Source organism: Pseudomonas psychrophila (assembly GCF_001043005.1).
Classification (GTDB): domain Bacteria; phylum Pseudomonadota; class Gammaproteobacteria; order Pseudomonadales; family Pseudomonadaceae; genus Aquipseudomonas; species Aquipseudomonas psychrophila.
The window spans coordinates 57,672-115,342 of record NZ_JYKZ01000001.1 but is presented as its reverse complement, the minus strand read 5'-3'; the positions used below and the strand labels follow the sequence as shown (position 1 = coordinate 115,342).

Annotated in this window: 51 protein-coding genes (1 of these 51 only partly in view); 26 read left to right on the top strand and 25 right to left on the bottom strand. The window is 56.8% G+C overall.

Annotated elements, in window-relative coordinates:
• The first annotated feature begins 32 nt into the window (after positions 1 to 32).
• On the top strand, positions 33 to 1,007 hold the full coding sequence (gene cysB / locus TU76_RS00495) for an HTH-type transcriptional regulator CysB (protein WP_046809565.1): 975 nt from the start codon (positions 33 to 35) through the stop codon (positions 1,005 to 1,007).
• 63 nt (positions 1,008 to 1,070) lie between these two features.
• Here the strand turns inward: cysB and TU76_RS00490 are convergent, their stop codons facing one another.
• Together TU76_RS00490 and TU76_RS00485 are read right to left on the bottom strand one after the other, a co-directional pair.
• Positions 1,071 to 2,207: a catalase family protein gene (locus tag TU76_RS00490; protein WP_046809566.1), complete on the bottom strand. Its 1,137-nt coding sequence runs from the start codon at positions 2,205 to 2,207 to the stop codon at positions 1,071 to 1,073.
• Positions 2,208 to 2,250: 43 nt separating this feature from the next.
• Positions 2,251 to 4,071: a di-heme-cytochrome C peroxidase gene (locus TU76_RS00485; RefSeq protein ID WP_048350844.1), complete on the bottom strand. Its 1,821-nt coding sequence runs from the start codon at positions 4,069 to 4,071 to the stop codon at positions 2,251 to 2,253.
• Positions 4,072 to 4,315: 244 nt separating this feature from the next.
• On the opposite strand from TU76_RS00485, the gene TU76_RS00480 reads away from it, so the two are divergent.
• The 4 genes from TU76_RS00480 to TU76_RS00465 all read left to right on the top strand — a co-directional run bounded on the left by TU76_RS00480 (position 4,316) and on the right by TU76_RS00465 (position 6,600).
• Entirely contained in the window at positions 4,316 to 5,035 is a 720-nt protein-coding gene (locus TU76_RS00480) for a BamJ family beta-barrel-assembly machinery protein (RefSeq protein WP_019827626.1), read from the top strand.
• 414 nt (positions 5,036 to 5,449) lie between these two features.
• A complete protein-coding gene (locus TU76_RS00475; RefSeq protein WP_019827627.1) occupies positions 5,450 to 5,791 on the top strand; it encodes a helix-turn-helix domain-containing protein in 342 nt (113 codons plus the stop codon).
• On the top strand, positions 5,788 to 6,156 hold the full coding sequence (locus TU76_RS00470; RefSeq protein WP_019827628.1) for a hypothetical protein: 369 nt from the start codon (positions 5,788 to 5,790) through the stop codon (positions 6,154 to 6,156). The genes TU76_RS00475 and TU76_RS00470 overlap by 4 nt, the downstream gene beginning before the upstream one ends.
• A complete protein-coding gene (locus TU76_RS00465; RefSeq protein ID WP_019827629.1) occupies positions 6,157 to 6,600 on the top strand; it encodes a tetratricopeptide repeat protein in 444 nt (147 codons plus the stop codon). It begins immediately after the preceding gene.
• Between the two features lie 58 nt (positions 6,601 to 6,658).
• On the opposite strand, the gene TU76_RS00460 is transcribed toward TU76_RS00465, so the two are convergent.
• The gene (locus TU76_RS00460; protein ID WP_173667391.1) at positions 6,659 to 8,740 is read right to left on the bottom strand and encodes a carboxy terminal-processing peptidase; all 2,082 of its coding nucleotides are present in this window, start codon (positions 8,738 to 8,740) and stop codon (positions 6,659 to 6,661) included.
• A 139-nt stretch (positions 8,741 to 8,879) separates the two neighbouring features.
• Here TU76_RS00460 and TU76_RS00455 point away from each other — a divergent pair, with 139 nt between their 5' ends.
• Entirely contained in the window at positions 8,880 to 9,842 is a 963-nt protein-coding gene (locus TU76_RS00455) for an NAD(P)H-quinone oxidoreductase (RefSeq protein ID WP_019827631.1), read from the top strand.
• Positions 9,843 to 9,976: 134 nt separating this feature from the next.
• Here TU76_RS00455 and TU76_RS00450 read toward each other — a convergent pair whose 3' ends face one another.
• The 6 genes from TU76_RS00450 to TU76_RS00425 all read right to left on the bottom strand — a co-directional run bounded on the left by TU76_RS00450 (position 9,977) and on the right by TU76_RS00425 (position 15,290).
• Entirely contained in the window at positions 9,977 to 10,630 is a 654-nt protein-coding gene (locus TU76_RS00450) for an HAD family hydrolase (RefSeq protein ID WP_019827632.1), read from the bottom strand.
• Positions 10,631 to 10,664: 34 nt separating this feature from the next.
• A complete protein-coding gene (locus tag TU76_RS00445; RefSeq protein WP_046809569.1) occupies positions 10,665 to 11,654 on the bottom strand; it encodes an ABC transporter ATP-binding protein in 990 nt (329 codons plus the stop codon).
• Positions 11,651 to 12,451: an ABC transporter permease gene (locus TU76_RS00440; RefSeq protein WP_048350843.1), complete on the bottom strand. Its 801-nt coding sequence runs from the start codon at positions 12,449 to 12,451 to the stop codon at positions 11,651 to 11,653. The genes TU76_RS00445 and TU76_RS00440 overlap by 4 nt, the downstream gene beginning before the upstream one ends.
• Entirely contained in the window at positions 12,438 to 13,274 is an 837-nt protein-coding gene (locus tag TU76_RS00435) for an ABC transporter permease (protein ID WP_019827637.1), read from the bottom strand. The genes TU76_RS00440 and TU76_RS00435 overlap by 14 nt, the downstream gene beginning before the upstream one ends.
• Entirely contained in the window at positions 13,271 to 14,086 is an 816-nt protein-coding gene (locus TU76_RS00430; RefSeq protein WP_019827638.1) for an alkaline phosphatase family protein, read from the bottom strand. The genes TU76_RS00435 and TU76_RS00430 overlap by 4 nt, the downstream gene beginning before the upstream one ends.
• A gap of 136 nt (positions 14,087 to 14,222) precedes the next feature.
• Entirely contained in the window at positions 14,223 to 15,290 is a 1,068-nt protein-coding gene (locus TU76_RS00425; protein ID WP_019828582.1) for an ABC transporter substrate-binding protein, read from the bottom strand.
• A 346-nt stretch (positions 15,291 to 15,636) separates the two neighbouring features.
• On the opposite strand from TU76_RS00425, the gene TU76_RS00420 reads away from it, so the two are divergent.
• Positions 15,637 to 16,356 carry a UTRA domain-containing protein gene (locus tag TU76_RS00420; RefSeq protein WP_048350842.1) on the top strand — a complete coding sequence of 240 codons (720 nt, stop codon included), beginning with the start codon at positions 15,637 to 15,639 and terminating at the stop codon, positions 16,354 to 16,356.
• Positions 16,357 to 16,496: 140 nt separating this feature from the next.
• Here TU76_RS00420 and TU76_RS00415 read toward each other — a convergent pair whose 3' ends face one another.
• From TU76_RS00415 to minC, 7 genes are all read right to left on the bottom strand, one after another.
• Positions 16,497 to 18,656, bottom strand: a complete 2,160-nt coding sequence (locus TU76_RS00415) for a mechanosensitive ion channel family protein (RefSeq protein ID WP_019828580.1) — start codon at positions 18,654 to 18,656, stop codon at positions 16,497 to 16,499.
• Positions 18,657 to 18,774: 118 nt separating this feature from the next.
• A complete protein-coding gene (locus TU76_RS00410; protein ID WP_019828579.1) occupies positions 18,775 to 18,957 on the bottom strand; it encodes a hypothetical protein in 183 nt (60 codons plus the stop codon).
• A 210-nt stretch (positions 18,958 to 19,167) separates the two neighbouring features.
• Complete coding sequence (locus TU76_RS00405) at positions 19,168 to 20,457, bottom strand: M18 family aminopeptidase (protein WP_019828578.1); 1,290 nt, start codon at positions 20,455 to 20,457, stop codon at positions 19,168 to 19,170.
• Positions 20,458 to 20,687: 230 nt separating this feature from the next.
• Positions 20,688 to 21,323 carry an RluA family pseudouridine synthase gene (locus TU76_RS00400; RefSeq protein ID WP_048350841.1) on the bottom strand — a complete coding sequence of 212 codons (636 nt, stop codon included), beginning with the start codon at positions 21,321 to 21,323 and terminating at the stop codon, positions 20,688 to 20,690.
• A 90-nt stretch (positions 21,324 to 21,413) separates the two neighbouring features.
• Positions 21,414 to 21,668, bottom strand: coding sequence for a cell division topological specificity factor MinE (gene minE / locus TU76_RS00395; protein WP_019828577.1), 255 nt, complete (start codon positions 21,666 to 21,668; stop codon positions 21,414 to 21,416).
• A 3-nt stretch (positions 21,669 to 21,671) separates the two neighbouring features.
• Complete coding sequence (gene minD / locus TU76_RS00390) at positions 21,672 to 22,484, bottom strand: septum site-determining protein MinD (RefSeq protein WP_019828576.1); 813 nt, start codon at positions 22,482 to 22,484, stop codon at positions 21,672 to 21,674.
• Positions 22,485 to 22,672: 188 nt separating this feature from the next.
• A complete protein-coding gene (gene minC / locus TU76_RS00385) occupies positions 22,673 to 23,410 on the bottom strand; it encodes a septum site-determining protein MinC (protein WP_019828575.1) in 738 nt (245 codons plus the stop codon).
• 119 nt (positions 23,411 to 23,529) lie between these two features.
• Here minC and TU76_RS00380 point away from each other — a divergent pair, with 119 nt between their 5' ends.
• Together TU76_RS00380 and TU76_RS00375 are read left to right on the top strand one after the other, a co-directional pair.
• A complete protein-coding gene (locus TU76_RS00380) occupies positions 23,530 to 24,462 on the top strand; it encodes a lipid A biosynthesis lauroyl acyltransferase (RefSeq protein WP_019828574.1) in 933 nt (310 codons plus the stop codon).
• A gap of 27 nt (positions 24,463 to 24,489) precedes the next feature.
• Positions 24,490 to 25,635 carry a patatin-like phospholipase family protein gene (locus TU76_RS00375; protein WP_048350840.1) on the top strand — a complete coding sequence of 382 codons (1,146 nt, stop codon included), beginning with the start codon at positions 24,490 to 24,492 and terminating at the stop codon, positions 25,633 to 25,635.
• A gap of 133 nt (positions 25,636 to 25,768) precedes the next feature.
• Here TU76_RS00375 and TU76_RS00370 read toward each other — a convergent pair whose 3' ends face one another.
• Together TU76_RS00370 and TU76_RS00365 are read right to left on the bottom strand one after the other, a co-directional pair.
• Complete coding sequence (locus TU76_RS00370; RefSeq protein WP_019828572.1) at positions 25,769 to 26,557, bottom strand: MlaA family lipoprotein; 789 nt, start codon at positions 26,555 to 26,557, stop codon at positions 25,769 to 25,771.
• A complete protein-coding gene (locus tag TU76_RS00365) occupies positions 26,550 to 27,848 on the bottom strand; it encodes a lipoprotein (RefSeq protein WP_019828571.1) in 1,299 nt (432 codons plus the stop codon). The genes TU76_RS00370 and TU76_RS00365 overlap by 8 nt, the downstream gene beginning before the upstream one ends.
• Positions 27,849 to 28,075: 227 nt before the next feature.
• Between TU76_RS00365 and TU76_RS00360 the strand changes: the two genes are divergently transcribed.
• Positions 28,076 to 28,438, top strand: a complete 363-nt coding sequence (locus tag TU76_RS00360) for a hypothetical protein (protein ID WP_046809573.1) — start codon at positions 28,076 to 28,078, stop codon at positions 28,436 to 28,438.
• 108 nt (positions 28,439 to 28,546) lie between these two features.
• Here the strand turns inward: TU76_RS00360 and TU76_RS00355 are convergent, their stop codons facing one another.
• Positions 28,547 to 30,097, bottom strand: a complete 1,551-nt coding sequence (locus TU76_RS00355) for a glycoside hydrolase family 17 protein (RefSeq protein ID WP_048350839.1) — start codon at positions 30,095 to 30,097, stop codon at positions 28,547 to 28,549.
• A 290-nt stretch (positions 30,098 to 30,387) separates the two neighbouring features.
• On the opposite strand from TU76_RS00355, the gene TU76_RS00350 reads away from it, so the two are divergent.
• From TU76_RS00350 to TU76_RS00340, 3 genes are all read left to right on the top strand, one after another.
• Positions 30,388 to 31,245 carry a glycine betaine ABC transporter substrate-binding protein gene (locus TU76_RS00350; RefSeq protein WP_048350838.1) on the top strand — a complete coding sequence of 286 codons (858 nt, stop codon included), beginning with the start codon at positions 30,388 to 30,390 and terminating at the stop codon, positions 31,243 to 31,245.
• 223 nt (positions 31,246 to 31,468) lie between these two features.
• Positions 31,469 to 31,780: a DUF485 domain-containing protein gene (locus TU76_RS00345; RefSeq protein ID WP_019828567.1), complete on the top strand. Its 312-nt coding sequence runs from the start codon at positions 31,469 to 31,471 to the stop codon at positions 31,778 to 31,780.
• The gene (locus tag TU76_RS00340) at positions 31,777 to 33,435 is read left to right on the top strand and encodes a cation acetate symporter (RefSeq protein WP_019828566.1); all 1,659 of its coding nucleotides are present in this window, start codon (positions 31,777 to 31,779) and stop codon (positions 33,433 to 33,435) included. The genes TU76_RS00345 and TU76_RS00340 overlap by 4 nt, the downstream gene beginning before the upstream one ends.
• A gap of 316 nt (positions 33,436 to 33,751) precedes the next feature.
• On the opposite strand, the gene gltA is transcribed toward TU76_RS00340, so the two are convergent.
• On the bottom strand, positions 33,752 to 35,041 hold the full coding sequence (gene gltA, locus TU76_RS00335) for a citrate synthase (RefSeq protein ID WP_019828565.1): 1,290 nt from the start codon (positions 35,039 to 35,041) through the stop codon (positions 33,752 to 33,754).
• 350 nt (positions 35,042 to 35,391) lie between these two features.
• Between gltA and sdhC the strand changes: the two genes are divergently transcribed.
• From sdhC to brnQ, 11 genes are all read left to right on the top strand, one after another.
• The gene (gene sdhC, locus TU76_RS00330) at positions 35,392 to 35,778 is read left to right on the top strand and encodes a succinate dehydrogenase, cytochrome b556 subunit (protein WP_019828563.1); all 387 of its coding nucleotides are present in this window, start codon (positions 35,392 to 35,394) and stop codon (positions 35,776 to 35,778) included.
• Positions 35,772 to 36,140: a succinate dehydrogenase, hydrophobic membrane anchor protein gene (gene sdhD / locus TU76_RS00325; protein WP_003446906.1), complete on the top strand. Its 369-nt coding sequence runs from the start codon at positions 35,772 to 35,774 to the stop codon at positions 36,138 to 36,140. The genes sdhC and sdhD overlap by 7 nt, the downstream gene beginning before the upstream one ends.
• A 3-nt stretch (positions 36,141 to 36,143) precedes the next feature.
• The gene (gene sdhA / locus TU76_RS00320; RefSeq protein ID WP_019828561.1) at positions 36,144 to 37,919 is read left to right on the top strand and encodes a succinate dehydrogenase flavoprotein subunit; all 1,776 of its coding nucleotides are present in this window, start codon (positions 36,144 to 36,146) and stop codon (positions 37,917 to 37,919) included.
• Between the two features lie 11 nt (positions 37,920 to 37,930).
• Complete coding sequence (locus tag TU76_RS00315; protein ID WP_019828559.1) at positions 37,931 to 38,635, top strand: succinate dehydrogenase iron-sulfur subunit; 705 nt, start codon at positions 37,931 to 37,933, stop codon at positions 38,633 to 38,635.
• Positions 38,636 to 38,894: 259 nt separating this feature from the next.
• Positions 38,895 to 41,726 carry a 2-oxoglutarate dehydrogenase E1 component gene (locus TU76_RS00310; RefSeq protein ID WP_019828558.1) on the top strand — a complete coding sequence of 944 codons (2,832 nt, stop codon included), beginning with the start codon at positions 38,895 to 38,897 and terminating at the stop codon, positions 41,724 to 41,726.
• Positions 41,727 to 41,767: 41 nt separating this feature from the next.
• Positions 41,768 to 42,988, top strand: coding sequence for a 2-oxoglutarate dehydrogenase complex dihydrolipoyllysine-residue succinyltransferase (gene odhB / locus TU76_RS00305; protein ID WP_048350837.1), 1,221 nt, complete (start codon positions 41,768 to 41,770; stop codon positions 42,986 to 42,988).
• Positions 42,989 to 43,147: 159 nt separating this feature from the next.
• The gene (gene lpdA / locus TU76_RS00300) at positions 43,148 to 44,584 is read left to right on the top strand and encodes a dihydrolipoyl dehydrogenase (protein WP_019828556.1); all 1,437 of its coding nucleotides are present in this window, start codon (positions 43,148 to 43,150) and stop codon (positions 44,582 to 44,584) included.
• Between the two features lie 226 nt (positions 44,585 to 44,810).
• Positions 44,811 to 45,977 (top strand): ADP-forming succinate--CoA ligase subunit beta, encoded by a 1,167-nt coding sequence (gene sucC / locus TU76_RS00295; protein ID WP_019828555.1) that lies wholly within the window; start codon positions 44,811 to 44,813, stop codon positions 45,975 to 45,977.
• On the top strand, positions 45,977 to 46,858 hold the full coding sequence (gene sucD, locus TU76_RS00290) for a succinate--CoA ligase subunit alpha (protein ID WP_019408932.1): 882 nt from the start codon (positions 45,977 to 45,979) through the stop codon (positions 46,856 to 46,858). Before sucC ends, sucD begins: the two co-directional genes overlap by 1 nt.
• 274 nt (positions 46,859 to 47,132) lie before the next feature.
• Positions 47,133 to 48,032: a zeta toxin family protein gene (locus TU76_RS00285; protein ID WP_048654656.1), complete on the top strand. Its 900-nt coding sequence runs from the start codon at positions 47,133 to 47,135 to the stop codon at positions 48,030 to 48,032.
• Between the two features lie 488 nt (positions 48,033 to 48,520).
• A complete protein-coding gene (gene brnQ / locus TU76_RS00280; RefSeq protein ID WP_019828551.1) occupies positions 48,521 to 49,834 on the top strand; it encodes a branched-chain amino acid transport system II carrier protein in 1,314 nt (437 codons plus the stop codon).
• Positions 49,835 to 50,003: 169 nt separating this feature from the next.
• Here the strand turns inward: brnQ and TU76_RS00275 are convergent, their stop codons facing one another.
• The gene (locus tag TU76_RS00275) at positions 50,004 to 50,273 is read right to left on the bottom strand and encodes a lipoprotein (protein WP_019828549.1); all 270 of its coding nucleotides are present in this window, start codon (positions 50,271 to 50,273) and stop codon (positions 50,004 to 50,006) included.
• A 233-nt stretch (positions 50,274 to 50,506) separates the two neighbouring features.
• Between TU76_RS00275 and htpG the strand changes: the two genes are divergently transcribed.
• On the top strand, positions 50,507 to 52,411 hold the full coding sequence (htpG, locus tag TU76_RS00270) for a molecular chaperone HtpG (protein ID WP_046808666.1): 1,905 nt from the start codon (positions 50,507 to 50,509) through the stop codon (positions 52,409 to 52,411).
• A gap of 58 nt (positions 52,412 to 52,469) precedes the next feature.
• On the top strand, positions 52,470 to 53,198 hold the full coding sequence (locus tag TU76_RS00265) for a dienelactone hydrolase family protein (protein ID WP_019828547.1): 729 nt from the start codon (positions 52,470 to 52,472) through the stop codon (positions 53,196 to 53,198).
• 106 nt (positions 53,199 to 53,304) lie between these two features.
• On the opposite strand, the gene trhP is transcribed toward TU76_RS00265, so the two are convergent.
• From trhP to TU76_RS00245, 4 genes are all read right to left on the bottom strand, one after another.
• The gene (gene trhP, locus TU76_RS00260; RefSeq protein WP_046808667.1) at positions 53,305 to 54,645 is read right to left on the bottom strand and encodes a prephenate-dependent tRNA uridine(34) hydroxylase TrhP; all 1,341 of its coding nucleotides are present in this window, start codon (positions 54,643 to 54,645) and stop codon (positions 53,305 to 53,307) included.
• Between the two features lie 65 nt (positions 54,646 to 54,710).
• Positions 54,711 to 55,577: an aldose 1-epimerase gene (locus TU76_RS00255; RefSeq protein ID WP_019828545.1), complete on the bottom strand. Its 867-nt coding sequence runs from the start codon at positions 55,575 to 55,577 to the stop codon at positions 54,711 to 54,713.
• Between the two features lie 26 nt (positions 55,578 to 55,603).
• Positions 55,604 to 56,518, bottom strand: a complete 915-nt coding sequence (locus tag TU76_RS00250) for an EamA family transporter (RefSeq protein WP_048350836.1) — start codon at positions 56,516 to 56,518, stop codon at positions 55,604 to 55,606.
• Between the two features lie 147 nt (positions 56,519 to 56,665).
• Positions 56,666 to 57,671, bottom strand: the 3' portion of a protein-coding gene (locus TU76_RS00245) for a TRAP transporter large permease (RefSeq protein ID WP_019828543.1). The gene runs 275 nt beyond the window's last position; 1,006 of the gene's 1,281 nt are visible here — the last part of the coding sequence; the start codon falls outside the window, past its right edge; it ends in the stop codon at positions 56,666 to 56,668.

Genomic DNA, 57,671 nt, shown 5'->3' with positions numbered 1-57,671 from the left:
CCCTTGGCGTCTATCAGCTTTGAGGGATGCATATGAAGCTTCAACAATTGCGCTACATCTGGGAAGTGGCGCACCACGACCTCAACGTTTCGGCTACCGCACAGAGCCTTTACACCTCACAGCCGGGTATCAGCAAACAGATCCGCCTGCTTGAAGACGAGCTGGGGGTCGAAGTCTTTGCCCGCAGTGGTAAACACCTGACCCGAGTGACGCCGGCAGGCGAGCGCATCATCACGACAGCTGGCGAGATCCTGCGCAAGGTCGAAAGCATCAAGCAGATCGCTCAAGAATTCTCCAACGAGAAGAAAGGCACGCTGTCGATTGCCACCACCCATACCCAGGCGCGTTATGCCTTGCCGCCGGTGATCAGCAACTTCATCAAGCAGTACCCGGACGTCGCGCTGCATATGCATCAGGGCTCTCCTATGCAAATTGCCGAGATGGCCGCTGATGGCACTGTCGACTTCGCCATTGCCACTGAGGCCCTGGAGCTGTTTGGCGATCTGGTCATGATGCCGTGCTACCGCTGGAATCGCTGCGTGGTCGTGCCACAAGGTCACCCGCTGACCAAGCTGCCCAAGTTGACCCTCGAAGCCCTGGCTGAATACCCGATCGTGACCTACGTGTTCGGCTTTACTGGCCGTTCCAAACTTGACGAAGCCTTCAGCCATCGCGGCCTGACCCCAAAGGTGGTGTTCACTGCGGCTGATGCTGACGTGATCAAGACCTATGTGCGTTTGGGCCTGGGTGTTGGCATCGTGGCCAAAATGGCCGTCGACACCAAACTCGACAACGACCTGGTGGTACTGGATGCCAGTGAGCTGTTCGAGTCCAGCATCACCAAGATCGGTTTCCGTCGTGGCACCTTCCTGCGCGGGTTCATGTGCGACTTCATCGAGAAATTTGCCCCGCACCTCACCCGTGAAGTGATGGCAAAGGCTATTGCCTGCCACAACAAGCAAGAGCTAGAAGACCTGTTTGCAGGCGTCGAACTGCCGGTGCATTGATCACGGGCAGCGCACAAATCCTGTGGGAGCGGGCTTGCCCGTTCCCACATTTATTTGGGCGTTTTACTGCTGCGAATTACGCGTATGCCGGTAATCGCTCACTGCGTCATACACCGCCCTGCGCAGGCGGTTGATCCCGCCAATCGGCCGATGCTCTTCGATGCCATGCCACGGACTGAACGACAGGTTGTCACACGCCAGATTCTGGCTTGGGGTGTCGAAGTCCTGAGGGGCAATTTTGACCCGCGCCACGGTCTCGAAGGGGGCGTCAGACTCTTTCCATTCAATGCTGGTGTCTTCGATCGGCATGAAGCGATTGGCGTTCTGGCGTTGAATCTGCAACACAAAACAGGCGGCAACCCGGTCTGTGGAGAGTTGCTGGTTCAAGGCATTGCGCAAGAAGTTGGGCAGCGCCTCATTTTGTTTCGGTAACGTGTAAGCCGGGCAGCTGTCAGGGTCCGGCGCTACACGGTATTTGGCATTGGCGGTGCCAAACTTGTAAGGCGATACCGAAAAATACGTGGTTTGCGTTGGGCTCGTCGGGGCGGGCGCCAGTGTGGCCAGGGCAATAAACAAATGGCGGATCTGCCAGCTGCGTGGATCCCATGACGGGAAGAAGGCCAGGGCCTTTTTGCCATCTGCCTGCGCACCGATGTTCTGGCGGTATTCGGCCACATCGCTGACGAAGAAGTTGGGGTGGTTGAACATCACAAAATCCTGTTCGCCACGGCCCTGCTGACTGGGTAGCAACTGAGTCCCCGGTACGTCCAGCAACTTGATCGCCATGCCCCGCGCATCACGGATGCTGTCGAATTGCGGGTAAGCGTTGCCATTGGACAGACGCATCACTGCTTGCCAGTGTTTCCCCGGTGTTGCGAATACCCCTTCACGTAATGCCGGATCGAGGTCGTCGAGCACCTGGACCTGCGCTTTGACGCAACCGTGAGCCTTGGCGTGTGCATCGCGCAGATAACGAGTGTTCTCGCGGTGCTGGTCAACGATCCTGATCGCTGTCTGAAGAGTGTCCTGGGTCATGGCGGCTTCACCCGCCGGGATTTGCTCCTGGGCCGAGACGGGGCCGCGATGCTGCCAGGCGTACCAGCCCGTGGCCAATCCCCAACCGAGCAACCCCAAGGCGATCAGCGCCAGTAGTAACCTGCCCAGCCATTTGCCGAGTCCAAGCCAGAAAGCGGTCAGCATGCAAACATCCTTTTAGCGAAATCTTCAGTGTATGAAGGGCCCATCATTGGTTGGGCAACTGTTGTTCCAGGGGGCCGCCAAGCACCTTCAAGTACTCCAGCAACGCCCAGCGTTCTTCGGGTTGCAGCAAGCGCCCGATTACGCCGTTACCGCCAAGGCCGGCGCGGAATTCGTGCCCGCTGTTGTGGTTGCCGCTGATACGCGTATCGAGCACAAACCCGCCGTCAAAAGCGTGTGTGCGGTAGCCCAAATGCCGCGGGTCGTACTCGAAGCTGCCGCGATAGAAAGTCTGGTCGCGCTCGGCCTGTGGCGATAGCAACTGGTACAGCGTAGGCACTGAACCGTTGTGCAGGAAGGGCGCCGTGGCCCAGATCCCGTCGAGGGGTCGCGCCTTATAGGCACGTACTTCCAGGACCCCGATCGGCAAGCCAAAACCGTTGAGGCGCGCCTGCTCTTGCGGGCCAATGTTGGCGTCATGGTAGGCGCGCTTTTCAACAAACGCAGTAACGTAGGCCAGGCCCTTGGCGACGGACAGTTGACTCATGTCCAGAGGTGTTTCGGTTTTGGGGTACAAGTCCACGTTCATACTGGCCAATTCAACCGGGTCCCATTGCAACGCCCTGAGATCGTATCGATTGTCGGCAATGTTGTTAGCGGTATTGGGATCGGTACCGATCACCTCGACCGGCACTATTTTCAGTTGCTTGACCAGGCGCCCGTTTTCTTCGACCACAGGCGGCACGTGACAGCCAGCGCAGTTTTCGTTGAAGAGTGCACGGCCTTTGGTTGCCAGAGGGCGATCAATCTTGCCGAACAACTCTTCGGGCCAGACCGGGGGCTTGAGTTTTTGCAGGGTTTCTTCGATCAGGTGCAAATCGTTTACCCGCACGCTGGACGGGTAGCGTGCATCGCCTTGCAGTGGTTGGCCGTGGGCATCGAAAAAGTTCAGGGTGGCGCCAACGCCAACGCCAAGGGCTTCGCCAATATTGCGCGCCATCGGCTGCTTGGCTGATCCGTTCCACTGTACCCAGTCGAACGTCCACATGTCCCACAGGTGCGGATAGTCCACCGGGGCGTTGGCTACGCGGTAGTTGGCCGGGGAAATGGCATCACCGAAGCTTGCGTTGGCGATTCGCCCGAAAGCATCGGTACGGCCCGGCCCTTCAAGTGTGGGATAGAGGCCGCGATGGGTGTCATTCCAGGCCACCGCCAAAAACGTATCCAGGGAGGCCTTGAAATCCTTGCGCAACTGTTTGTGCTGCGCTGCGTATTGGTCGCCCAGGACCGTGCGTGCGAAACGCTCGAATTTCCAGGGGTTGTAGTAGGTCGCAGCGAGGCTGGCGACCAATGCTTGACCAAAACTGCCGCCGCGCAAGGTCGGTACGCTGGATGGCAGCACGTGTTGTGCCGGGGCGCCATCAATGCGCAGTGCCTGGCCTTTGAAGCGCAGTTCGCCGGTGTGGCAGGCAGCGCAGGTGATGTCCAGGTACTCAACCTTGCTGCCCGGGTTCTGGTGGCGCGTAAAGCCTACGGGCAGGTTACCCGGGTTGGCGGGGCTGGCGTGTTGCTGGGGATCGACTAAAAAACCGAAGCGCGCCAAATACTCGGGCGCTGCGAAAGGCTGTTTTGAAAAGGGCAGTTCGAGGGCGCTGAACCAGTCGTAATGCAAACCTTTAACTTGTGTGCCCTGGGGCGTGTAGTAATAGGTTTGGCGCTCGGCAGGGCTCCACTGATCCAGGTAATGCAGTTGCTGCGGGGGCTGGTAAACAGGCAGTTTCGGGTTGGCAATATAGTAGATCACCAGCCCAAGCAAGAGGATCAAAGCCAGCAGCAATCCCAGCAGAACACGGTAAAACAGACGCACAGTAACGCTCCTTGTAAAAATAATTACAGCCTTATGCCTCAGGGAGGGGCAGGCATCAAGTGACCTGTAGGCTTTGGAGGGTTTAGATAGGTGTTAATAAAAGTTGCTGTAATAGTGAATTGTTATTAATGCATGAACTTATCGGCATTTCGTCCCTCTTATGCCGGTAGCCATTGGTCGCGGCCGCCTGATAAGCTCGCGGCTTTACTCGATTGCCCATTTGGCGCATGAACAAGGAAATAGCATGAAACAGCATCGGTTGGCGGCAGCTGTGGCCCTGGTAAGCCTGGTACTGGCGGGTTGTGATTCGCAGACCAGCGTAGAGCTGAAAACCCCGGCGCAAAAAGCCTCGTACGGCATTGGCCTGAACATGGGCAAAAGCCTGGCTCAAGAAGGCATGGATGATCTGGATTCCAAGGCCGTAGCTCAAGGCATCGAAGATGCCGTCGGCAAGAAAGAGCAAAAGCTCAAGGACGACGAACTGATCGAAGCGTTTGCAGCACTGCAGAAACGTGCTGAAGAACGTCTGACCAAAATGAGCGAAGAAGCCTCTGCTACTGGCAAAAAATTCCTCGAAGAAAATGGCAAGAAAGCGGGTGTTGTCACCACCGCGTCTGGCCTGCAGTACGAAGTCATCAAAAAAGCCGATGGCCCTCAGCCTAAAGCTACCGACGTGGTGACTGTTCACTACGAAGGCAAACTGATTGATGGCAAGGTGTTCGACAGCTCGGTTGAGCGTGGCAGCCCGATCGACCTGCCGGTTAGCGGCGTGATCCCGGGTTGGGTTGAAGGTCTGCAACTGATGCATGTTGGCGAGAAGTACAAGCTGTACATCCCTAGCGAACTGGCTTACGGCGCACAAAGCCCAAGCCCGTCGATCCCGGCCAACTCGGTGCTGGTATTCGACCTGGAACTGCTGGGCATCAAAGATCCTGCCAAAGCAGAGCAAGACGCGGCCAAATAAGTAGCATTTTGTACGCGTAGCGCCCCGTCCCGACGGGGCGTTGTTGTATGTGCAGTCAGGGTTTTGTTTGCCCGGGTTGTGTCCTGCAAGGTTTCAAATCGCCCATAAGTTCCCTTGGCTAGTAGTTGCTGACTGCCAAGTCAATGAATTTATGGGTTTTTTTATGTGTGTAAAAAACGCCCGATCTGACTCCAGCCCTTATGGGGCGGGCCTTTCAGCGTTAAAAAACAGCTCTGTTCACAAGGTTATCCACAATTTGTGTGGATAACATTTTCGCCCAGCGGATCAATAAGGTCTGTTTTCACAAAAATTTCACCTCAGAGTGAAAAGCCGGGAGACCTTGGTGGCTGATAGGATTAAGCTTCAAGGGAAAGTTCTGACTCGATTTATTTAAAAGTCTGACGGGGTTTAGTAATGGATCTTCAAATCATCAAGCGTAATGGTGAGCCTGAATACGCCGTTCTTTCATGGGAAAGTTACCAGGCGCTGCTCAAGGCTGCAGGCCTCAAGGAGCGAACTGCAACGCCTGACCCTGTATTGCCGACACCCGCACCCGAGCAGGTGCACCCCGGACTCGATCAACTGCGCAGCCTGCGCGAGAACAAGGGCCTGGCCCTTGAAGTGCTGGCGCGCACAGTCGGTATCAGTCCGTCGTATCTGGGCATGATAGAAACCGGTGAGCGTCTCCCCGACCTCGCCATTCGTCGCAGCTTGGCCTGGGAGCTAGGTATCCCGGGCTGGAGGGAAGCATCATGAGCGTTCGCATCAGTCGTCAACACTGGGATGAGTTGTTGGCTGAGCTCGATCAGGCGCGTCGACAGCGCCACTTGCTGACGTACCGTGCGCTACTGGAACGGTTGCAATTACCGAGCCCTGCAATGTTGACCCTTACCGCAGCACTTGAGCACCTGGCGGCCATGGATGCCAGGGCCGAGCAGCCCTTGCGCAGTTCGCTGGTGATCAGTCAGGGCGCAAGTCGCCTGCCACGTACCGGATTTTTTGAATGCGTTGAGCGACTTGGACGCTTCCCCGGCCCGCCGGATGGCATTGCGGCCGCATCATGGCATGCCTCAGAGGTGGTGCGCGTGTTTGAGCATGCTTATGAGCACGAGGAGGCTTGAGTGCTCTGGCGGTTTAAGGCGCGCCTGAGCTACTGGCTGGCGCGCAAGTTGTTTCGCTGGTCCTGGTGCGTCCGCCAGCCGCGTATCTGGCGCTGGATGGAGGGGCAGTTTGCTCGGATGGCCAACCTTGGCGATACCCGTGCCCAAAGCTTCTATGGGCACATTCTGGCCTTTCGCGGCCAAGGCCTTGGAGCGAAGGAGGAGGGCGTACGCCTGTTGCGTCTGGCGGCATTGAGCGGCGACGCGAAGGCAGCTTATCAAGTGGGTGTTTTCAGCCTGGCGGGTTCGCTCGGCAAGACCCCGGATGCTGCAGAAGCGGCGCGCTGGTGGACGATGGCGGTAAAGGCGGGACATCCACTGGCCGCGCACAAGCTGGCGATGTTGTATCAGGAAGGTGGTCCGGGATTGCTGGCTGATCCGCAATTGGCCCGGCTTTACCAATAGCCAAGAAATAAAAAGGGCGGGACGCATAATGCGGCCCGCCCTTTTTATTCGACTTGAATTACTTCTTTGCCACTTGTGAGCTGAGCTTGAGGTAGTCCAGCAGAATCCGCCCGGTTTCACTCAGGTAGGCGTCATCTTCCGGTTTGGTCTTTTCAGGCTCTACCGGCAACGCATCTTCGTCTTCTTTCTTCATTTCCTTGAGCGGTGCTTCGCCTTTGGCCTGACGGCGAGCGTTCTCCATCACCAATTGCTTGGCATCGATATCGGCGTGCTGTGCACGGCGCTCGGCCTCGTTCAGGCTGACGGTCTTCTCGGCCATCAGTTTTTCGGCCAGAGCCAGTTTGTCGCGGATAAAGATGAACTCCGCATCTTTTGCCGCGCGCGTGTCGTGGTTGGCTTTTAGCCGGTCGATGTAAGGCTTGAATGGATCCGACGCGGGCTTGATTGCTGGGCGGATCGTGTCCCAGGGCATGGCTTCAGGCAGTGCGCTTTCGCCGATTTCCTTGGTGTCGATAATCGACGGGAAAGCGACGTCAGGCAGTACACCCTGATGCTGGGTGCTCTGTCCGGAAACCCGGTAGAACTTGGCCAGAGTCAGTTTAAGCTCGCCGTGGTTCAGTGGCTGGATGGTTTGCACCGTCCCTTTGCCGAACGTCTGGCCGCCGATAATCAGCGCACGATGGTAGTCCTGCATGGCGCCGGCAAAAATCTCCGAGGCCGAAGCCGACAGGCGGTTGACCAGCAACGCCATCGGGCCCTTGTAGAACGCGCCCGGGTTTTCGTCTTCAAGTACGTCGACCTTACCGTCGGCGTTACGCACCAGAACCGTTGGACCCTTGTCGATAAACAGACTGGTCAGCTCGGTCGCTTCCTGCAACGAGCCGCCGCCGTTGTTGCGCAGGTCGATAATCACGCCATCGACTTTTTCTTTCTGCAACTCGGTCAGCAGTTTTTTGACGTCGCGGGTGGTGCTCTTGTAGTTCGGGTCGCCTGCACGGAACGCTTTGAAGTCCAGGTAGAAGGCCGGGATTTCAATCACGCCGAGCTTGTAGTCTTTGCCATCCTGTTTCAGGTTGAGGATCGACTTTTTGGCAGCCTGTTCTTCAAGCTTCACCGCTTCACGGGTGATGGACACAACCTTGCTGGTCTGGTCGTTCGGTGCGTTGCTGGCTGGAATCACTTCCAGGCGCACCACGGAGCCTTTAGGGCCTCGAATCAGTTTGACCACTTCGTCCAGTCGCCAGCCGATCACGTCGACCATCTCTTTGTCGCCCTGGGCAACGCCGATGATCTTGTCAGCCGGTGCGACTTGCTTGGTCTTGTCGGCCGGGCCTGCTGGCACCAGTCGAACAATTTTTACCTGGTCGTTATCGCTCTGCAACACGGCGCCGATGCCTTCCAGCGACAGGCTCATGTTGATGTCGAAATTCTCCGCGTTATCTGGCGACAGATAATTGGTGTGCGGATCGTAAGACATGGCGAAGGTGTTGATGTAGGCCTGGAAGATGTCTTCGCTGCGGGTCTGGTCCAGGCGTGACAGCTGATTCTTGTAGCGCTTGGTCAGCAGTTCCTGGATTTTCGCAGGCTCTTTACCGGCGATCTTCAAACGCAGGACTTCGTCCTTGATGCGTTTGCGCCACAGGTCATTGAGCTCGGCTTCGGTCTTGAGCCACGGAGCGTCCTTGCGGTCGATCTGCAAGGTTTCGCGTGCCGAGAAGTCCAGCGAGTCAGGGCCTTTTTTCAGCTCTGCAAGGGCGAAGTCCAGGCGCGATTTGACCCGGTCCAGGTAGCGCTTGTAGATGATGAATCCGGGATTGAGATCGCCGCTCTTCAGGAAGTCGTCAAACTGGTACTTCCATTTGTCGAATTCGGCAATATCGCTGGCCAGGAAATAGCTGCGAGAAGGGTCGAGCAACTTCAGATAGCTGTCATAGATGATCGCGGAACGCGCGTCATTTAATGGCGGCTTGCTGTAATGATGGCGCTTGAGCAGCTCAACAACGTTAAGACTGGCAATTACCTCATCACGATCGGGCTGAAGGTTATCCCAACTGTTAGCGGCGAACGTATTGGCCGAAAACGGCAAAACGCCTAGGCCAATGAATAGGGCAAGTGCGGTGCTAGGGAATAAATGCTTCATGCTGATTCGACGCGGGGGCAATTGATAACGCATATTAGGCCGTCTTTGAAGTCGCCGGTTCCATCAAGGACCGGTCGCATAATGCAAAAAGCCCGGTGCAACAGCTCCGGGCTCAGTCCAGACTTACTATGGAGGCACTGTGAAAGCATTGCAAGGCGTTGAAGGTCAAGTGACATGGGTTGAAGAGCCAAGCCCTGCATGTGATGTGGGACAAATTCGAATTCGCGTGGCGGCTGCCGGGCTCAATCGGGCCGATCTTTTGCAGAGCGCCGGGTTGTATCCGCCGCCGCCGGGCGCCAGTCAGGTGTTGGGCCTGGAGTGCTCCGGGGTGGTCAGTGAGGTTGGGCCCGGTTCGTCCTGGCAGGTGGGCGACAGGGTCTGCGCGCTCTTGGCGGGCGGGGGCATGGCGCAAGAGGTGGTGGTCGATGCCCGTCACGCCCTGCCGGTGCCTGAAGGTCTTTCGCTGATTGAAGCGGCTGCTTTGCCAGAGGTGTACAGCACTGCGTGGCTGAACCTGTTCCAGCTGGCCGCCTTGAAGCCGGGGGAAAAAGTGCTGTTGCACGCCGGCGCAAGTGGTGTCGGTTCAGCGGCCATTCAGCTGTGCAAGGCCTTCGGAAGCCCGTGCTGGGTGACCGTTGGCTCGGATGAACGTTTGGCTTATTGCCAGGCGTTGGGCGCACAGGGCGGTGTGGTGCGTACCGAGGGGCTGGACAGCCTCAAGGCCATGGGGCCTTTTGATGTGGTGCTGGACCCTGTGGGCGCCAACTACGCCGAATCCAACCTCAAGTTGCTGGCGCTGGACGGGCGTTGGGTGTTGATCGGTTTGATGGGCGGTCGCAAGGCCGAGCTGGATCTGGCGCAGGTATTGGGCAAGCGTATCCAGCTGTTGGGTTCGACCCTGCGCAGCCGCAGCGATCAGTTCAAGGCGGACCTGCTCAGTGATCTGGGGCAACAGGTATGGCCATTGTTCACTGAGGGCCGCTTGAGCCCGCAACTGGCAAAAACCTTCCCGATTGAAGAGGCTCAGGCCGCGTTTGCCGAACTGGCCAGCAATCAGGTGTCAGGCAAGTTGGTGCTGGTGATAGACAGCAGCCTGAGCTGATCCTTTAAGAGGGAGGCAGACTGTGTAGCCGCAGCCTGCGGCAGCGGCTACAGGAAAACGGCAACTGTGGGAGCGAGCCTGCTCGCTCCCACATAGGGCTTGACCTACAACAGAGTCTCTACAGGTGTGAGGTGTTACTTCCAGTGATGGATCGGCCATCCGGCCTTTTCAGCCTGTTCGCGCAATACAGGGTCCGGATTGACAACATGGGGATGGTCAACCTTGAGCAATAACGGCAAATCGTTACGCGAGTCGGAGTAAAAGCTCGCGCCTTCGAGATTTTCTTCCTGTTCATCCAGCCACTCCAGCAAGCGCGTGATCTTGCCCTCGCGGTAAGTCAGCGTTCCCACGGTGTTGCCGGTGTAAAACCCGTGTGCAACTTCCAGCTCGATCCCCAGCACTTCATCGATACCCAATCGTTCTGCAATGGGCTTTACCAGATGGGTGCCCGAGGCCGAAATCACCAGGATCCGGTCGCCCGCCTTGCGATGTTGGGCAATGGTTTTTGTGGCGTCACTGAAGATGATCGGTTCGATAAAGTCTTCTACCCACGGCCCGACCAGATGATTCACTTCTTCGGGAGTGCGGCCTATCAACGGCTCAAGGCTGAAGGCCATGTAGTCTTCCATCGCCAGTTTGCCCTGGCTGTAGGCGTCCATCAGCTCGTTGTTGCGCTGCATGAACGACTTCGGGTCGACCCAGCCCAACCGGCCCATCTGCTCGCTCCACAGGGTGGCGCAGTCGCCATGAATCAGGGTTTCGTCCAGGTCAAAAATTGCCAAAGCCATCAGTGCAACTCTCTCTTCAGTGAATTCAAGAACATCAGGCTACCTCACAAAGGGTGCTCGAATCGATGGTCAGCGCCACGCGTTGACCATCCGCGTACAGATCACCGGGTGCACGGTTGAGCACGTCGACGATCAGTTGCACACCTCGCACCTCTACCCGGTAGCGGATGACGTTGCCCAGCAGGCTGTGGTTGAGGATTACCCCGTCGAGTTCGCCCTGCAGGCTCAGACCCACGGTTTCAGGGCGGATGGCGATACGGCTGCTGATCGGGCGTTGCAGCAAGCGGCTGGCAGTGTCGGGATCCAGCAGGTTGTAGTTGCCGATAAACCCGGCGGCGAATGCATCCACGGGTGCGGCATAGAGGGTTTGGGCATTGCCGCTTTGAACGATGTGGCCCTTGTTCATCAGGAATATGCGGTCGCTCATGACCAGCGCTTCTTCCTGGTCGTGGGTGACGAAAATCGTGGTCAGGCCCAGCTCGCGCTGAATGGTGCGGATTTGCTCGCGCAAGTGCTTGCGAATTCGCGCATCCAGCGCCGACAGTGGCTCATCCAGCAGCAGCAGGCGCGGACGCGTGACCAGCGAGCGCGCCAGGGCCACGCGCTGGCATTGGCCGCCTGACAGCTGATGCGGGTAGCGCTTGGCAAAATCATTCAACTCCACCAGTTGCAGCACCTCGGCTACCCGCTTGTTGCTGTCATCGCTACTGACCTTCTGCATGCGCAGGCCGAACGCAACGTTTTGCTCGACGGTCATGTTGGGGAACAGCGCATAGCTTTGAAACACCATGCCGATGCCACGCTTTTGCGGGCTCAGCGGCACGATGTCCTGGCCATCGAGCAGGATTTTGCCACCGTCCACGGGCGTTAACCCTGCGATGCAACGTAGCAGCGTGGATTTACCGCAACCGGATGGACCGAGCAGGGTCACGAACTCGCCCTTGGCGATGCTGCAGTTGATATCGCTGAAAATAGGGGTGCCGGAATAGGATTTTTGCAGGTGTTCGACGCTGACGAAGCTCATTGGCTTTTGTCCTTGTTCAGGAAGGTGGCAACCCAGGTCAGCACCAATACAAAGAGGAAATAGGAGATCACGAGCGCGCTGGTGAAGTGGCCACTGCTGTTACGCATGTTGTTCAAGAACACCTGCAAGGTTTCGTAGCGGGTGCCTACCAGAATATTGGCGAATACAAACTCGCCAAACAGGAACGAGAACGACAGCAGCAGGGCAACCATCAAGCCTTTGCGCAAATTGGGCAGCACCACCAAAAACGCAGCCTGCCAGGTACTGGCACCCAGCAGTTGGGCTGCGTCCATCAGGTCGCGCAGGTTAATTGCCTGCAGGTTGTTGGTGATTGCCCGGTACATAAAGGGCAGTGCCACGGTGAAATAACAGCCAATCAAAATCCAGGGTGTGCCGACCATTTGCAACGGGCCTGAGCCGTAGAGCTGCAGCAGGCCCACCGATGACACCACTGGCGGCACGGCGAAAGGCAGCAGGATCAGGATGTTCATCAGCGCATCGAGCCTGGGGAAGTGGTAATGCACCACAAACAGCAACGGCAGGATCAAAATCACCGACAGCACCAATGCAGCCACACAGACCAGCAGCGACTGGCCGAAGGCTGCGAGAAAGCGCGGGTCGCTCCACAACTGGCTGTACCACTTCAAGGTAAAGCCACTGGGCAGGATGGTCGCCGACCAACTGCTGGCGATGGAGTAGACAAGCGTGCCCAGCAGCGGCAGCAATAAAATCAGAAACAGCAGCCAGACAACGCTGCGATGGTAAATGCCGGGGGACCCGGATTCAGCGCGCGACATGGTAGCTCCTCTTTAACAGCCACTGATGCACCAGGGTCACCAGGGTCATCAGCCCCACCAGAATCACTGCCAGGGCACTGGCCATGTTCGGGTCCAGACTTATATCGCCCGAGACCATCGCAGCAATTCGGATTGGCAATACGTTGAAGTTGCCGGTGGTCAATGCATACACCGTGGCGTAGGCGCCAAGGGCGTTGGCCAGCAGAATCACGAACGTGCCCAGCAGTGCCGGGGTGAGGACTGGCAGGCCGATATGGCGCCAGAACTGCCAACTGCTTGCACCCAGTAACGAAGCCGACTCTCGCCAGTCTTCCCGAACCGCATCAAAGGCGGGGTAAAGCAGCAGTACGCCAAGCGGAATCTGGAAGTAGGTGTACAGGATGATCAGGCCGGTTTTTGAGTAAAGGTTGAAGTCCTCAATGATCCCCGCCTGTTTGAGCATGATCGTAATGCTGCCGTTAAAACCCAGCAGAATGATGAAGGCGAAGGCCAGGGGAACCCCTGAGAAATTGCTGGTCATGTTGGCGAACGCATTGACGAAATTGCGCAGCCGCGAATCCACCTTGCGCAACGAGTAACTGCCCAGGATGGCGATCACAATGCCGAACAGACTGGACCAGAAACTGATCTCCAGGCTGTGCTGGATGGCTTGCAAGTAGAATTTCGAGTTGAAGATCTTGATGAAGTTGGCCATGCCCCAGCCGCTTTCTTCAGATTGCACGCTGTGGATCAGCACCCACACCAGCGGGGCAATTTGAAACACGATAAAAAAAACGGCGAAGGGCACCAGGCACAGCAAAGCAAGCCATTTGCCACGGCTCATGGCGCTGGCCTCAGCAGGTCACGACACAACGGTTTGTCATGGGTCACACCCAGCAACTCGCAGATCGTGCCGCACAACTCGGTTTGTTTGGGGGTGACATCCGGGTTGAGGCTGAACGCATCGCCCAGTACAAACAGGGGGACTTCACGCTCTTCGGGCAGCATGCCGTTGTGTGAGCGGTCGTTGTTCATGCCGTGATCGGCCGTCACCAGCACCTGATAACCAGCCTGCAGCCAGCCTTGCAGGTAGTCGGCCAGAATGATGTCGGCCGAGCGCGCACTGTTGCGGTATTGCGGGGTATCGAGGCCGTGCTTGTGCCCGGCATCGTCGATGTTCATGGGGTGAACCAGTAAAAAATTCGGTGTGTGCGCCACCCGCAGGCTTTCGGCGTCGGCGAACAAATGGGAATCGGGGTAGTGATCGCTCCAGTAGAAGTGCCCGTGCTGAATGGGTAAATCGGCTGCAACGGTATGGCGGTCCCGGGCGATCACAAAGGGCGAGCGGTTATACAGTTCGCTGACCCAGTGATAGGCCGCTGCCGCAGTACTCAGGCCACCGTCGCGGGCGTAATGGAACACGCTGCGCTGGTTGGACAGGCGCGACACATTGTTGTGCACGATGCCGCTTTCAATGGGCGGCACACCCGTGAGGATGCATTCGTAAAGAGGGCGCGACAGCGCGGGCAATTCGCAGGTGAGCTTGTAGAGTGCAGCACGACCCGCCCCGACGTAGGCTTGCAGATGGCCCATCGCCTGGCGGGCTACCTCGTAATTCAAACCGTCGAGGACTACCAGGATAACGTTGTGTTTCATGTCCGGCGACTCCGCAAACAGAAGTAGCATGCCAACTGCGTAGTCGCTGCCGAGGTACGAAGGCTGCGAGCCTTTCGCAATCAAAGGCTCGCAGCCTTCGTACCTCGGCAGCGACTACAGGTCTTGGTTCAGCGGGTTACTGCATATTGATAATGACTTCTTCCTGCCACAGCTGCGGCAGGGCCTTGGAGGTTTTTTCCCAGGCGTCTGCGTCCTTGATCGGGGTTACATTTTTGTATTGATCATTGGAGAGCAGCTTGGCTTGAACGTCATCAGGCAGCTTCAAGTGCTCGGCACGAATCGGCCGTGCATTGCCTCGCGCCAGGTTGGTTTGCCCTGCATCGCTGAAGATGTATTCGCGAGTCAGCTTGGCCGCGTTCGGGTGCTTGGCGTATTTGTTGATGATGGTGGTGTAACCCGAGATCACCGAACCGTCCGATGGAATCAGCACCACGTAGTCATCCGGGTTGACCATTTTGGCTTTGTAGCTCAGGCCGTTGAAATCCCAGACCACGCCCACTTCCACTTCACCTTTTTCCATGGTGGCGATGGTCGGGTTGGCCAATGACAAGCGGCCTTGCTTGGCGATGTCGGCAAACATCAGCAGGGCAGGCTGGATGTTCTTCTCACTGCCGCCATTGGCCAGTGCAGCGGCCAACACGCCATTGGTGGCTTGCGCCGCGGTGCTCACGTCGCCGATGGAAACCTTGTATTTACCGGATTTCAGATCAGCCCACTTGGTTGGGACTTCTGAGCCGTGCAGCAGCTTTTTGTTGACGATAAATGCAATGGTGCCGGTGTAGGCCAGCGCCCAGTTACCGTCCTTGTCCTTGGCCCAGTCCGGGATCTGGTCCCAGGTGGTCGGTTTGTAAGGTTGGGTCACACCTTTGGCAACCGCGATCGGGCCGAAGGCTGCTCCCACGTCACCGATGTCGGCGCTGGCGTTGTCTTTTTCAGCGGCGAACTTGGCCACTTCCTGCGCAGAGCTCATGTCGGTATCGATGTGCTTGAGCCCATAGAGCTTGTTCAGATCCGCCCAAGTGCCTTTCCAGTTGGCCCAGTCATCGGGCATGCCGACACTGTTGACCGTCCCCTCTGCCTTTGCTGCGGCTTCCAGGGCTTTTAAATCAACATCGGCGGCCATGGCCGATGTGCACAGGGCGATGCTTGAACCTAACAGTGATGCCAGGAAAAACCGTTTCATCCGAAGCTCCTTGGGCGTTTTCAACGCTGGGTTTTATTGCTCTTTTGCGGTGGGTTGGTCTAGGTCAGCAATACCTGAGCCAATTTAAGCCTGACTGATGACACTTTAATGTCGGCATTACATGTGCAGGTGATATTGCAGGCCTGTGTGAGCGTTTCGGCTAAGCGTAGACCATCGCGCAGGGCTTGATTGGCAAGGGCTGTGGCATTTCCTGATGGGTCTAGGTACAGACACTGTCATGCAACAGTCATGTGCTCTGACTAGGCTGCGGCTATCGAGGTTTGGTGAGTTTTCAGGCCGTGGCTGCCCACATTTGGTGCTGGACTAGTCCAGTCAGGTAACGTTAATGCGAGAAGGTGTACCCAAAGCGGTGACAGCGATCAGTCGCACGCTGCAAGAGCAAATTGAGCACGGCCTGTTGGTGTGCGGCAGTCAGTTGCCGGCCGAGCGCAAACTCAGTGAGTTGTTTGCCACCACTCGGGTCACGGTGCGCGAAGCGCTGTTGCAGCTCGAAGCCCAGGGGATGGTCTATCGCGAGGAGCGCCGCGGCTGGTTTATTTCGCCACCACGCCTGGCCTACAACCTGATGCAGCGCAGTCACTTTCACGCCATGGTCACGGCCCAGGGGCGAGTGCCGTCCACCGACGTGATTTCGGCGCGCCTGCTCCCGGCCACGGCGGCGGTATGCGATCGCTTGCAGTTGCCGGCGCTCTCCAGTGTGATCCAGATCTGCCGTGCCCGGCGGATTGACGGGCGGCTGGTGCTGTACGTCGAGCACTATCTGAACCCGCAGTATTTCCCACACATTCTTGAACTCGATCTCACCCAGTCGATCACCGAGCTGTATGCCCGGCATTACGATTTGCATTACGGTCGGGTGCGTTTCGAAATCGTGCCAACGGCGCTGCCGGTGCAGGCGGCGGCCACGCTCAAGGTCTCAACGGGCAGCCCGGGCTTGCAAATTGCGCGGGTCAATTACGACCTGCACGAACGGCTGATCGACTGTGACCTTGAGTATTGGCGACATGATGCGATTCATGTCGGGGTGGATGTGCAGGAACGTTGAATTTCCCCTGGTTTTTGGAGGCAACTCACTCTGTGGGAGCGGGCTTGCTCGCGATGCATTCGGCGTGGTGTGTCAGGTAAAACGCGCTGATGTCATCGCGAGCAGGCTCGCTCCCAGAAGGCGTGAGCGAACATCAAAGATCAGTCCTTTTGCAACATACCACTGCCCGCCGTCACGACTTGTACACTCAGGCGCGGGGTCGCCAGGTCAAGTCCGGCTTCATCCAGATGCCGCTTGAGGGACAGGTTGAACGCTCGCGACACTTCCCATTGCTTGATAGGCGCGGTCTTGAAACGGGCGCGCAGGATGGCGCTGCCGGACTCAAAGCTTTCGACCCCCTGGATCTCCAGCGGTGACCAGATATTGCGTCGCTGCAGTGGGTCGTTCCGCATTTTTTGTCCGACCTCACGCATCAGTTTGATCGCATCGTCGATGTCCATGTTGTAGGGGATCGCAACCCGGAAGATGGCGTAGCCGAACTCACGGGAGTAGTTCTTGATGCTTTTGATTTCGCTGAAGGGGATGGTATGCACGATGCCGTCGATATCCCGCAGGCGCACCGTACGAATCGTCAGCCCTTCAACGGTGCCCAGGTGTCCGCCGACATCGACGTAGTCGTCGATGGCCAGGGAGTCTTCAATAATGATGAACAGGCCGGTAATCAGGTCGGCGACCAGTGACTGCGCACCAAAGCCGATAGCCAGACCGATCACACCGGCACCCGCCAGCAGGGGGGTGACGTTCATGCCCATGTTGGCCAGGGCAACGATCAGCGCAATGATGAAAATCGCCACAAACAACACGTTGCGAATCAGCGGCATCATGGTCTGGGCGCGGGCATTGGCCAGGCCTTTGCGCGAGCGGGTCAGGGCGTGGTGCACGGCCGTATCGGAAAGAATCCAGATCAGCCAGGCAAACAGCAGCGTGCCGCCGAGGCTGAACAGTTTGACGCTGATTTCATGGCCTTCACCTTCGGTGAAGCTGATCAGTGACATGCCCCAGACCCGCAGTCCCAGCTCGATGAATACCAGCCACACAATCAGGTGTGCGAGGGTATAGACGAAGCTTTTCAAGCGTTCGGAATACAGGGCATGACGTTTGTGTCCACGTTGCGGTTTTTGCGAGTGACGTCGCACCAGCCCGTTGATCACCATGCACAACACCACCAGCACGGTGCAGATCAATGATTGGCGCAATGCGGTGCTGGTATCGCCCGCCGAGACAAATGTCGCGACCAGAGAAATGCCCACCAGAATCAGAGCCGGTATGAACCAGTAAGTCCCCAGGATATCGATGCTGTCGCTCAAGGCCCGTCGGGTCAGGCGCCGCGACAATGGCTGGTTGCGAATCAGGTGGGCAATGGGGCGACGGAACCGGATGATAAACAGCCCGGTGGACAGGGCGGCCATCACATTGGCAAAGGTAGCGGCCGTATGGGCCAGATGTACACCGAGGGTGGCCACCAGTCGTGGGTCACTGAGTGCTTCGCCAAAGGCGGCGAAGCTGCCGATCCACCACAGTGGACGAAACGCCTGATGCCGCAAAATATGCAGGGCACGATGGCGGTGGGGGCCATCGAGCAGTGAGAACAGGATGACGCAAATGGCCGAGAAGCAAGTGCCGATGACCAGTGCGTAAGCCAGCACCATCGCCAGGTCTTTGCCCAGCGACGAGGGCAGGGCGTAACTCATGTACACCGTGATCACCAGCGCCACCATCCACGGCCCCAGTTTGCGCAGGGCAAAGCGCAGCATGTCCACGGCCTTGGGGTGTTGAGGCAGTTCTTCGCTCAGTCCAAAGCGCACCCGGACACGGTGGCTGACCCAAATCAGCAGTGCCGCCGACAAACTCCAGATCATGATGATTAATGCAAAGCCAAAGATGATCGGCAGCCATTCGCTGGCGGGCAGCATCAGGGCCGACAGCTCTTCGTTGGCTTGGGAGATTTCTTTGGTCCAGCGAGAGGTCGGGCTGTCAGCGCCGGAGAACTGTTTTTCGAGATCTGCCAGGGTGCTGCCGATCAGCCCCAGAACACCGATCTCGGCTTCAGGCTGGGCTTTTTTGGTGGCGTCGCGCAGCTTTTTCAAGTCAGCCAACAGCTTGCTGCGCTGCTGATCGTTTTCGAGGTTTTTGATGACCTCGTCCAGCGATTGGCCCAGCGGCTCGGTGGGCTGCGCCTGGGCTTTATCCGAGCTGCCGAGCATGCCCGGCAAGCCAACGGCCTGTGCGCTCGTCATGGGCAGCAGCGTCAGCAGGCAAACCAGCAGGAAATAAGGCAAGGCAAAAAGACGGAGAAACACTGGGCGATCAACCTCGAAGGGTGCAAATTGGCCGAGTGTACGCTAGGGCCCGCGATCATTCATTTCTTGTCACCTATAAATAAATGATCGTGAATTCAGGGCGCGGGAAACAGGGTGCCTATTCGTTCAGCTTGGCGAGAATCTTGAAAACGATAGTGCCGAAAATCAGCAGCATGCCGCACCAGATCATCAGCACGCCGACGCCACTACTGCGTTCGCGAAAGTTGAAGCCAATGGTCAGCAGCAACATGCCGCAGACAATGGGAATCATCATGGAGTGGAACGCAGACATCTCGAACATGGTTATGGACCTGTAGAAAACAATGCCCCAAGTCTAGGTCGGTTTGCGCAGATGTGTGGTGATGTGTATCAAAAATGAATCAGCCATTAACTACAGGTCATGATCGACTGTGGGAGCGGGCTTGCTCGCGATGGCAGCAACGCGGTTTATCCTTAAAACTGCGGTAGCTGCATCGCGAGCAAGCCCGCTCCCACACATGCCCCTGCTTTGTTACGGCAACTGGTTACTGGCGTAAAACGCGCTGAGTACTTTGACCAGATGCGCGAGGTCATGGCTGCCGGCCAGTTCGCGGATCGAGTGCATGGCGAACGTCGGCAGGCCGATATCCACGGTACGAACACCCAGATGGCTGGCGGTGATCGGGCCAATGGTTGAGCCGCAGCCCATGTCGCTGCGCACTACAAAGCTTTGCACCGGGACTTCTACGGCCATGCACAAGTGGCGGAAGAACCCGGCCGTTTCGCTGTTGGTGGCGTAACGCTGATTGCTGTTGACCTTGATCACCGGCCCGGCATTAAGCTTGGGGCCGTGGTTGGCGTCGTGCTTGTCGGCGTAGTTGGGATGAACGCCATGGGCGTTGTCAGCCGATACCAACAACGACTTCTGGATCGTACGTACGTACTCGTCGCCTTCAGGCAGCACGCGCTGCAGGATCTGCTCCAGCATCGGGCCATCGGCGCCGCAGGCTGAACAGGAGCCGACTTCTTCGTGGTCGTTGGCCACAAACAGGCAGGTTTCTTCGGTCTCGGTGGTGAGCAGGGCTTGCAGGCCGGCGTAGCACGACAGCAGGTTGTCGAGGCGAGCGCCGGCGATGAAGTCACCGTTAAGGCCAATGACCGCAGCACTTTGGGTGTCGTAGAAACTCAGCTCGTAATCGAGCACCACGTCGGCATTGAGGCCGTGCTCGCGGGCCAGTTGGTCGGCGAGCAACGCACGAAAATCCACACGCTCGTCGCCTGCGACCTGGGCCAGAATCGGCGGCAGCTCGGTTTGCGGATTAATCGCCCAGCCTTCGTTGGCGGTGCGATTGAGGTGGATCGCCAGATTGGGAATGGTCGCAATCGGTGCCTTGAAATCGATCAGCTGGCTTTCGACCTGGCCATCGCGGCGGAAGGTCACGCGTCCGGCCAGAGACAAGTCTCGGTCAAACCATGGCGCGAGCAGGGCACCGCCGTAGACTTCTACGCCCAGTTGCCAAAAGCCCTGACGTTGCAGTTCAGGCTGAGGCTTGACGCGCAGGCACGGGCTGTCTGTGTGAGCGCCGACCATGCGGATACCGCCCTGGAGCGGCGAGTGACGACCCAGCTTGAACGCAACGATAGAGGAATCATTACGGGTGACGTAATAGCGGCCGTTGGCTTCGGTGAACCATGTTTCGCGTTCGTCGAGGCGCTGGTAACCGGCAGCCTCCAGGCGCTGAACAAGACTGGCAGTGGCATGAAAGGGGGTAGGGGAGGCCTTCAGAAAGTCGATCAGGCCTTGGTTCAACTCTTCGCGCATAAGTTACTCCAGACAGCAAGGCCGCGAGTTTAGCGCATTGATCGCAGGATTTGTTGCGGTGCAATATCTGTAGCAGCTGCCGAAGGAACGAGGCTGCGTTCGATTGCAAAGCAATCGCAAAACCTGAGTGCGCGGTTTACCTGATATGACGCGAAACCTGAATTTACGACGGCTGCGCCGCCGAACGCAGCCTCGTTCCTTCGGCTGCTGTTACGAAAGCGGCGCAGTGCTTAAAAAGGTGCCGGGCACTCAAAGCGCAGGCGTTCGCCCGTTTGCGGGTGAGTGAAGCTCAGCATGCTGGCGTGCAAGCACAAACGTGGCCAGGCGGCCAGAGCCTGCGGGTGGGCATACAGACCATCACCGAGCAACGGGTGGCCGATAGACAGCATATGGACGCGTAACTGATGCGACCGGCCGGTGATCGGGGTCAGTTCAACGCGGCAGTAATCGCCGCAACGCTCCAGCACCTTCCAGAAGGTCAATGCGTTTTTGCCAAACTCGTGGTCGACCACGTGCCGGGGCTTGGTCGGCGGGTCGTAACGCAGGGGCAAGTCGATGCTGCCACTGTCGAGCTCGGGTTGACCCCAGGCCAGCGCGGTGTAGGCCTTTTCGGTTTCACGGTCGTGAAATTGACGGGACAGTTCGCGGTGAGTGTCAGCATCACGGGCCAGCAGAATAATCCCGGAGGTTTCCCAGTCCAGACGGTGGACGATGCGCGCTTCGGGGTAGCCGTTTTCTTGCAGGCGGGTGATGAGGCAGTCCTTGTTGTCATCGGCCCGGCCGGGCACCGACAGCAACAGGGTGGGTTTGTTGACCACCAGGACGCCAGCGTCCTCGTGGATGATGTGAATAGTGGACAACGGCATTAAAACAGCCTCTTAACAAACACCAACGGCGACGAGGGAACCTTCCCGGCAGGGAAGGCGCCCAAGTCGCCGCGGTGTCAGCCGGATCGATTAACGATCAGGCAGTGTGATGTTGAGTTCCAGAATCGAGCAGCTACCCTCGTTCTCCAGGGCGATCTGTACTTGATCATCCCCGATGTTGACGTATTTGCGGATCACCTCGACCAGCTCTTTTTGCAGGGCTGGCAGATAGTCCGGGGTGCTGCGTTGGCCACGCTCGTGCGCCACGATGATCTGTAGACGCTCTTTCGCGACCGACGCGGTGGATGGCGTTTTGCGGGTACGAAAGAAGTCAAAAATGTTCATTGTCTAGTTGCCTCCAAACAGGCGCTCGAAGAATCCCTTCTTCTGTACATCCAGGAATCGGTGCTCCACGGTTTTGCCCAGCAGGCGATCAACCGCATCGCTGTAGGCCTGACCGGCGTCGCTCTGATCATCAAGGATCACGGGTACGCCCTGGTTGGACGCCTTCAATACCGCTTGGGATTCAGGAATCACGCCCAGCAGGGCAACGGCCAGAATTTCCTTGACGTCTTCAACGCCGAGCATTTCGCCCTTGGAAACACGATCCGGGTTGTAGCGGGTCAGAAGCAGGTGTTCCTTGATAGGGTCCTGGTTCAGTTCGGCGCGGCGCGATTTGCTGGCCAGCAGGCCCAGCATGCGGTCGGAGTCACGTACCGAGGATACTTCCGGGTTGGTCACTACAATCGCTTCGTCTGCGAAGTACATGGCCAGGTGAGCACCGGTTTCGATGCCGGCCGGTGAATCGCAGACCACGTATTCGAAGGTTTCCTTAAGTTCCATCAGAACTTTTTCGACGCCTTCCTTGGTCAGCGCATCCTTGTCACGGGTCTGGCTGGCGGCCAGCACGTAGAGGTTTTCCAGGCGCTTGTCTTTGATCAGTGCCTGCTGCAGGTTGGCTTCGCCGTTGACCACGTTGACGAAGTCATACACCACGCGGCGCTCGCAACCCATGATCAGGTCGAGGTTACGCAAGCCAACGTCGAAGTCGACGATCACTGTTTTGTGGCCGCGCAGAGCGAGGCCGGTACCGATAGCGGCGCTGGTGGTGGTCTTACCCACACCACCCTTGCCGGATGTAACCACTAGAATCTTGGCCAAGGTGTTTCACCCCTAAGGAAAAAGGACTTTTTAGCCCCTGAATAACATCTCTATAAACGACTGCAGGCAAACAGCCTTGGCGGGTCATCATCCGAGAGCGTAAACGCTGTTTGGGTGTTGGTTGCCTACAAGGTGAAATCTGTTTTCTCTACGAATTTGAGATGCTTGGAAAATGGCGAGAGTATCCGTTAAAGACGGGTGATGTTCAACATGTCACTTGACAGACTGATCTGAACGCCTGTTCCCCACAGCGGATCTCTTCGCAGGTCTTCAGATACCTTGTACTTGCCTGCAATCGACACCAGTTCGGCGCTCAGTTGCTGACAGAAAATCCGCGCCTTGGTGTTGCCTTTATGGCCGGCAAGCGCTCGGCCACGCATTGGCCCGTAAACATGGATGTTGCCATCGGCCATAAGTTCCGCGCCCGGGCTTACAGAGGCGATAACCACCAGGTCACAACCCTCGGCATACACTGTTTGACCACCGCGTACGGGGCTGGTGATGATTTTGGTTGGTTTGATGGTCGGCTCAGGCGGTTTTTCAGGTTTTTTCGGCGCGACGACTTCGACGGGGTCAATCGGTCGTTCACGAGCCCCTGAAGGCGGAAGGACGGGCAGGTCAATGGCGATGGCCGCTGCGATGTCTTCAATACGGTTGGCGCGAACTGCCAGGGTACGCAGGCCATGCTGACGGCACACGCGCATCAGCCCCGGCAAATCGATAGCCCCTTCGCCGGCGGGCAATTTGTCCAGCGCCAGGACGAGCGGGGTGTTACTGAAAAAATTAGGCGCCTGGGCCACTTTGGCCGCCAGTTGACGGTCAAGGGCCTCAAGGTCGTTGTGCGCCAGTTCCAGCACCGTAATGGCGAGCATACTGCCCTTTAACTGGAACACAGGGGCTTGGTCTTGCGATTCGGTTTGGCTCATGGTTGCTTAACGCGACTTGTCACTTAAAGTGCTGAGACTTATAACGAGAACGCCCGCAAGCCGCAAGCCGGGTCGAACGATGTAGAATGCCCGACCCTTGTGTCTGTCCGGAATCATTAATGGATCGCCCGCGTTTTCGTGCTGCTTTTTTTCATCCGCGCTTCTGGCTGCTATGGCTGGGGCTGGGCGTGCTGTGGTTGGTTGTTCAACTGCCTTATAAAGTACAACTGTGTATCGGCCGTGGGCTGGGTGCGTTGATGTACCGGGTGGCCGGTGATCGCCGACGCATTGCGTCGCGCAACCTGGAGCTGTGTTTCCCCGAAAAAACCGCCGCCGAGCGCAAACAGTTGCTCAAGGACAACTTTGCCTCTACCGGTATCGCGTTTTTCGAGATGGCCATGAGTTGGTGGTGGTCCAAGCCGCGACTGGCGAAATTGGCCCATGTCGAAGGGCTGGAGCATCTCAAACAGGCTCAGATGGAGGGCAAGGGCGTCATCCTGATGGCCTTCCACTTCACCACCCTGGAGATTGGCGCCGCCCTGCTGGGTCAGCAGCACACCATTGATGGCATGTATCGCGAGCATAAAAACCCGTTGTTCGACTTCATTCAGCGTCGTGGGCGTGAGCGGCACAACGTCGATTCCCTGGCGGTTGAGCGCGATGACGTGCGCGGCATGCTCAAGTTGCTGCGCTCCGGCCGGGCCATCTGGTATGCACCCGATCAGGACTACGGCGCCAAGCAAAGTATCTTTGTGCCGTTGTTCGGCATTGAGGCGGCCACGGTTACCGCAACCAGCAAATTTGCCAAACTGGGCAAAGCTCAGGTTGTACCCTTTACTCAACAACGACTGGCTGATGGCAGTGGGTACAAGTTGGTCATTCATCCTCCCCTGAAGGATTTCCCCGGAGACAGCGATGAGGCTGATTGCCTGCGAATCAATCAATGGGTCGAGCGGGCGGTGCGTGAGTGCCCTGAGCAATACCTGTGGGCTCATCGCCGCTTCAAGACCCGTCCACCGGGCGAGCCCAAGCTGTACGACAAGCGCGGCTGAGGTCATTCGCTGTACGGCCTGCCCGCAGTGACGACAGTCGAGCCGGTCACGGGCCTGATTCTGTCTGGCGGTGGAGCGCGGGCGGCCTATCAGGTGGGGGTGCTGGCAGCGATTGCCGAGTTGCTGCCTGCGGGTGCGCCGAACCCGTTCCCCGTGATCGTCGGCACCTCTGCGGGGGCGATCAACGCGGTGAGCCTGGCCAGCGGTGCGATGGACTTCACCCGTGCGGTCGAGCACCTGACCGCCTTCTGGCAGGGCTTTGAAAGCCACCGGGTATTGCGTAGCGACTGGCCGGGGGTATTGCGTCAAGCCAGTCGATTCGTGGGGCACAGCCTGCTCGGGCTGGGCTCTCATGTCCCGGTGGCACTGCTCAACAGTTCGCCCCTGCGCGATCTGCTCCAGGACAAAATCAACTTTCCCGGCATTGAACAGGCGATTGCCGAGCAGCACCTGCGGGCAGTTGCGGTCACAGCGTTCGGTTATTCGTCCAGCCAGGCGGTGACCTTTTATCAAGGCAAGGGCACGATCGAGGGCTGGCTGCGGCATCGGCGCATCGGTACGCCCACGGCGTTGACGGTAGAGCATTTGTTGGCCAGTTCGGCGATTCCGCTGCTGTTTGCCCCGATCAAGATTGGCGAAGAGTACTTTGGCGACGGTGCCGTGCGCCAATCAGCCCCCATCAGCCCGGCGCTGCACTTGGGCGCCAACCGGGTGCTTGTGGTGGGGGTAAGCGGCAATCCGCGAGGGCCGGACACGCAAGAGGGTCAGCTGCGTTACTACAACGCTCAACAGCCCACCCTGGCGCAAATCGGCGGTCACATGCTCAACAGCACGTTTATCGACAGTCTGGAGAGCGATATCGAACTGCTGGAGCGCCTGAACCACTTCAGCCGCTTGCTGCCCAGACAAACCGACAACCTTGGCCTGTCACCCGTAGAGGTGTTGGTGATCGCGCCGAGCCAGCCCATAGACGAAATTGCAGCCCGCCATCGACATGAACTGCCCGCAGCGTTACGCATGTTCCTGAGAGGGCCCGGTGCGACCAAAACCAGTGGCGCAGGGGTACTGAGTTATTTGCTGTTCGAGGCTGGCTATTGCCGGGAGCTGATCGAGCTTGGACGTCGTGACGCCATGGCCAAGCGTGATGCATTGGGAGAGTTTTTGCGGGTTTAAGCGGTCGGATCTGTAGCCGCTGCCGAAGGCTGCGATAAAGCCCGCAAGGGCCTTTCACGCAACATTCAGGAGAACGGGTTGCTACGCAACTCTTCGCAGCCTGCGGCAGCGACTACGGGGTTTGCATACAGGGCTACTCTGCAATCTGCAATTTACGCGCTTCGGTGTAGATGTAGCGCAGCTTGTCGTACTCAAACGGTGAGTCGAACTGGCCATAGCGGAAGCTGGTGTTGTAGCGCTTATCGATGGCGCCCAGTACCCAGATTTCCGGATGGCGAGTACTTTCGTGAGGCACATTCAGGAAGTTGATCTGCTGATTGACGCCAAAATCGACGGCAAGGCCGGTGGTGTCACGCAGGTTCGACGGCCCTAAGATCGGCAGCATCAGATAGGCGCCGCCCGGTACACCATAAAAGCCCAGGGTCTGACCAAAGTCTTCGCTCTGACGGGGCAGGCCCATGGCTGTTGCCGGGTCCCACAGGCCGCCTACGCCCAGCGTGGTGTTCAACAGCAAGCGCCCTGTGGTCTCCAGCGAGCGGTGACCCTTGAGCTGCAGCAGGCTGTTGAACAGGTTTGGCACATCGCCCAGGTTGCTGAAAAAGTTACTCACGCCAGTACGCAGAAAGCTCGGGGTGACGTAACGATAGCCATTGACCACAGGCAGGAATACCCACTGATCAAAGCGGTAGTTGAAGTGGTAAATCCGGCGGTTGAGCGGCTCCAGGGGGTCATAGATGCTCAATGCGTTCATGGTAGCGCGTTCAAACTCGCGCTGGTCCAGGCCCGGATTGAAGTTCAGCAGTTTCAACGGCTGGGTGAAGCCGTCGACATCTGGCGTGAGCTCCGTGTGAGCCTTGCTGTTATCTGCTTGGGCGAAGCCTGCGCCGAGCAGGGCGGCAAGAAGCAATAATTGTTTAGCCACGGAAGAACTCCAGCATATCGTCAGCGTTGACACGGTAGTTGAGATTGCCGCAGTGGCCACCATACGGGTAAACCGTCAGGCGGTTACCGAAGGTTTTACGCAGGAACCCAAGATCGCCAGGCCCCAGGATAATGTCGTCGGCGTTATGCATGACGGCAATTTTAGGGCTGTCTTTCAGATAATCCTTGAGCGCGTACAGACTGACTTGGTCAATCAGTTGCAGGAGGCTGCCGCCATCGGTTTTGGCGCGCCACATCGGAATCACCTGCTCAGTCAGGTAGCAGTCGAAATCACACTGCAACGAGCGCTTGAGGAACGGCGTAAGGCTGGTGCCTTCGGTAATCGGGTAATTGGGCGGTGTAATCAGGCCGCGGCGATTGATCAGGTCCGAGGTGAATACGATGTCTGCCGACGAGAAGCGGAATACGGTGCCGATCAGCATCGCCATCTGCTCGTTGGTCAGGCGCTCCTTGGAATTTTGCAGGTCGTAGACCAGGGCTGCATTGAGGTCTACGTGGCCTTTGTCCTGAAAGTAGCGGGTCAGCTTGCCCAGTACCAGTTCGTAGAACGTCGTGTTGTTGTTGATGCCCTTAACCTCTGTTTGCACCAGCTTGTCGAGGTTGCTGATGGAGGTGAAGAGGTTGACCGGGGGATTGAGCATCAACACTTTCTTGAAGTTGAAGCTCTTGCGGGTTTCATCCAGATGGCTGACGAATGCTGCATCCAGCGCTCCCAGGCTGTAACCAGCCAGGTAGTAGTCGGTCACCGGGACGTTGGCCTGCTGGGCGCGTACGGCTTGCATCACGTGATACAGGTCCTCGGCGTCGTACTGGCTAATGCCAGGTGTGGCCAGGCGCGAAGCCGCACTCATGAAGTCGTAGCTGGTCGGTGATGACAGCTGCACTACGTGATAACCCTCTTGGTAGAAGAGTTTTTTCAGGTACTCGTTGAGGCTGCTGTCGTACGCCGCCCCCGTGCCGGCAATCAGAAACATCAGCGGTGCCGGGTGATCCTGTTTGGCCATGCGGTAGGTCAGCTTTTTCACGGCCCAAAAGTTGGCGGGCAGCGTGAATTCGCGCTCGGGGCGCAGGCTGAGGGTGTAATCCGATTGTTTGATGTCCTCTTCGTCGGGCAGCAGCGGGCGCATTTGCGGCGGAGTGGTGGCAATCGTGGCTTCAAACGGATTCGTGATCGGGTAGCCATAAGTTGCGGGATCGACATCGACCGCTTGTGCGGACGCACTCAAAATAAGGCCGCCGAGTAAGGCAGCGAGGGGCAGAGAACGTAGCATGAAGACTATCCCTAAGAAGGTGCGCAAAAGATTCGCAGGCTATGACCACAGGGCTTGTGCTGAAGTGCCATACCGCGGCACTAAAAAACCCTAAAGAGTCCCGAAAAGGCGAAAAGCCACTCAAGATACACGCTGAATGACTTTAGTTAACAGATATCTGATTGCAAGGCTTGCATAGCCAAGGATGGGGATTAAGCTGAGCGCCGCTTTTGTCTATCGGAGTATTTATGCGACCTCGTTTGCCGTTAATCTTGCTGCTTATCGCCCTGCCTGTCTGGCTGGCAGCCAGTTATGGGTTGCGTTACGGCTTGATGGAAGACCCGCAGTGGGTCGGGACGTGTGTTGCTGAGGCGGTGCGCTGGGAGTGCCAACTGCGCTCAAACCTGGGGTTGTTGATTCATTTCAGGGTGCTGGGTTGGGTTGCGCTGGTGCTGTCGATTATCGCGTTTTGTGTACGTGGGCGCGTCGGCAATGCGCTGGCGGTGCTGGCTTTGTTATTCGGCTTTCCGGCGCTGGCGCTCTACAACGCCAGCCTGGCAGTGTTTGCCGTGGTGATCGCCGGGTTGCGACTGGTGCGTGCAGCGAAGTAAGAAGCCGCAATGTGAGAGCGAACCTGCTCGCGAAGGCATCAGCGCGGTCTGCCTGACAGATCGCATCGCCTGAATCGCGGGCAAGCCCGGCTCCCACAAGGTGGGGCGTTACGCTTTTTGTCGCACGCTACGCCACAACGCAATGACCATCAGTACGCTCACCAATGCCCATGTCCAGGCTTGCTCGTTGTTCAGGCCTTCACGGTACAACTGCAGCGGTATGCCCGCGCCGATGATCAGTGCCAGCAGGCCGAATTCGCGGCGTGGCCCGCGTACAGGGCGCAGCAGGTAAACCAGTGCGGGCAGTATCAGTGCTGCACTCGGGAAGCTGCGATAGCGTGGCTCAAACACCAGTCCCAGCATCATCACAGCACCGGCAAACCCTGCCGCTGCCAACCACCAGCCAGCATGGCGCTCCAGCAAATTAAACAGGCGTTCGCGCCAGCCTTCTTTCTGGCCAAGGGCCAATGCGGCGTGGGCCATTACCATCAGGTTCAGGCCAACCAACAGGCCAGCCCAGGCCCATTCTCCGGCGTAGCGGCTGGTGACAGAGGCCAGCTCGGCCCAAGCCACGATGCTGCAACCCGCCAAGGCGCCGAGTGCTGGCAGCAGCAAGGCTGAGCGTGGCGCGCGAACGCGCCCGCCCATCACCAGCGTGCTCAAGAAAACCAGTACGCTCAACCCCAGCCAGACAGGCCAGTGCGGCAGATTAGACACTGGGCCAGCCAGAATGCCTTTGTCCTGGCGGTCAGCATCAAACAAGCCCCAGTAACCACCAACAGCACCTTCGCTGCCGCGCTTCCAGGGTTGATCGAACGCTTCGATCAGATTGTATTTCCAGCCGTTTTCTTCGGCCTGGGTGACAAAACCGCGAATGAATTTGGCTTCGTTGACCCGGCTAGGCAGGGCGGTTTCGCGTTGGCGGCCTTCGCTGGGCCAGCCGGTCTCGCCGATCAGGATGTCTTTGGGGGCAAACTTGTTACCGAACACCTGGCGAATTTGTGCGACATGGTTCACCGCCTGATCAATGCCTGCTGGGTCATCCTCCCAATAAGGCAGCAGGTGAATGGTCAGAAAGTCCACTGCCGGGGCGATTTCAGGGTGTTGTAGCCAAAATTCCCAAACGTCGGCGTAAGTCACGGGCTGCTTGATCTGGCTTTTTACCGTGTTGATCAGTTTGACCAGTTGCGGTGCGGTGACTTCTTTGCGCAGCAAGGCTTCGTTGCCGACGATGACCGAACTGACCACGTCCGGGTTGGCATTGGCCGAGGCGATCAGGGCGTCGACTTCCTGTGCGGTGGCAACCGGATCGCTGCTGACCCAGGCTCCGATCATCAATTTAAGACCGTGCTTGCGTGCAAGATCTGGCAGGCCTTCAAGGCCGGCCTGCGAATAGGTTCGAATGCACTGGAAGCGGGTGGCCAGCAATGCCAGGTCCGCGTCCATGCGTTCGGCACGAGGTACGAAAGGCTGGTCGAACGGCGATTGGTCCTTGTCGAACGGCGTGTACGACGCGCATTGCAGTTTATGGGTCGGTGTTGCGGCATCGGGCAATATCACCGGTTGGCCAAGGCCATACCAGAAGCCAGCAATGGCAAACACGCCCAGTAAGCAGGCAAGGAGATAAGGCAGCACGGGGAAGCGGGCAGTCGCAGACATGGTCAGGCCGTATGGGAGCAAAGCCGCGCATCTTACCTGCAATTGAGCGGGCCCAGCGCCTCCGTATAATTTTGACATGCAAAGTTCAGGCAGCCATCTGGACAAACTTCGCGGGTATCTAATTGGGTGTGGCCACAATGTCGCTGCTGGTTGTATGGGGGTCGTCGTCAGAGCAGGACGGCAAGCAGTCGAGGTTGATTATCGGGTGCAGGTGACTATGGGGTGTAAGCCTTGTAGGCACGTTGATGTGGTCCGGCACTCGTCGGGCCCGGCACTGTGGGGAATCAAAGATGAAGATGCGACGCCTTTTGAGCGCGGGAGCAACCTTGGTGCTAGCGATGAGTGCAGGGTTGGCATGCGCCGAGAGCAAGCCGACTCTGAATATTGGTTATGTGGATGGCTGGTCCGACAGCGTGGCGACCACTCATGTGGCGGCGCAGGTCATTAAACAGAAGCTGGGTTATGACGTGAAATTGATGCCGGTCGCCACCGGGATCATGTGGCAGGGCGTTGCCACGGGCAAACTGGACGCCATGTTGTCCGCCTGGTTGCCGGTCACTCATGGCGAGTACTGGGCCAAGAACAAGGACAAGGTCGTTGATTACGGGCCGAACTTTAAAGATGCGAAAATTGGCCTCATCGTCCCTGATTATGTGAAAGCCCAGTCCATTGCTGACTTGAAGGGTAGCGACGAATTTAAAAATAAAATTATCGGCATTGATGCCGGGTCGGGAGTGATGCTCAAAACTGATGAGTCCATCAAGGACTACGATCTGAAGGGCTACAAGTTGCAAGCCAGTTCCGGAGCTGCCATGACTTCGGAGTTGGGTCGCGCGTATGCCAAAAAAGAACCCATTGCTGTCACGGGTTGGGTGCCGCACTGGATGTTTGCCAAGTGGAAACTGCGTTTTCTAGAGGATCCTAAAGGCGTGTATGGCGCTGCAGAAACCGTCAATAGCATCGGTAGCAAAGAGTTGAGTAAAAAAGCGCCGGAAGTTGTCGCGTTTCTGGAAAAATTTTCCTGGAACTCAAAAGATGAAATTGGTGAAGTAATGTTGGCAATTCAAGAGGGGGCTAAGCCTGAAGCAGCGGCCAAAGAGTGGGTTGCCAAGCACCCAGAGCGTGTTGCCGAGTGGACCGCTAAATAATCGCGAAGCGTCTAGCTCGCAGCACACAAGACCGCTTGATGTTTTCATCAGGCGGTTTTTGCTTTTTTACAGTTTGATGCTTAGGTGCATCGTCCTTGCAGACTAGGTAACACAAGGGCTGCAGCAGATTTTGGGCTCTACTACTAAAGTCGTCTGGAATTGAATGTGCGGCGCCCTAATAGTGAAAACGTTACATCTCATCTGTGCTGCGAGGACAAAAATAATGAACGACAGCATTTACCTCTCGATTCAAAACAGCCCGCGCTTCAAGGAGCTGGTTAAAAAAAGAGAGCGGTTCGCCTGGATTCTCTCGGCAATCATGCTCGGTCTATATGCCGCCTTTATCCTGTTGATTGCTTATGGGTCACACATCATGGGGGCCAAGTTGAGTCCCGATTCTTCTATTACCTGGGGTATTCCGATTGGTGTGGGGTTGATTCTTTCAGCCTTCGTTCTGACCGGTATCTATGTGCGTCGGGCCAATGGCGAATTCGATGAGTTGAACAATGCAATTCTCAAGGAGGCTGGGCAATGATCGGGCGCCTATTGGCAACACTGGGCGTTGCAGCCCTTGCACCAGCGGTCTTGGCGGCAGAGGCCCTGACTGGCGAAGTGCAGAAACAACCGCTCAATATCTCGGCGATCATCATGTTCGTCGTGTTTGTTGGTGCGACCCTGTGCATTACATATTGGGCCTCAAAGCGTAACAAGTCTGCTGCCGACTACTATGCCGCTGGCGGCAAAATCACTGGCTTCCAGAACGGCCTGGCGATTGCGGGTGACTATATGTCTGCCGCCTCTTTCCTGGGTATTTCCGCGCTGGTTTACACCTCTGGCTACGATGGTCTGATCTATTCGATCGGCTTTCTGGTGGGGTGGCCTATCATCTTGTTCCTGATCGCAGAACGTCTGCGTAACCTGGGCAAGTACACCTTTGCTGACGTTGCCTCGTACCGTTTGGGTCAAACCCAGATCCGCTCGCTGTCGGCGTGCGGTTCGCTGGTAGTGGTGGCGTTCTACCTCATCGCGCAGATGGTAGGTGCTGGCAAGCTGATCCAGCTGCTGTTCGGCCTGGACTACCACGTTGCGGTGATTCTGGTAGGTATTCTGATGTGCATGTACGTGTTGTTCGGCGGCATGCTGGCAACCACGTGGGTACAGATCATCAAAGCGGTGATGTTGTTGTCGGGTGCGACGTTCATGGCCGTGATGGTAATGAAGCACGTTAACTTTGACTTCAATGCGTTGTTTGCCGAAGCAGTGAAAATTCACCCTAAAGGTGAAGCGATCATGAGCCCGGGCGGCCTGGTGAAAGATCCGATTTCGGCCTTCTCTCTTGGTCTGGCGCTGATGTTTGGTACTGCCGGCCTGCCTCATATCTTGATGCGCTTCTTCACCGTGAGCGATGCGAAAGAAGCACGCAAGAGCGTGTTCTACGCAACTGGCTTCATTGGTTACTTCTACATCCTGACTTTCATCATCGGTTTTGGCGCGATCATTCTGGTAAGTACCAACCCTGCCTTCAAAGACGCTGCTGGCGCCTTGCTGGGTGGTAACAACATGGCGGCCGTGCATCTGGCTGATGCGGTTGGCGGCAGTATGTTCCTGGGCTTTATCTCGGCCGTAGCCTTCGCCACTATCCTGGCGGTCGTTGCAGGTCTGACCCTGGCCGGTGCCTCGGCGGTGTCTCATGACCTTTATGCAAGCGTGATCAAGAAGGGCAAGGCCAACGACAAAGATGAGATTCGCGTTTCCAAGATCACGACCATTGCCCTGGCGGTACTGGCGATTGGCTTGGGTATCCTGTTCGAAAGCCAGAACATCGCATTCATGGTGGGCCTGGCGTTCTCCATAGCTGCGAGCTGCAACTTCCCTGTATTGCTGCTTTCCATGTACTGGAAGAATCTGACCACTCGAGGCGCCATGATTGGCGGCTGGATGGGTCTGATCAGCGCGGTTGGCTTGATGATCCTGGGCCCAACCATCTGGGTGCAGATCCTGCATCATGAAAAAGCAATCTTCCCTTACGAGTACCCAGCACTGTTCTCCATGATCATTGCGTTCGCGGGTATCTGGTTCTTCTCTATTACTGATAAGTCCAAGGCAGCAGAGAAAGAGCGTGCGTTGTTCTTCCCGCAGTTTGTGCGTTCGCAGACTGGTTTGGGGGCGAGTGGGGCGGTAGATCACTAATCCGCTGTAAACGTAATGTGTAACCTAATCCCCCTGCCGTGAGGCAGGGGGATTTTTTTTGTGCGCCCTAGCGACAGTGCGTGAAATGCGTAGCAGCTGCCGAAGGAACGAGGCTGCGTCCGGCGACGTAGTCGTCGTAAAATCAGGCGCCCTGGTGTGCCAGATATATTGAGTGCTCAGGTTTCACGACGGCTTCGCCGCCGAACGCAGCCTCGTTCCTTCGATAGCTGCTACAAAATAGGCGTACAAAACAAAAACGGCCTCTATATATAGAGGCCGTTTTGTTTGCAGCTAAGACTATATCGTGGGATATGCCTTACTTGCGGTCTTCCAGGTTGGTCAGGTCACGCTGCTCGTAACCGGTGTACAGCTGGCGCGGACGGCCAATCTTGTACGGGCTGGAGAGCATTTCTTTCCAGTGCGAGATCCAGCCGACTGTACGCGACAGGGCGAAGATCACGGTGAACATGCTGGTTGGAATGCCGATTGCCTTGAGGATGATCCCCGAGTAGAAGTCGACGTTCGGGTACAGCGAGCGCTCGATGAAGTACGGGTCGGTCAGGGCGATCTCTTCCAGGCGCATGGCCAGTTCGAGTTGCGGATCGTTCTGGATGCCCAGTTCCTTAAGCACTTCGTCGCAGGTCTTTTTCATCACGGTGGCGCGTGGGTCGCGGTTTTTGTAAACCCGGTGACCAAAGCCCATCAGTTTGAACGGATCGTTTTTGTCCTTGGCCTTGGCGATGAACGTGTCGATGTTCGAAACATCGCCAATTTCGTCGAGCATGGTCAGCACCGCTTCGTTTGCGCCGCCGTGGGCAGGGCCCCACAGTGCGGCGATACCGGCGGCAATACAGGCGAACGGGTTGGCACCCGAAGAGCCCGCCAGACGCACGGTAGAGGTCGAAGCATTCTGTTCGTGGTCAGCGTGCAGGATAAAGATCTTATCCATTGCCTTGGCCAGTACCGGGCTGATCGGTTTGATCTCGCACGGCGTGTTGAACATCATGTGCAGGAAGTTTTCGGCGTAGGTCAGGTCGTTACGCGGGTACATCATGGGTTGACCCATGGAGTACTTGTAAACCATCGCCGCCAGGGTAGGCATCTTGGCAACCAGACGGATCGCGGAAATTTCGCGATGCTGCGGGTTATTGATGTCCAGGGAGTCGTGGTAGAAGGCCGAGAGGGCGCCGACTACACCGCACATGACCGCCATCGGGTGGGCGTCACGACGGAAGCCGTTGAAGAAAGTCTTCAACTGCTCGTGAACCATTGTGTGGTTCTTCACGGTGCTGACAAATTGAGCCTTCTGCTCTGCGGTCGGCAGTTCGCCGTTCAGCAGCAGGTAAGCGGTCTCAAGGTAGTCAGAGTGTTCAGCCAGCTGTTCAATCGGGTAGCCGCGGTGGAGCAGGATACCGTTGTCACCATCAATATAGGTGATCTTCGACTCGCAAGATGCGGTCGACATGAAGCCAGGGTCAAATGTGAATCGGCCCGTAGCCGTTAGGCCTCGCACATCGATTACATCGGGACCCACGGTGCCAGTTAAAATGGGCAGCTCGACGGGGGCTGCGCCCTCGATGATCAACTGCGCTTTTTTGTCAGCCATGTGGCCTCCTATTTATGCTTGAAATCATCAGACAGACCCCCCACGCAGGGCCCGCACCACTATAGTGAGATAAATTTGAATGTCAATTTGCCTAAAGTCTTGCTGTACAAGGCTTTGGGCAGTCATTTTTCGCGAATATCCCTGCCGTTTACGCCTTTTATAGCCAGAGCGCAATGCGCTATTAGGGGGAGGTCTTTGCGTTGTCATTAGCGACCTAACTGTCTATACTCGGCAGCCGACCGCCAGGGGCTTTTGGGCCTGTTTAGATGGGGGTCGTCACTCCCGGGTGGTGGGTACCTGACCAGTGCGCATCCCAACAAACTTGCCCTGATTGTTAGGGGCTCTTCAGTGTGAAAAAAGCCGTGAATAGCCAACGACCTGTAAACCTAGACCTAAGGACCATCAAACTCCCCATCACCGGCGTTACGTCATTTCTGCACCGTGTATCGGGCATTATTCTTTTTCTCGGCCTGGGCATCATGCTTTATGCATTGAGCAAATCCCTGGGTTCGGAAGAAGGCTATGCCGAGGTGAAGGCATGCTTGACCAGTCCTCTGGCCAAATTCGTTGCGTGGGGCCTGCTCTCTGCCTTGCTGTATCACCTGGTTGCCGGTGTGCGCCACTTGATTATGGACATGGGCATCGGTGAGACGCTTGAAGGCGGCCGACTGGGCTCGAAAATTGTAATCGTCATTTCCGTGGTGATGATTGTTCTGGCGGGAGTTTGGATATGGTAACCAGCGTTACGAACCTGTCGCGTTCGGGCCTCTATGACTGGATGGCACAACGTGTGTCTGCGGTTGTTCTAGCGGCTTATTTCATTTTCCTGATCGGATACCTCGTTGCGAACCCTGGCATTGGCTACGCCCAATGGCATGAGCTGTTCGCAAGCAACTGGATGCGTATCTTCAGCCTGCTGGCCCTTGTTGCTCTGGGCGCACACGCCTGGGTAGGCATGTGGACCATCGCGACCGACTACCTGACGCCAATGGCGCTGGGCAAGTCCGCGACAGCAGTACGTTTCCTCTTCCAGGCAGTCTGCGGCGTTGCAATGTTCGCTTACTTCGTCTGGGGTGTGCAGATTCTTTGGGGTATCTGATTCATGGCTAACACAGTTAATACACTTTCGTTCGACGCCATCATTATTGGCGGCGGCGGTGCTGGCATGCGCGCTGCTCTGCAGCTGGCACAAGGTGGTCACAAGACTGCCGTAATCACCAAGGTTTTCCCGACTCGTTCGCACACCGTATCGGCTCAGGGCGGTATTACCTGCGCGATCGCCTCTGCAGATCCGAACGATGACTGGCGCTGGCACATGTACGATACCGTCAAGGGTTCCGACTACATCGGTGACCAAGACGCTATCGAATACATGTGTTCCGTAGGCCCAGAAGCCGTATACGAACTTGAACACATGGGTATGCCGTTCTCCCGTACCGAACAGGGCCGCATCTACCAGCGTCCGTTCGGCGGTCAGTCCAAGGACTTCGGTAAAGGCGGCCAGGCTGCCCGTACGTGCGCCGCAGCCGACCGTACCGGTCACGCGCTGTTGCACACCCTGTACCAAGCCAACCTGAAGGCCGGCACTGTATTCCTGAACGAATACTACGGTGTCGATCTGGTTAAGAACGAAGCTGGCGACTTTGTCGGCATGATCGTTATCTGCATCGAAACCGGTGAAACTTCGTACGTTCGCGCTAACGCTACTGTATTGGCGACTGGCGGTGCAGGTCGTATCTACTCTTCGACTACCAACGCCCTGATCAACACCGGTGACGGTATTGGCATGGCGCTGCGTGCTGGCGTGCCGGTACAGGACATCGAAATGTGGCAGTTCCACCCAACCGGTATTGCCGGCGCCGGTGTACTGGTTACAGAAGGTTGCCGTGGTGAAGGTGGATACCTGATCAACAAGCACGGCGAGCGTTTCATGGAGCGTTATGCTCCGAACGCCAAAGACCTTGCTGGTCGTGACGTAGTCGCTCGCTCGATGGTTAAAGAAATCATCGCGGGCAACGGTTGCGGTCCTGATGGCGACCACGTAATGCTGAAACTCGATCACTTGGGTGAAGAAGTTCTGCACAGCCGTCTGCCAGGCATCATGGAACTGTCCAAGACTTTCGCTCACGTCGACCCTGCCGTAGCGCCGATTCCGGTAGTGCCTACTTGCCACTATATGATGGGCGGCGTAGCCACCAACATTCATGGCCAGGCGATCACTCAGGACGCCGACGGCGTTGATCAGATCATCCCGGGCTTGTTCGCAGTGGGTGAAGTGGCCTGCGTATCGGTACACGGTGCCAACCGTCTGGGCGGCAACTCGTTGCTCGACCTGGTGGTATTCGGTCGCGCTGCAGGACTGTTCCTTGAACAAACCCTGAAAGAAGGCGTTGATTACGCCCGTCCTCGCCAGTCCGATATCGATGCTGCCCTGGCACGTCTGGATGGCCTGAACTCGCGTAATGATGGCGAAGACGTAGCTACCCTGCGTAAAGAGCTGCAAAGCTGCATGCAGAACTACTTCGGTGTATTCCGTACTGGCGAATACATGCAGAAGGGTATTGCCCAGCTGGCTGATCTGCGCAAGCGCATTGCCAACGTGAAAATCAACGATAAGAGCCAGGCGTTCAACACTGCTCGTATCGAAGCCCTTGAGCTGCAAAACCTGCTCGAAGTGGCTGAAGCGACTGCAATCGCTGCTGAAGTTCGTAAAGAATCGCGCGGTGCACACGCCCGTGAAGATTTCGAAGATCGTGACGACGTTAACTGGCTGTGCCACACCCTGTACTTCCCGGGTGAAAAGCGCGTTGCCAAGCGAGCTGTAAACTTCTCGCCAAAAACCGTCCCGACCTTTGAACCCATGATTCGGACTTACTAAGGGTGGCCGATATGTTGAAAGTCAGTGTTTATCGTTACAACCCTGATCAGGACTCTGCTCCGTTCATGCAGGAATTCGAGGTCAATACCAACGGTAAAGACCTGATGGTGCTGGACGTGCTGGCGCTGGTTAAAGAGCAGGACGAAGGTTTCTCCTATCGTCGCTCTTGCCGTGAGGGCGTTTGTGGCTCCGACGGCATGAACATCAACGGCAAAAATGCTTTGGCGTGTGTAACGCCGCTGTCCGCTGTCGTTAAAGGCAACAAGCTGATTGTTCGTCCATTGCCAGGTTTGCCGGTTATCCGTGACCTGGTCGTCGATATGAGCATCTTCTACAAGCAATACGAGAAAGTTAAGCCGTTCCTGCAGAACGATACTCCGGCTCCGGCCATTGAGCGTCTGCAATCGCCTGAAGAACGTGAAAAGCTCGACGGTCTGTACGAGTGCATCCTGTGCGCTTGCTGCTCCACCTCGTGCCCGTCCTTCTGGTGGAACCCGGACAAGTTCCTGGGCCCTGCTGCACTGTTGCAAGCCTATCGTTTCCTGGCTGACAGCCGTGACACCAAGACCAGTGAGCGTCTGGCTTCACTGGATGACCCGTTCAGCGTATTCCGCTGCCGCGGGATCATGAACTGCGTAAACGTGTGTCCGAAGGGCTTGAACCCGACTAAGGCCATCGGTCACGTGCGTAGCATGCTGCTGCAAAGCGGCGTGTGATCTAAAGCTGTACCGTAGGACCGCTGTAACCGTAAATGCTGCGGCGCAGGCTTCAACCGGCGCCGTAGTTTTAACCTGAGCAACAGCTCAAAAGCTGCGGCTCTTATTTTGAAGAAATGAGACCAGCAGGGGCATCCGGGCTGGTACCCGGACTATCAGCGTGATCCTAAGTGGCTTGTTTTAGTCGCTGTATTCGGACTTTCTCAAGCATGCTCTGGTGTTCTCGTCGATGGTGTCCCCTAACCGAGGGTGACCAAGCATGCAAGAAAGCGTGATGCAGCGCATGTGGAACAGCGGCTATCTTTCAGGTGGTAACGCTGCCTATGTGGAAGAGCTCTATGAGCTCTACCTGCACGACCCTAACGCTGTGCCAGAAGAATGGCGCACCAAATTTCAGACGTTGCCTACTGACGGCAACTCTGCCAACGATGTTTCGCACTCCACAATCCGCGATCATTTCGTGCTGCTGGCAAAGAACCAGCGCCGCGCCCAACCGGTTTCCGCCGGGAGCGTGAGCAGTGAGCACGAGAAGAAGCAGGTTGAAGTGCTGCGATTGATCCAGGCCTATCGGATGCGCGGCCACCAGGCAGCCCAGCTTGATCCGCTGGGGCTGTGGCAGCGTCCTGCACCTGCAGACCTGTCGATCAATCATTACGGCTTGACCAATGCCGATCTTGATACGACCTTCCGTGCCGGCGACCTGTACATCGGCAAAGAGGAAGCGAGCCTACGCGAAATTCTCGAAGCGTTGCAGCAGACATATTGCCGCACCATTGGCGCAGAGTTCACGCACATCGTCGATTCCGAGCAGCGCCACTGGTTTGAGCAGCGCCTCGAAAGCGTACGCGGCCGCCCGACGTATTCGGCTGAAGTTAAAGGCCATCTGCTTGAGCGCGTTACTGCAGCTGAAGGTCTGGAGAAGTACCTGGGTACCAAATACCCGGGCACCAAGCGTTTCGGCCTGGAAGGTGGCGAGAGCCTGATTCCTTTGCTGGACGAGCTGATCCAGCGTTCGGGCAACTACGGCACCAAAGAAATCGTTATCGGCATGGCCCACCGTGGCCGTCTGAACGTATTGGTGAACACCTTCGGTAAAAACCCGCGCGAGTTGTTCGACGAGTTCGAAGGCAAGAAAAAGATCGAGTTGGGTTCCGGTGACGTTAAATATCACCAGGGCTTCTCCTCCAACGTCATGACCGGTGGTGGTGAAGTCCATCTGGCAATGGCGTTTAACCCCTCCCACCTGGAAATCGTTTCTCCAGTGGTTGAAGGGTCCGTACGTGCTCGCCAGGACCGTCGTAACGACAGCACGGGCGAAAAGGTACTGCCAATTTCCATCCACGGTGATGCTGCGTTCGCAGGTCAGGGCGTGGTCATGGAAACCTTCCAGATGTCGCAAACTCGCGGCTTCAAGACGGGCGGCACCATTCATCTGGTCATCAACAACCAGGTGGGTTTCACCATCAGCAATCCGGAAGACTCGCGCTCCACCGAGTACTGCACGGACGTTGCGAAAATGATCCAGGCACCGATCCTCCATGTAAATGGTGATGATCCGGAAGCCGTTCTGTTCGTAACCCAGCTGGCTATCGACTATCGCATGCAGTTCAAGCGTGATGTCGTGATCGACCTGTTCTGCTACCGCCGTCGCGGTCACAACGAGGCCGACGAGCCAAACGGTACTCAGCCGCTGATGTATCAGCAGATCGCCAAACAGCGCACTACCCGTGAACTGTATGCCGAACGTCTGACGCAAGAAAAAGTGGTAGACGCAGAACGCGTTCAGGCCAAGATCGACGAATACCGCAACGCGCTGGACAACGGTCTGCATGTTGTGAAAAGTCTGGTCAAAGAGCCAAACAAAGAGCTGTTCGTAGACTGGCGCCCATACCTGGGTCACGCCTGGACTGCACGTCACGACACGCGCTTCGATCTCAAGACCCTGCAAGAGCTGTCTGCCAAGCTGCTGGAAATTCCGGAAGGCTTCGTGGTTCAGCGTCAGGTTGCGAAGATCTACGAAGATCGTCAAAAAATGCAAGCCGGCGGCCTGCCTATCAACTGGGGTTATGCCGAAACAATGGCATACGCAACCCTGCAGTTCGAAGGTCACCCGATTCGCATGACGGGTCAGGACATTGGCCGCGGTACGTTCTCGCACCGTCACGCCGTGTTGCACAACCAGAAAGATGCTGGCACCTACATTCCTCTGAAGCACCTGTTTGAAGGTCAGCCACGCTTTGACCTGTACGACTCGTTGCTGTCCGAAGAAGCCGTGTTGGCCTTCGAATATGGTTACTCGACCACCACGCCTAACGCGTTGGTGATCTGGGAAGCCCAGTTCGGCGACTTCGCCAACGGCGCCCAGGTTGTAATCGACCAGTTCATCACCAGTGGCGAGCACAAGTGGGGCCGTTTGTGCGGTCTGACCATGCTGCTGCCACACGGTTATGAAGGTCAGGGCCCGGAGCACTCCTCCGCACGTCTTGAGCGTTACCTGCAGCTGTGCGCCGAGCACAACATTCAGGTGTGCGTGCCGACGACTCCAGCGCAGATTTATCACCTGCTGCGTCGTCAGGTCATCCGTCCGCTGCGCAAGCCGCTGATCGTCCTGACACCGAAGTCGTTGCTGCGTCACAAATTGGCAATCTCGACCCTGGAAGATCTGGCCGAAGGTTCGTTCCAGACCGTTATTCCAGAAATCGATGCACAAGACCCGGCGAAAGTCGGTCGCATCGTGCTGTGTAGCGGCAAGGTCTACTACGACCTGCTGGAAAAACGCCGTGCCGAAGGTCGTGATGACATCGCCATCGTGCGTCTTGAGCAGCTGTACCCGTTCCCTGAGGACGACTTGATTGAAGTCCTGGCTCCATACAAAAACGCCAAACATATTGTCTGGTGTCAGGAAGAGCCGATGAACCAGGGTGCCTGGTACTGCAGCCAGCACCACATGCGCCGCATCATCAGCGGTCACGACAAATCTCTCGTACTTGAGTACGCGGGCCGTGACGCTTCTGCTGCACCTGCTTGTGGTTACGCATCGATGCACGCTGAGCAACAGGCAAAACTGTTGCAAGACGCGTTCACTGTTTAACGCCTTCGCGCACTGAAACCGAATTTAAGGAACCAAAGAACATGGCTATCGAGATCAAAGCCCCAACATTTCCGGAATCGGTTGCCGATGGCACCGTTGCCACCTGGCACAAACAACCGGGCGACGCTGTAAAGCGCGACGACCTGATTGTTGATATCGAAACCGACAAGGTTGTGCTGGAAGTACTGGCTACAGCTGACGGCGTTCTGGGCGCTATCGTCAAGAACGAAGGCGACACCGTTCTTTCCGATGAAGTTCTGGGCTCCATCGTTGAAGGCGGCGTTGCTGCTGCCCCAGCCGCTGCTGCACCGGCCGCTCAGGCTGCTGCTCCAGCTGGCGAAGGCGAAGACGATCCGGTTGCAGCTCCTGCTGCTCGCAAGATCGCTGAAGAAAACGGTATCAACATCGCTTCCGTTGCCGGTACAGGCAAAGGCGGTCGTGTGACCAAGGAAGACGTCGTTGCCGCTGTTGCTGCTAAAAAGGCTGCTCCTGCTCCTGCTGCTGCGCCTGCAAAGGCTGCTGCTCCTGCCGCTGCTGCTCCGGTATTCGCTGCTGGCGACCGCGTAGAAAAACGCGTTCCGATGACCCGCGTTCGTGCCACCGTGGCCAAGCGTCTGGTTGAAGCTCAATCGAACATGGCGATGCTGACCACTTTCAACGAAGTGGACATGACTGAAATCATGGCATTGCGTTCGAAGTACAAGGACCTGTTCGAGAAGTCGCACAACGGCGTACGTCTGGGCTTCATGTCGTTCTTCGTCAAGGCTGCTACCGAAGCGCTGAAACGCTTCCCGGCAGTTAACGCTTCGATCGACGGTTCCGACATCGTTTACCACGGCTTCGCCGACATCGGTGTTGCTGTTTCTAGCGACCGTGGTCTGGTGGTTCCGGTTCTGCGTAACGCCGAACTGATGAGCCTGGCTGAAATCGAAGGCGGCATCGCTGCTTACGGTAAAAAAGCCCGTGACGGCAAACTGTCCATCGACGAAATGACGGGTGGTACGTTCACAATCACTAACGGTGGTACTTTCGGTTCGATGATGTCGACCCCGATCGTTAACCCGCCGCAAGCCGCGATTCTGGGCATGCACAACATCCTTCAGCGTCCAATGGCAATCAACGGTCAGGTCGTAATCCGCCCGATGATGTATTTGGCTCTGTCTTACGATCACCGCTTGATCGACGGCAAAGAAGCTGTAAGTTTCCTGGTAGCAATCAAAAACCTGCTGGAAGACCCAGCTCGCCTGCTGCTGGATATCTGATAGAAGCAGCTGCGAGTTTCAGGCCGCGCGTTAAAGCAACCGGCTTGAGGCTCGTATCATAGGAAACAGCTATGAGCTGCAAGTGTGAAGCTGCAAGCAATTGTGGTTTGGCCTTGTAGCTTGCAGCTTGAAGCTTGTAGCTAAAGAGGACTTTTTTACATGTCTCAGAAATTTGACGTTGTAGTGATTGGTGCGGGCCCTGGCGGCTACGTTGCTGCCATCAAGGCTGCTCAACTGGGCCTATCGACTGCTTGCATCGAAAAATACACCGACAAGGAAGGCAAACTGGCGCTGGGCGGCACTTGCCTGAACGTTGGCTGCATTCCATCCAAGGCGCTGCTGGACAGCTCCTGGAAGTATCACGAAGCCAAGGATGCATTTGCTATCCACGGCATCACCACCGGTGAAGTGAAGATGGACGTTGCTGCGATGGTTGGCCGTAAAGCCAACATCGTTAAAGGTCTGACTTCCGGCGTTGCGACCCTGTTCAAGGCTAACGGCGTTACTTCCCTGCAAGGCCACGGCAAACTGCTGGCCGGCAAGCGAGTTGAACTGACCAAGCCAGACGGCACCGTCGAAATCATCGAAGCCGAGAACGTGATTCTGGCTTCGGGCTCGCGCCCAATCGACATTCCACCTGCTCCAGTTGATAACAACGTCATCGTTGATTCGACCGGCGCACTGGAATTCCAGTCCGTACCCAAGCGTCTGGGCGTTATCGGCGCTGGCGTTATCGGTCTGGAACTGGGTTCGGTATGGTCCCGTCTGGGTGCTGAAGTAACTGTCCTGGAAGCCCTGGACACGTTCCTGATGGCTGCAGACGCTGCCGTATCCAAAGAAGCCTACAAAACCCTGACCAAACAAGGTCTGGACATCAAGCTGGGCGCTCGCGTTACAGGTTCCAAGGTTAACGGCGAAGAAGTCGTTGTGACCTACACCGACGCCAACGGCGAACAGACCATCACGTTTGACAAGCTGATCGTAGCCGTTGGTCGCCGTCCGGTGACTACCGAGCTGTTGGCAGCTGACAGCGGCGTGACCATCGACGAGCGCGGTTTCGTGTTTGTTGACGATCATTGCGCGACCAGCGTACCGGGCGTATTCGCCATTGGTGACGTGGTACGTGGCATGATGCTGGCTCACAAGGCTTCGGAAGAAGGCATCATGGTTGTTGAGCGCATCAAAGGTCACAAGACCGAGATGAACTACGACCTGATTCCATCGGTTATTTACACTCACCCGGAGATCGCGTGGGTCGGTAAAACCGAACAGGCCTTGAAAGCTGAAGGCGTTGAAGTTAACGTCGGCACCTTCCCGTTCGCAGCCAGTGGCCGTGCCATGGCAGCAAACGATACCGGTGGCTTTGTTAAAGTCATTGCTGATGCCAAAACTGACCGCGTACTGGGCGTCCACGTGATTGGCCCGAGCGCAGCAGAGCTGGTACAGCAGGGCGCGATCGGTATGGAATTCGGCACCAGCGCTGAAGATCTGGGCATGATGGTTTTCTCCCATCCAACCCTGTCTGAAGCCTTGCACGAAGCAGCACTGGCAGTGAATGGCGGCGCCATCCACATTGCCAACCGCAAAAAACGTTAATACCAGACAATAAGAAACCACGGCGGTTTGCCCGTCGTGAGCCTTGCTAGCAAGCCTCACCGCGGAACTTCCGCCGGACGCAGTCTTGTCTTGTTTTACTCGGGGCCGACTCCGCTTACGCGGATGTCGGGCTTGAACAGGCAGCACAAGCAGCAGTCACAGGTGGTGCGGCACTAATAAAAGTGCAGCGCCGAATGCGCAGTACCTAACGAAGACGGTAAAAAGCATGAATCTTCACGAGTATCAGGGTAAGCAGCTGTTCGCTGAATACGGCCTGCCAGTATCCAAGGGTTATGCAGTAGACACCCCGGAAGCAGCCGCAGAAGCTTGCGACAAAATCGGCGGGACCGAGTGGGTTGTTAAAGCCCAGGTTCACGCAGGTGGTCGCGGTAAAGCGGGCGGCGTTAAGCTGGTTCGCAGCAAAGAAGACGCTAAAGCATTCGCACAACAGTGGTTGGGCAAGCGTCTGGTGACTTACCAGACTGATGCCAATGGTCAGCCGGTCACCAAGATCCTGGTTGAATCGTGCACTGATATCGCTAAAGAGCTGTACCTGGGCGCTGTCGTTGACCGTTCCAGCCGTCGTATCGTGTTCATGGCTTCCACCGAAGGTGGCGTGGACATCGAGAAGATCGCTCACGACACTCCAGAAAAAATTCTGAAAGCTACTATCGATCCACTGGTTGGCGCTCAGCCATTCCAGGGTCGCGAGTTGGCTTTCCAGCTGGGTCTGGAAGGCAAGCAAGTCACTCAGTTCGCCAAGATCTTCGTAGGTCTGGCCAAACTGTTCAAGGATCACGACCTGGCTCTGCTGGAAGTGAACCCGCTGGTTATCAAGACTGACGGCGATCTGCACTGCCTCGATGCAAAAATCAACATCGACGCAAACGCCATGTACCGTCAGGCCAAGCTGAAAACTTTCCACGATCCGTCGCAAGACGATCCGCGCGAAGCGCACGCTGCCAAGTTCGAACTGAACTACGTAGCACTGGAAGGCAACATCGGCTGCATGGTAAACGGCGCTGGTCTGGCGATGGGCACCATGGACATCGTTAACCTGCATGGCGGCAAGCCAGCCAACTTCCTCGACGTTGGCGGCGGTGCTACCAAAGAACGCGTTACCGAAGCGTTCAAGATCATCCTGTCCGACAGCAATGTCGCTGCAGTACTGGTCAACATCTTCGGCGGCATCGTTCGTTGCGACATGATTGCCGAAGGCATCATCGGTGCAGTGAAAGAAGTCGGCGTGAAAATCCCGGTGGTTGTTCGCCTTGAAGGCAACAACGCTGAACTGGGCGCTAAAGTACTGGCAGAAAGCGGCTTGAACATCATCGCTGCTACCAGCTTGACCGACGCTGCTCAACAAGTTGTTAAAGCTGCGGAGGGCAAGTAATGAGCGTCCTGATCAATAAAGACACCAAAGTTATCTGCCAAGGCATCACTGGTTCGCAGGGTAGTTTCCACACCCAGCAAGCCATCGAATACGGCACCAAGATGGTCGGTGGCGTTACTCCGGGCAAAGGCGGCACCACTCACCTGGACCTGCCTGTTTTCAACACCGTGAAAGAAGCTGTAGCTGCCACTGGCGCAACTGCCAGCGTTATCTACGTACCGGCTCCTTTCTGCAAGGACTCCATCCTTGAAGCAGCGTTCGGCGGCATCAAGCTGATCGTTTGCATCACTGAAGGCATTCCTACCCTGGACATGCTGGACGCTAAGGTTAAGTGCGACGAGCTGGGTGTTACCCTGATCGGCCCTAACTGCCCAGGCGTTATCACTCCAGGCGAATGCAAGATCGGCATCATGCCAGGTCACATTCACTTGCCAGGCAAAGTAGGCATCGTGTCGCGTTCCGGCACCCTGACTTACGAAGCGGTCAAGCAAACTACTGACGCCGGTTTCGGTCAGTCGACTTGCGTAGGCATCGGTGGTGACCCGATCCCTGGTTCCAACTTCATCGACATCCTGAAGCTGTTCCAGGAAGACCCGAAGACCGAAGCTATCGTAATGATCGGTGAGATCGGCGGTTCGGCTGAAGAAGAAGCGGCTGCCTACATCAAGGCACACGTGACCAAGCCAGTTGTTTCCTACATCGCTGGTGTGACTGCCCCTGCTGGCAAGCGCATGGGCCATGCTGGCGCAATCATCTCTGGCGGCAAGGGCACTGCAGACGAGAAGTTTGCTGCTCTGGAAGACGCAGGCGTTAAAACCGTGCGTTCGCTGGCAGACATCGGCAAGGCTCTGTCCGAGCTGACTGGCTGGGCAATCAAATAAGCCACGCGCTTAGTTGATAGCTACACCAGACAAAGGCCACCTTCGGGTGGCCTTTGTGCGTTTGGTGTTTCGGTACTAAACAAATATATAGGCGTTACACGTCGAAGAAATTAACTGGAAAGTTGGGCGCTGCCCTCTAGGTTTACCTTCGAAATAAACCTTATGCGAGAGGATGTTACTGACATATCCAAATGTATATTGGAGGTGCCCGTTTCTTGACTGGTTATTTGTGCAGAATGAAAATATTAACTTCTCAACCAGTGGAGGTTAAACAATGAAGGGTATTTCTCCAGGTCTGGCCAGCGTGCAAAGGTCCGCCAGTTTTCATGAGCTTCGACACATTCAAGTTTCTTCAGATCCCAGACAAGTAGGGTCATTGGGTAGTGAGGAAAAACTCAAACTATTGCAGGTCGTTATAAAAGAATTAGCGGCTGCTGCAACTTCACAAAAAAATCCTGCTTCCCATATTGTTACCGGCCAAATGGGCGCTGGAAAATCAACGGCGATAAACAGTATTTCAGCACAGTTCAAAGGTAACTGTGTGATCGTCGATTACGATGATCTGAAGCGTTTTGTCCCTGGCTACACTGAGGCGGCACGGGAGGGTTACCCTGGCACTGTGCCCGGCAGCAAGGAGATAGCGCGTTATCTGGAGGAGGGTCTGCAAAAGCATGGGCTCGAAAACAGGCTTAACATGGTCATCCAGAAATCCATCAATAGTAGAAATCATGAAGTGCTGGCCGCAGCCAAAGCGTGCAAAGAGCATGGTTACCGTGTATCGCTCAACATCCTGGCAGTTGATAAGGCCACTAGTACGATGGGCGTCTTCTCACGGTATGAGTCTGGTTTGAAAGATATCAATGAAGGAAAAGACTTGCGGGACGGTGCCAGAAGAACACCAATGGACTATCACGAAGATGCGTATGTCAGTACCTCGAACCCCGAACAATACGAAAGCCTTGTGCCTGAACTGGATGAAGTTGTAGTGAGCGGCAGGGCGGGTGAGATTTATTATCATGGAGCGACAGATATATCACCTGACAAAATTGTCGCGGCTATTGAACAGGGAAGGGAAAGTGGGAAGTTCGAGCCTGTTCCATTATTCGAGAAGCTGTCGTCACTTGTTTCGTTTAATGCGCAGTTCGCCAATCCAGAGCTAAGAGACAAAAAATAACTGATGGGCCATCGTCTGTCAGATACAAAACCCGCTTGACTGCGACACTGCTCAAGTGTGGGGGCGGGCTTGCTCGCGATGGCTTCAGAGCGGCGTATTTATTCGGTAAATATCGGGCATCGTTAAAGACCATCGCGAGCAAGCCCGCTCCCACAGAGGCAAAAATCACTTAAGTGAACAACATTGCACCTTCGGGTGGCCTTCGTGCCTACCCCATCGCGGCAGCACCAACGCTGCAAAACCACACCAAATCAATTTTCGATGTCATCCAGGCGACAACTGCGTTCGTTCATCGGACAGTCCGCCCTCTAACAGTGCGTTGTAGGAAAAAAATCGGTAATCTTGCCGCCATTCTGCATTTCTGCGTGTGCATCCCAAAAGGAAGCCGCGCGCTAGACGGGTCGGACTTATACAGACCGACAGCATTTCCCACATCCGCACGGGAAATTCCCCTCTAAATTCCGATTCAGTAGTGTGGTATTTCCGTAATGAAAGTATTGAAAGGCCAGGACATCCTGGCACTTGGGTTTATGACTTTTGCCCTGTTCGTTGGGGCTGGCAACATCATTTTCCCGCCAATTGTTGGCCTGCAGGCTGGACCGAATGTCTGGATGGCCGCATTGGGCTTCCTGATCACCGCAGTCGGTTTGCCGGTGGTCACTGTGATTGCGCTGGCCAAAGTTGGCGGCGGAATGGACGCACTGAGCAGCCCGATCGGTAAAATCGCGGGTGGCTTGCTGGCGGCTGTGGCCTATCTGGCTGTAGGCCCGCTGTTCGCGACCCCGCGTACCGCCACCGTCTCTTTTGAGGTCGGTCTGGCGCCGTTGACTGGCGAAAGCCCGCTGGCGCTGTTCTTGTACAGCTCGGTGTACTTCCTGATTGTGTTCTTCGTTTCTCTGTATCCAGGCCGTCTGCTGGACACGGTAGGGCGCTTCCTTGCTCCATTGAAAATCATTGCCCTGGCTATTCTCGGCATTGCCGCCGTGGCCTTGCCTGCGGGTGATGTTGGCGTTGCGACTCCAGAGTACGTGGCGGCACCTTTCTCTCAAGGGTTCATCAATGGTTACCTGACCATGGATACCCTGGGTGCACTGGTTTTCGGCATTGTGATCGTGAATGCCATTCGCTCCCGTGGGGTTGAGTCGCCGAAGCTGATTACCCGTTACGCAATCATTGCCGGTCTGATCGCCGGTGTTGGCCTTGCGCTGGTGTATATCAGCCTGTTCCGCTTGGGTGCGGGCAGCCACGAAGTGGCGGCGGGTGCAACCAATGGCGCGGCAGTATTGCACGCCTACGTACAGCACACGTTTGGCTCCCTGGGCAGCGGCTTCCTGGCTGTATTGATTGCCCTGGCATGCCTGGTAACGGCCGTGGGCCTGACATGTGCCTGCGCTGAATACTTCAGCACTGTCTTGCCTCTGTCTTACAAGACGCTGGTGATTATCCTTGCGGTGTTCTCGCTGGCCGTGTCGAACCTTGGTCTGACGCAGTTGATCGCCTTCTCCATCCCGCTGCTGACGGCGATTTACCCGCCGTGCATCGTGCTGGTGGCGTTGAGCTTCTGCAAAGGCCTGTGGCATGCCCAGGCGCGGATCGTGGGTCCGGTCATGCTGGTGTCATTCATCTTCGGTTCGATCGATGCGCTCAAAGGGGCGGGCCTGGCTGGCTGGATTCCGAGCCAACTGGCGAATATGCCATTCAGCGACCAGGGTTTGGCGTGGCTGGTACCATGCCTCGTGACCTTGGTGGGTGCATTTATTTGCGACCGTCTGCTGGGCAAGCGTGCAGAAGCACTCGCGTAATTATTCAGTTCGCCAAAAGCGTATCTGAATAGATAAAAAAGCCCTGCATCTTATGGATGCAGGGCTTTTTTTATGGCGGTGTGTTCGGGCGCTCGATCGACAAAGGTTAATGCCAGACATAACAAAGCCCGCACTTGGCGGGCTTTGTTTTACCTCACAAAAAGCCGTATTACTTGCTTTCTGGAGTTGCCACTGGAGCAGCAGGAGTAGCAGGAGCGGCTTCTTCAGCGGCGGCTTTGTTGGACTCGGCCTGAGCTTTGGCAGCTTCGGCGTTTTCTTTCGCCGCGTCGTTCACTTTGTCCTGAGCTTCAGACATTTTTTCTTGAGCTTGCTCAGCGTGCTGAGTGGCGTCCTGGGCTTTATCTTCGGACTTCTTGTCGCACGCAGCCAGACCAAGGGTGGCAGCCAGCATCAAGGCAACAGCAAAAGTATTACGCATGGGGTGTTTCTCCTTATGAGTAGATCTACGGGGCGTTTGAGCATAGGCAGATAGCTTAAGTTCCATGCTTTTCGACATATATAAGTAAAGCATCAGGGGCAGAAACGATTGGTAAAAAACGGATGCCATTCCATCAGGCCTTGAAATTTGAACCTTAGCCCCCAACTTTCATGACATCCCGCCGCCAACCCACTAGGGCGTGGCTCATGCCATCCAATCGGAGTTTGATAACAATGAGCGTGGAAACTCAAAAAGAAACCCTGGGCTTCCAGACCGAGGTCAAGCAACTGCTGCACCTCATGATCCATTCGCTGTACTCCAACAAGGAAATCTTCCTTCGCGAATTGATCTCGAACGCCTCTGATGCTGTCGACAAATTACGTTTTGAAGCACTGTCCAAGCCAGAACTGCTGGAGGGCGGTGCCGACCTTAAAATCCGTGTGAGCTTCGACAAGGACGCTAACACCGTCACTCTCGAAGACAACGGTATTGGTATGAACCGCGATGACGTGATCACCCACCTGGGTACGATTGCGAAATCCGGTACTGCTGACTTCATGAAAAACCTGACAGGTGACCAGAAGAAAGACTCGCACCTGATCGGTCAGTTCGGCGTGGGCTTTTACTCTGCCTTCATCGTCGCCGACAAGGTTGATGTCTACAGCCGTCGCGCCGGGACTCCTGCAAGCGAAGGCGTGCACTGGTCCTCCAAGGGCGAAGGCGATTTTGAAGTTGCCACCGTCGAAAAAGCCGATCGCGGCACCAAGATTGTTCTGCACCTGAAGTCCGGCGAATCCGAGTTCGCTGACGGCTGGCGCCTGCGCAACATCATCAAGAAGTACTCCGACCATATCGCCTTGCCGATCGAGCTGCCTAAAGAGCAACCCGTTGCCGAAGGCGAAGAAGCACCTGCGTTGGAATGGGAAACCGTTAACCGCGCAAGCGCCCTGTGGACTCGTCCTCGTACTGAAGTCAAAGACGAGGAATACCAGGAGTTCTACAAGCACATTGCACACGACTACGAGAACCCGCTGGCCTGGAGCCACAACAAGGTTGAAGGCAAGCTGGAATACAGCTCACTGCTCTACGTGCCGGCCCGTGCTCCATTCGATCTGTACCAGCGTGAAGCCCCTAAAGGCCTGAAGCTCTATGTACAGCGCGTATTCGTCATGGATCAGGCCGAATCGTTCCTGCCGTTGTACCTGCGCTTTATCAAGGGCGTGATCGACTCCAACGACCTGTCGTTGAACGTGTCGCGGGAAATCCTGCAAAAAGACCCGATCATCGACTCGATGAAGACCGCGCTGACCAAGCGTGTGCTCGACATGCTGGAAAAACTGGCGAAGAACGAGCCTGAGAAATACCAGGGCTTCTGGAAAAACTTCGGCCAGGTCATGAAAGAAGGCCCGGCTGAAGACTTCGCCAACAAGGAAAAAATCGCCGGCCTGCTGCGTTTTGCTTCGACCCACGGTGACGATGGTGAGCAAAACGTGTCTCTGGTCGACTACCTGGCACGTGCCAAAGAAGGTCAGGACAAGATTTACTACCTGACCGGCGAAACTTACGCACAGGTCAAGAACAGCCCGCACCTCGAAGTCTTCCGCAAAAAAGGCATCGAAGTCCTGCTGCTGACCGACCGTATCGACGAGTGGCTCATGAGCTACCTCAGCGATTTCGACGGCAAGAGCTTTGTTGACGTGGCACGTGGCGACCTCGATCTGGGCAACCTGGACTCCGAAGAGGACAAGAAAGCTGCAGAGGAAGTGGCCAAGGCCAAAGAAGGTCTGGTTGAACGCATCAAGGCAGCCTTGGGCGAAAGCGTCAGCGAAGTGCGTGTATCGCACCGTCTGACCGACTCCCCAGCAATTCTGGCCATCGGCGAGCAGGACCTGGGCATGCAAATGCGTCAGATCCTGGAAGCTAGCGGTCAGAAAGTGCCTGAGTCCAAGCCAATCTTTGAGTTCAACCCGGCTCACCCGCTGATCGAGAAACTCGATGCAGAGCAGAGCGAAGAGCGTTTTGGTGACCTGTCGCACATCCTCTTCGACCAGGCCGCACTGGCAGCCGGTGACAGCTTGAAAGACCCTGCGGCTTATGTCCGTCGGCTTAACAAATTGTTAGTAGAGTTGTCGGTCTAACCGCGCTATAAAAACCCGCTTCGGCGGGTTTTTTTTGTTTTGAATTCAGGAGTTTTTAATGAAATCAATTACGGTCAGTTCAGTGGCCTATCAAATCGACGGCCAAGCTTACGAAGGCCGCCTCGCGTTTGACCCGAGCCGAGAAGACCCTTTGCCGGGTTTGCTGATGGCGCCCAACTGGATGGGCATCAGCGCGGCTGCCGAAGAGATTGCCAAGTCGGTTGCAGAGCAGGGCTACGTGGTACTGATTGCTGACTTGTACGGTCAGGCCATCCGCCCGGGCGATGCCGACGAGGCGGGCGCTGCAATGATGCCGCTCAAGAATGACCGCGCCCTGTTGCGCAAGCGGATGTGGGCAGCGTATGACGCGCTGAAAAATCAGGGCCTGGCCCAGGTCGACAGCAGCAAGCTGGCGACCTTTGGCTTCTGCTTTGGCGGTTGCTGCTCGCTTGAGCTGGCGCGCAGTGGTGCACCACTGCTAGCCGCCGTGTCCTTCCACGGCAACCTCGACACCCCAAATCCTATCGATGCACAGAGCATCAAGGGCTCGGTGCTGGTGTTGCACGGCGCTTCTGATCCCTTGGTGCCAAACGAACAGCTACCGGTTTTTGCGGCCGAGATGAATGCGGCGAGCGTGGACTGGCAATTGACCAGCTATGGCGGCGCGGTGCATTCCTTCACCGACCCGCATGCCAATGTGCCGGGCAAGATGATGTACGACGCCAAAACCTCCAGCCGTGCGTTTACCGCCATGCACAACTTGCTGGATGAAGTGTTTCGCGATTAATCGCAATCACCCAGTCTGCGGGAGCGGGCTTGCTCGCGATGCTGACGGCTCGATCGTCAGACAAAACCGGGCGATGCTATCGCGAGCAAGCCCGCTCCCACAGCGCTCACGCCGAGCGCTCCATCACCTCATTCACCGTCAAATCCCGCATCAACAACCCGTACTTCAAGTCCACCTGCTCAGGGATCGGCAGGTACACCGTGTGGCCGTCACCCGGTGCAACCTGGGTCGGCAAGCCCGCGCTGTTGTGCAACCGTTCGAGATCAAAGTGGTAATTGCCGTGCGGGGTCATCAGCTCCAGATGGTCACCCAGGGCAAATCGGTTTTTGACCTTGACCTCGGCCAGGCCGTTGCGCCGTTCGCCGGTCAACTCCCCGACAAACTGTTGGCGGTGCGATAACGAACTGCCCTGCAGGTAGTTTTGATATTCATCGTGGACATGGCGCCGCAAAAACCCCTCGGTGTAACCGCGCTGGGCCAGTGACTCCAGGTCCGTCATCAGGCTGCGGTCAAACTCACGTCCTGCCACCGCATCATCAATTGCCTTGCGATACACCTGGGTTGCCCGTGCACAGTAGAAGTGCGACTTGGTTCGCCCTTCGATTTTCAGCGAATGCACGCCCATCCCGGCCAGCCGTGCCACATGCTGCACGGCGCGCAGATCCTTGGAGTTCATGATGTAAGTACCGTGTTCGTCTTCGAACGCGGTCATCTGCTCGTCCGGGCGTTGGGATTCATGCAGCACGAACACGTCGTCGGTGGGCGCTCCCACCCCCAGGGTCGGCTCGACCACCTTGACGATATTGCCCAGTTCGTTTTCCGTGGCCGGTTTGGCGTCGTATTTCCAGCGGCATGCATTGGTGCAACTGCCTTGATTGGCGTCACGCTTGTTCATGTAACCGGACAACAGGCAGCGCCCCGAGTACGCCATGCACAACGCCCCGTGGACGAAAATCTCCAGCTCCATGTCCGGCACTTGCAGGCGAATCTCTTCGATCTCTTCCAGTGACAGCTCGCGGGACAGGATGATCCGGCTCAAGCCTTGCTGACGCCAGAACTCGACACTGGCCCAGTTAACCGTATTGGCCTGTACCGACAAATGAATCGGTACGTGGGGGAAGTTTTTGCGCACCAGCATGATCAGTCCCGGGTCAGACATGATCAGCGCATCCGGGCCCATGGCAACGACCGGCTCCAGATCCTTGAGGAAGGTGCGCAGCTTGGCGTTGTGCGGGGCAATATTGACCACCACATAAAAACGTTTGCCCTGTGCCTGGGCTTCGGCGATGCCAATGGCCAGATTGGCGTGGTCGAATTCGTTATTGCGTACCCGCAGGCTGTAACGCGGCTGACCTGCGTACACCGCGTCGGCCCCATAAGCGAAGGCATAACGCATGTTTTTGAGGGTGCCGGCTGGGGCGAGGAGTTCGGGCGGTGCAAGGCGCATAGTCAGGTCATTCGCAAAAAGGCGCGATGGTAGTCGAGCCTGAGTGCGAGATTATTGACCTGGATCTATGGGTTGAGCTTGAAGCTGACACTGATGCTGGTTGACTGCCCCCTGTGCAATAACGTCAACCCCGGATGGCCGGGCAGGTGATGGGCATTGACCGGGTGGCTGACGGGTTCGAAGCAGAAAAAGTCTTCACCCGGCGGGCAATACACCAGGCAGTAAGGGCTGCCCGTTGCCTGACAGCCCAGCGTATAGCCCAGGTCCGGCTGGTTGATCACTGCGTTGCCATCCCACTCGGTGAAACAATTGTCGAGCCGGGTGTGCGGCAAGGCGTTGCTCTGGTTGAAGTCCCATTCAACCGGCAGCGGTGCACGCTCGGTAGGCAGGCCCTGGTCATCGCACAGCCAGACCTGTGAGGCTTTGGCCTGCAATCGTGTGTTGGCGGTGCGCGGCAGATACGGGTGTAGGCCCAGGCCATGCCAGGCGGCGTGCTCGTCCTGATGGATCACGCTCAGTTCGATATGCAGTTGGCCGTCGCTCAGGCTGTATCGCAGCTGCGCTCGGTAGGCAAAGGGGACGGTGCTGTCGAGTTGCAGGCAAGCATGCTGCGAGCTGTGCTCGATCACGCTCCAGGCCTGCTGCCATGCACTGCCGTGGATGGGCAGCAGGCCTGGAGGATTGTTGGGCTGCAAGGCGAACCAATGACCTGCACCTTCGAAGCCTCCATCCCCGATACGGTTCGACCAGGGCACCAGTGGATAACAGGCCAGCTGGTTGGCCGAGTTGCTGTCCAGGGCATCGGCAGCACTTGGGCGAAACAAGGGCTGGCCGCTGGCAATGATGCTCCAGTCGAGAATGCTGCCGCCTATGTGCGGTGCCAGAGTCAGACGGGTCAGACCGTCTTCAAGGGTCAATGTTTCTGTGGGCATGGGGCTCTACCGTTAAGGAGTGACGATCAATCGGTGGCACGGCGCCAGGTCAGCATCACGATACCCGCGACCACGATCAGGCCTCCGATGATTTGGCCGCTGCTAAGCAACTGGTCCAGGATCAGCCAGCCGAACAGCAGGCTTGCCACTGGCTCAACGTTCATCACGGGTGCGTTGCGGGCCATGTTCAGGCGCGTCATGCAGATAAACAACAGGCAGAACCCTAGCCCATAAAGCGCCACCAGGCAGGCCAGAGCTGTCCAGCCGGTGGACGAGGAGGGCAGCGACACGCCGCCGGGCAGCACGCCGCTGACCCCGGCCAGGGCCGCTGCGCAAAACACAATCAGCATGGTCAGCATGCTGCGCACCGTGCCACGCAGGCTCGACAGTTTATGATCGGTAATCCAGAGAGCACAGGCGAACACGGAGGCGGCGGCGAACCCGAACAGAATGCCTTCGAGCCATTGCGCTTCGGTGCTGCCCTGGTTCGACAGGCGCTCGGGTACGTCCAGGGCAAATACCAGACCGCACATGATCAACCCCATGAGCAGCGCCGCTCGCCGGGTCGGGGCTGCACCGCCCAGCGCCCAGGTCAGCAGCACCAGCAGGATCGGCGCCACGTTGGCAATCAACAGTGCCAGTGCCACGGGAATCCGCGCCACGGCCGAATAGATAAAAAAGCTTTGTGCCGCGATCAGCAGTCCCAGCAGCAATTGCCAGCGCCAGTTGGCAGCGGTCAATCGGGGGGGGTCGCGTTGCCACAGCACCAGGCCGGTCAACACCAGCAAGGTCACGCCAGCGCGACACAGAATGGCCAGTAACAGGCCCGTATCGTGGTCGAAGGCGATGCGGGCGGCGATATGGTTGCCCGCGAATGCGCAGGCCAGCAGGACCAGAATCAACACGGCGATATGGCGGGGGAACAAAGCAGGAGCAGACATAAGTAACCAGCCTCCTTGGCTGGAAATAAAGCCTCTTGGATAAGCATTGTGGGAGCGGGCTTGCTCGCGATGGGATCGCTGCGGTGTATCAGTTACACCGCGTCGTCTGCATCGCAAGCAAGCCCGTTCCCACGGGCAGGGGACGGTTTACAGCACCAGGTTTGGCAACCACAGCGAGATGGCCGGAACATAGGTCACCAGCATCAGTACCATGAACAGCGCCACGTAGAACGGCAGCAAGGCTTTAACAGTGTTTTCAATGGTGACCTTGCCCACGGCAGCCCCCACGAACAGCACGGCGCCAACCGGCGGTGTGATCAGTCCTATCCCCAGATTGACCAGCATGATCATGCCGAAATGCACCGGATCGACGCCGATACCGATGATCACGGGCAACAGGATCGGCGTCAGGATCAGAATCAGTGGCGCCATGTCCATCACGGTGCCCAGCAGCAGCAACATCACGTTGATGCACATCAGGATCACGTAACGGTTATCCGACAGCGTCAGGAACGCTGTGGTGATCTTCATCGGGATTTCCATCAGCGTCAGGATGTAACCGAAGCTGGCGGCAAAACCGATCAGGATCATCACGATGGAAATGGTGCGTACCGCCCGGTGCATCAACTTGGGCAGGTCGCGCCATTTGTAATCGCGGTAAATAAACATGGTGACAAAGAACGACCAGACCACCGCAACCGCAGCCGACTCGGTAGCGGTGAAGATGCCGGTCAGGATACCGCCGAGGATGATGACCATGGCCATCAGCCCCCACATCGCTTCACCCGCGATCTTCAGTGCCTTGCGCAGCGGGATCACTTCACCTTTGGGGTAGTTGCGCTTGCGCGCAAAGATCATGCACAGGCCCATCATCACAGCGCTGAGCAGCAGCCCTGGCATGATGCCGGCCATGAACAGCGAAGCGATCGATACCGTGCCGCCAGCAGCCAGCGAGTACAGCACCGAGTTATGGCTCGGGGGGGTGAGCAGGGCTTGTACCGAGCCGCTGACAGTGACTGCCGTGGAGAACTCGCGGGGGTAGCCAGCGCGCTCCATTTCCGGAATCAGAACCGATCCTACAGACGCCGTGTCAGCCACGGATGAGCCGGAAATCGCGCCGAAGAAGGTCGAGGCCACAATGTTGACCAGTGAC

Coding starts and splice junctions, on each gene's coding strand:
- TU76_RS00440 (WP_048350843.1), bottom strand. CDS start 12,451: ATGTCGCGCGCTGAATCCGGGTCCCCCGGCATTTACCATCGCAGCGTT.
- TU76_RS00365 (WP_019828571.1), bottom strand. CDS start 27,848: ATGCTACGTTCTCTGCCCCTCGCTGCCTTACTCGGCGGCCTTATTTTG.
- TU76_RS00420 (WP_048350842.1), top strand. CDS start 15,637: ATGCGAGAAGGTGTACCCAAAGCGGTGACAGCGATCAGTCGCACGCTG.
- TU76_RS00255 (WP_019828545.1), bottom strand. CDS start 55,577: ATGCCCACAGAAACATTGACCCTTGAAGACGGTCTGACCCGTCTGACT.
- TU76_RS00490 (WP_046809566.1), bottom strand. CDS start 2,207: ATGCTGACCGCTTTCTGGCTTGGACTCGGCAAATGGCTGGGCAGGTTA.
- sdhD (WP_003446906.1), top strand. CDS start 35,772: ATGGTAACCAGCGTTACGAACCTGTCGCGTTCGGGCCTCTATGACTGG.
- gltA (WP_019828565.1), bottom strand. CDS start 35,041: ATGGCTGACAAAAAAGCGCAGTTGATCATCGAGGGCGCAGCCCCCGTC.
- TU76_RS00285 (WP_048654656.1), top strand. CDS start 47,133: ATGAAGGGTATTTCTCCAGGTCTGGCCAGCGTGCAAAGGTCCGCCAGT.
- TU76_RS00430 (WP_019827638.1), bottom strand. CDS start 14,086: ATGAAACACAACGTTATCCTGGTAGTCCTCGACGGTTTGAATTACGAG.
- cysB (WP_046809565.1), top strand. CDS start 33: ATGAAGCTTCAACAATTGCGCTACATCTGGGAAGTGGCGCACCACGAC.
- TU76_RS00410 (WP_019828579.1), bottom strand. CDS start 18,957: ATGTTCGAGATGTCTGCGTTCCACTCCATGATGATTCCCATTGTCTGC.
- TU76_RS00475 (WP_019827627.1), top strand. CDS start 5,450: ATGGATCTTCAAATCATCAAGCGTAATGGTGAGCCTGAATACGCCGTT.
- trhP (WP_046808667.1), bottom strand. CDS start 54,645: ATGCGCCTTGCACCGCCCGAACTCCTCGCCCCAGCCGGCACCCTCAAA.
- brnQ (WP_019828551.1), top strand. CDS start 48,521: ATGAAAGTATTGAAAGGCCAGGACATCCTGGCACTTGGGTTTATGACT.
- sucD (WP_019408932.1), top strand. CDS start 45,977: ATGAGCGTCCTGATCAATAAAGACACCAAAGTTATCTGCCAAGGCATC.
- TU76_RS00445 (WP_046809569.1), bottom strand. CDS start 11,654: ATGAGCTTCGTCAGCGTCGAACACCTGCAAAAATCCTATTCCGGCACC.
- lpdA (WP_019828556.1), top strand. CDS start 43,148: ATGTCTCAGAAATTTGACGTTGTAGTGATTGGTGCGGGCCCTGGCGGC.
- TU76_RS00315 (WP_019828559.1), top strand. CDS start 37,931: ATGTTGAAAGTCAGTGTTTATCGTTACAACCCTGATCAGGACTCTGCT.
- TU76_RS00425 (WP_019828582.1), bottom strand. CDS start 15,290: ATGAAACGGTTTTTCCTGGCATCACTGTTAGGTTCAAGCATCGCCCTG.
- TU76_RS00435 (WP_019827637.1), bottom strand. CDS start 13,274: ATGAGCCGTGGCAAATGGCTTGCTTTGCTGTGCCTGGTGCCCTTCGCC.
- TU76_RS00265 (WP_019828547.1), top strand. CDS start 52,470: ATGAAATCAATTACGGTCAGTTCAGTGGCCTATCAAATCGACGGCCAA.
- TU76_RS00275 (WP_019828549.1), bottom strand. CDS start 50,273: ATGCGTAATACTTTTGCTGTTGCCTTGATGCTGGCTGCCACCCTTGGT.
- TU76_RS00355 (WP_048350839.1), bottom strand. CDS start 30,097: ATGTCTGCGACTGCCCGCTTCCCCGTGCTGCCTTATCTCCTTGCCTGC.
- sucC (WP_019828555.1), top strand. CDS start 44,811: ATGAATCTTCACGAGTATCAGGGTAAGCAGCTGTTCGCTGAATACGGC.
- TU76_RS00405 (WP_019828578.1), bottom strand. CDS start 20,457: ATGCGCGAAGAGTTGAACCAAGGCCTGATCGACTTTCTGAAGGCCTCC.
- TU76_RS00340 (WP_019828566.1), top strand. CDS start 31,777: ATGATCGGGCGCCTATTGGCAACACTGGGCGTTGCAGCCCTTGCACCA.
- TU76_RS00345 (WP_019828567.1), top strand. CDS start 31,469: ATGAACGACAGCATTTACCTCTCGATTCAAAACAGCCCGCGCTTCAAG.
- TU76_RS00400 (WP_048350841.1), bottom strand. CDS start 21,323: ATGCCGTTGTCCACTATTCACATCATCCACGAGGACGCTGGCGTCCTG.
- minE (WP_019828577.1), bottom strand. CDS start 21,668: ATGAACATTTTTGACTTCTTTCGTACCCGCAAAACGCCATCCACCGCG.
- sdhA (WP_019828561.1), top strand. CDS start 36,144: ATGGCTAACACAGTTAATACACTTTCGTTCGACGCCATCATTATTGGC.
- TU76_RS00460 (WP_173667391.1), bottom strand. CDS start 8,740: ATGAAGCATTTATTCCCTAGCACCGCACTTGCCCTATTCATTGGCCTA.
- TU76_RS00380 (WP_019828574.1), top strand. CDS start 23,530: ATGGATCGCCCGCGTTTTCGTGCTGCTTTTTTTCATCCGCGCTTCTGG.
- odhB (WP_048350837.1), top strand. CDS start 41,768: ATGGCTATCGAGATCAAAGCCCCAACATTTCCGGAATCGGTTGCCGAT.
- TU76_RS00360 (WP_046809573.1), top strand. CDS start 28,076: ATGCGACCTCGTTTGCCGTTAATCTTGCTGCTTATCGCCCTGCCTGTC.
- TU76_RS00450 (WP_019827632.1), bottom strand. CDS start 10,630: ATGGCTTTGGCAATTTTTGACCTGGACGAAACCCTGATTCATGGCGAC.
- minC (WP_019828575.1), bottom strand. CDS start 23,410: ATGAGCCAAACCGAATCGCAAGACCAAGCCCCTGTGTTCCAGTTAAAG.
- TU76_RS00250 (WP_048350836.1), bottom strand. CDS start 56,518: ATGTCTGCTCCTGCTTTGTTCCCCCGCCATATCGCCGTGTTGATTCTG.
- htpG (WP_046808666.1), top strand. CDS start 50,507: ATGAGCGTGGAAACTCAAAAAGAAACCCTGGGCTTCCAGACCGAGGTC.
- TU76_RS00310 (WP_019828558.1), top strand. CDS start 38,895: ATGCAAGAAAGCGTGATGCAGCGCATGTGGAACAGCGGCTATCTTTCA.
- TU76_RS00350 (WP_048350838.1), top strand. CDS start 30,388: ATGAAGATGCGACGCCTTTTGAGCGCGGGAGCAACCTTGGTGCTAGCG.
- TU76_RS00480 (WP_019827626.1), top strand. CDS start 4,316: ATGAAACAGCATCGGTTGGCGGCAGCTGTGGCCCTGGTAAGCCTGGTA.
- TU76_RS00470 (WP_019827628.1), top strand. CDS start 5,788: ATGAGCGTTCGCATCAGTCGTCAACACTGGGATGAGTTGTTGGCTGAG.